General features: G+C 70.6%; 42 protein-coding genes and 1 tRNA gene (2 of these 43 cut by a window edge). 25 read left to right on the top strand and 18 right to left on the bottom strand.

The features are described from left to right. Positions 1–3,208 carry the 3' portion of a UvrD-helicase domain-containing protein gene (locus tag OV090_RS23210; RefSeq protein ID WP_267706373.1) on the top strand. It extends 1,301 nt beyond the left edge of the window, so the window shows 3,208 of its 4,509 coding nt (coding positions 1,302–4,509); its start codon lies beyond the left edge, outside the window; it ends in the stop codon at positions 3,206–3,208. Between the two features lie 197 nt (positions 3,209–3,405). Here the strand turns inward: OV090_RS23210 and OV090_RS23205 are convergent, their stop codons facing one another. Then, positions 3,406–4,608 carry a hypothetical protein gene (locus OV090_RS23205; RefSeq protein ID WP_267706372.1) on the bottom strand — a complete coding sequence of 401 codons (1,203 nt, stop codon included), beginning with the start codon at positions 4,606–4,608 and terminating at the stop codon, positions 3,406–3,408. Between the two features lie 82 nt (positions 4,609–4,690). Between OV090_RS23205 and OV090_RS23200 the strand changes: the two genes are divergently transcribed. The 6 genes from OV090_RS23200 (at position 4,691) to OV090_RS23175 (ending at position 13,994) form a co-directional block, all read left to right on the top strand. After that, positions 4,691–5,182, top strand: a complete 492-nt coding sequence (locus tag OV090_RS23200) for a hypothetical protein (protein ID WP_267706370.1) — start codon at positions 4,691–4,693, stop codon at positions 5,180–5,182. A 93-nt stretch (positions 5,183–5,275) separates the two neighbouring features. Continuing rightward, the gene (locus tag OV090_RS23195; protein ID WP_267706368.1) at positions 5,276–9,121 is read left to right on the top strand and encodes an SUMF1/EgtB/PvdO family nonheme iron enzyme; all 3,846 of its coding nucleotides are present in this window, start codon (positions 5,276–5,278) and stop codon (positions 9,119–9,121) included. 230 nt (positions 9,122–9,351) lie between these two features. Then, positions 9,352–10,308, top strand: a complete 957-nt coding sequence (locus tag OV090_RS23190; RefSeq protein WP_267706366.1) for an ADYC domain-containing protein — start codon at positions 9,352–9,354, stop codon at positions 10,306–10,308. Between the two features lie 65 nt (positions 10,309–10,373). Beyond that, positions 10,374–12,449, top strand: coding sequence for a prolyl oligopeptidase family serine peptidase (locus tag OV090_RS23185; RefSeq protein ID WP_267706364.1), 2,076 nt, complete (start codon positions 10,374–10,376; stop codon positions 12,447–12,449). A gap of 120 nt (positions 12,450–12,569) precedes the next feature. Continuing rightward, positions 12,570–13,235, top strand: a complete 666-nt coding sequence (locus OV090_RS23180; protein ID WP_267706363.1) for a hypothetical protein — start codon at positions 12,570–12,572, stop codon at positions 13,233–13,235. A gap of 159 nt (positions 13,236–13,394) precedes the next feature. Continuing rightward, on the top strand, positions 13,395–13,994 hold the full coding sequence (locus OV090_RS23175) for a hypothetical protein (RefSeq protein ID WP_267706361.1): 600 nt from the start codon (positions 13,395–13,397) through the stop codon (positions 13,992–13,994). Between the two features lie 33 nt (positions 13,995–14,027). Here the strand turns inward: OV090_RS23175 and OV090_RS50820 are convergent, their stop codons facing one another. Both OV090_RS50820 and OV090_RS23165 read right to left on the bottom strand, forming a co-directional pair. After that, the gene (locus OV090_RS50820; protein ID WP_267706359.1) at positions 14,028–15,608 is read right to left on the bottom strand and encodes an SUMF1/EgtB/PvdO family nonheme iron enzyme; all 1,581 of its coding nucleotides are present in this window, start codon (positions 15,606–15,608) and stop codon (positions 14,028–14,030) included. 14 nt (positions 15,609–15,622) lie between these two features. After that, positions 15,623–16,132, bottom strand: a complete 510-nt coding sequence (locus tag OV090_RS23165; RefSeq protein WP_267706358.1) for a TlpA disulfide reductase family protein — start codon at positions 16,130–16,132, stop codon at positions 15,623–15,625. A 234-nt stretch (positions 16,133–16,366) separates the two neighbouring features. Here OV090_RS23165 and OV090_RS23160 point away from each other — a divergent pair, with 234 nt between their 5' ends. The 3 genes from OV090_RS23160 (at position 16,367) to OV090_RS23150 (ending at position 21,837) form a co-directional block, all read left to right on the top strand. Then, complete coding sequence (locus tag OV090_RS23160) at positions 16,367–18,919, top strand: hypothetical protein (RefSeq protein WP_267706356.1); 2,553 nt, start codon at positions 16,367–16,369, stop codon at positions 18,917–18,919. A 192-nt stretch (positions 18,920–19,111) separates the two neighbouring features. Beyond that, on the top strand, positions 19,112–20,056 hold the full coding sequence (locus OV090_RS23155; RefSeq protein ID WP_267706355.1) for a hypothetical protein: 945 nt from the start codon (positions 19,112–19,114) through the stop codon (positions 20,054–20,056). Further along, the gene (locus tag OV090_RS23150) at positions 20,056–21,837 is read left to right on the top strand and encodes a hypothetical protein (protein ID WP_267706353.1); all 1,782 of its coding nucleotides are present in this window, start codon (positions 20,056–20,058) and stop codon (positions 21,835–21,837) included. Before OV090_RS23155 ends, OV090_RS23150 begins: the two co-directional genes overlap by 1 nt. Positions 21,838–21,888: 51 nt before the next feature. Here the strand turns inward: OV090_RS23150 and OV090_RS23145 are convergent, their stop codons facing one another. The 3 genes from OV090_RS23145 to OV090_RS23135 all read right to left on the bottom strand — a co-directional run bounded on the left by OV090_RS23145 (position 21,889) and on the right by OV090_RS23135 (position 28,088). Beyond that, positions 21,889–23,028, bottom strand: a complete 1,140-nt coding sequence (locus OV090_RS23145; protein ID WP_267706351.1) for a DUF4350 domain-containing protein — start codon at positions 23,026–23,028, stop codon at positions 21,889–21,891. A gap of 400 nt (positions 23,029–23,428) precedes the next feature. Beyond that, positions 23,429–24,949, bottom strand: a complete 1,521-nt coding sequence (locus OV090_RS23140; RefSeq protein ID WP_267706349.1) for an NAD(P)/FAD-dependent oxidoreductase — start codon at positions 24,947–24,949, stop codon at positions 23,429–23,431. A gap of 7 nt (positions 24,950–24,956) precedes the next feature. Continuing rightward, on the bottom strand, positions 24,957–28,088 hold the full coding sequence (locus tag OV090_RS23135; protein WP_267706346.1) for an SNF2-related protein: 3,132 nt from the start codon (positions 28,086–28,088) through the stop codon (positions 24,957–24,959). Positions 28,089–28,486: 398 nt separating this feature from the next. Between OV090_RS23135 and OV090_RS50815 the strand changes: the two genes are divergently transcribed. Then, positions 28,487–29,527, top strand: coding sequence for a methyltransferase (locus tag OV090_RS50815; protein WP_267706344.1), 1,041 nt, complete (start codon positions 28,487–28,489; stop codon positions 29,525–29,527). A 324-nt stretch (positions 29,528–29,851) separates the two neighbouring features. On the opposite strand, the gene OV090_RS23125 is transcribed toward OV090_RS50815, so the two are convergent. Continuing rightward, complete coding sequence (locus tag OV090_RS23125; RefSeq protein ID WP_267706342.1) at positions 29,852–30,895, bottom strand: PA0069 family radical SAM protein; 1,044 nt, start codon at positions 30,893–30,895, stop codon at positions 29,852–29,854. A 285-nt stretch (positions 30,896–31,180) separates the two neighbouring features. Next, on the bottom strand, positions 31,181–31,837 hold the full coding sequence (locus OV090_RS23120; protein ID WP_267706340.1) for a hypothetical protein: 657 nt from the start codon (positions 31,835–31,837) through the stop codon (positions 31,181–31,183). 1,083 nt (positions 31,838–32,920) lie between these two features. Between OV090_RS23120 and OV090_RS23115 the strand changes: the two genes are divergently transcribed. The 3 genes from OV090_RS23115 (at position 32,921) to OV090_RS23105 (ending at position 36,000) form a co-directional block, all read left to right on the top strand. Continuing rightward, positions 32,921–33,769, top strand: coding sequence for a tetratricopeptide repeat protein (locus OV090_RS23115; RefSeq protein ID WP_267706338.1), 849 nt, complete (start codon positions 32,921–32,923; stop codon positions 33,767–33,769). A gap of 89 nt (positions 33,770–33,858) precedes the next feature. Further along, entirely contained in the window at positions 33,859–34,614 is a 756-nt protein-coding gene (locus OV090_RS23110; RefSeq protein ID WP_267706336.1) for an alpha/beta hydrolase, read from the top strand. Between the two features lie 234 nt (positions 34,615–34,848). Beyond that, positions 34,849–36,000, top strand: a complete 1,152-nt coding sequence (locus OV090_RS23105; protein WP_267706334.1) for a hypothetical protein — start codon at positions 34,849–34,851, stop codon at positions 35,998–36,000. 305 nt (positions 36,001–36,305) lie between these two features. Here the strand turns inward: OV090_RS23105 and OV090_RS23100 are convergent, their stop codons facing one another. From OV090_RS23100 to OV090_RS23090, 3 genes are all read right to left on the bottom strand, one after another. After that, entirely contained in the window at positions 36,306–37,283 is a 978-nt protein-coding gene (locus OV090_RS23100) for a hypothetical protein (RefSeq protein ID WP_267706331.1), read from the bottom strand. A gap of 847 nt (positions 37,284–38,130) precedes the next feature. Continuing rightward, a complete protein-coding gene (locus OV090_RS23095) occupies positions 38,131–38,466 on the bottom strand; it encodes a helix-hairpin-helix domain-containing protein (RefSeq protein WP_267706329.1) in 336 nt (111 codons plus the stop codon). 324 nt (positions 38,467–38,790) lie between these two features. Further along, positions 38,791–39,402: a hypothetical protein gene (locus OV090_RS23090; protein ID WP_267706327.1), complete on the bottom strand. Its 612-nt coding sequence runs from the start codon at positions 39,400–39,402 to the stop codon at positions 38,791–38,793. A gap of 69 nt (positions 39,403–39,471) precedes the next feature. On the opposite strand from OV090_RS23090, the gene OV090_RS23085 reads away from it, so the two are divergent. The 7 genes from OV090_RS23085 (at position 39,472) to OV090_RS23055 (ending at position 46,159) form a co-directional block, all read left to right on the top strand. Further along, complete coding sequence (locus OV090_RS23085) at positions 39,472–40,170, top strand: hypothetical protein (protein WP_267706326.1); 699 nt, start codon at positions 39,472–39,474, stop codon at positions 40,168–40,170. Positions 40,171–40,204: 34 nt separating this feature from the next. Beyond that, positions 40,205–41,038 (top strand): pyrroline-5-carboxylate reductase, encoded by an 834-nt coding sequence (gene proC, locus OV090_RS23080; RefSeq protein WP_267706324.1) that lies wholly within the window; start codon positions 40,205–40,207, stop codon positions 41,036–41,038. Positions 41,039–41,158: 120 nt separating this feature from the next. Next, positions 41,159–41,575, top strand: a complete 417-nt coding sequence (locus OV090_RS23075) for a hypothetical protein (protein ID WP_267706321.1) — start codon at positions 41,159–41,161, stop codon at positions 41,573–41,575. Positions 41,576–41,692: 117 nt separating this feature from the next. Next, positions 41,693–44,068: a TonB-dependent receptor gene (locus OV090_RS23070; protein WP_267706319.1), complete on the top strand. Its 2,376-nt coding sequence runs from the start codon at positions 41,693–41,695 to the stop codon at positions 44,066–44,068. Positions 44,069–44,202: 134 nt separating this feature from the next. Next, positions 44,203–44,583, top strand: a complete 381-nt coding sequence (locus OV090_RS23065) for a helix-turn-helix transcriptional regulator (protein WP_096328995.1) — start codon at positions 44,203–44,205, stop codon at positions 44,581–44,583. A gap of 174 nt (positions 44,584–44,757) precedes the next feature. After that, positions 44,758–44,925: a hypothetical protein gene (locus tag OV090_RS23060; protein ID WP_267706317.1), complete on the top strand. Its 168-nt coding sequence runs from the start codon at positions 44,758–44,760 to the stop codon at positions 44,923–44,925. A gap of 61 nt (positions 44,926–44,986) precedes the next feature. Then, a complete protein-coding gene (locus tag OV090_RS23055) occupies positions 44,987–46,159 on the top strand; it encodes a S41 family peptidase (protein ID WP_267706315.1) in 1,173 nt (390 codons plus the stop codon). A gap of 163 nt (positions 46,160–46,322) precedes the next feature. On the opposite strand, the gene OV090_RS23050 is transcribed toward OV090_RS23055, so the two are convergent. Continuing rightward, positions 46,323–46,751, bottom strand: coding sequence for a hypothetical protein (locus OV090_RS23050; protein ID WP_267706313.1), 429 nt, complete (start codon positions 46,749–46,751; stop codon positions 46,323–46,325). Between the two features lie 197 nt (positions 46,752–46,948). Between OV090_RS23050 and OV090_RS23045 the strand changes: the two genes are divergently transcribed. Genes OV090_RS23045 through OV090_RS23035 form a run of 3 tightly spaced genes read left to right on the top strand, consistent with a single transcriptional unit; the run spans position 46,949 to position 49,989 of the window. After that, positions 46,949–47,656, top strand: a complete 708-nt coding sequence (locus OV090_RS23045; protein WP_096328992.1) for a Crp/Fnr family transcriptional regulator — start codon at positions 46,949–46,951, stop codon at positions 47,654–47,656. A 4-nt stretch (positions 47,657–47,660) separates the two neighbouring features. Next, positions 47,661–49,109 carry a S41 family peptidase gene (locus OV090_RS23040; protein ID WP_267706310.1) on the top strand — a complete coding sequence of 483 codons (1,449 nt, stop codon included), beginning with the start codon at positions 47,661–47,663 and terminating at the stop codon, positions 49,107–49,109. Positions 49,110–49,134: 25 nt separating this feature from the next. Then, positions 49,135–49,989 carry a hypothetical protein gene (locus OV090_RS23035; RefSeq protein WP_267706309.1) on the top strand — a complete coding sequence of 285 codons (855 nt, stop codon included), beginning with the start codon at positions 49,135–49,137 and terminating at the stop codon, positions 49,987–49,989. A 348-nt stretch (positions 49,990–50,337) separates the two neighbouring features. Here the strand turns inward: OV090_RS23035 and bfr are convergent, their stop codons facing one another. The 3 genes from bfr to OV090_RS23020 all read right to left on the bottom strand — a co-directional run bounded on the left by bfr (position 50,338) and on the right by OV090_RS23020 (position 53,827). After that, on the bottom strand, positions 50,338–50,802 hold the full coding sequence (gene bfr, locus OV090_RS23030) for a bacterioferritin (RefSeq protein WP_267706307.1): 465 nt from the start codon (positions 50,800–50,802) through the stop codon (positions 50,338–50,340). An 84-nt stretch (positions 50,803–50,886) separates the two neighbouring features. After that, the gene (locus tag OV090_RS23025) at positions 50,887–51,099 is read right to left on the bottom strand and encodes a (2Fe-2S)-binding protein (protein WP_267706305.1); all 213 of its coding nucleotides are present in this window, start codon (positions 51,097–51,099) and stop codon (positions 50,887–50,889) included. A gap of 865 nt (positions 51,100–51,964) precedes the next feature. Next, positions 51,965–53,827, bottom strand: coding sequence for a S8 family peptidase (locus tag OV090_RS23020; RefSeq protein ID WP_267706303.1), 1,863 nt, complete (start codon positions 53,825–53,827; stop codon positions 51,965–51,967). 132 nt (positions 53,828–53,959) lie between these two features. Here OV090_RS23020 and OV090_RS23015 point away from each other — a divergent pair. Beyond that, positions 53,960–54,036, top strand: a tRNA-Arg gene (locus tag OV090_RS23015). Between the two features lie 337 nt (positions 54,037–54,373). Here OV090_RS23015 and OV090_RS23010 read toward each other — a convergent pair. From OV090_RS23010 to OV090_RS23000, 3 genes are all read right to left on the bottom strand, one after another. Next, entirely contained in the window at positions 54,374–56,128 is a 1,755-nt protein-coding gene (locus OV090_RS23010) for a VCBS repeat-containing protein (protein ID WP_267706301.1), read from the bottom strand. Positions 56,129–56,160: 32 nt separating this feature from the next. Continuing rightward, entirely contained in the window at positions 56,161–57,270 is a 1,110-nt protein-coding gene (locus OV090_RS23005; protein WP_267706299.1) for an FHA domain-containing protein, read from the bottom strand. A 128-nt stretch (positions 57,271–57,398) separates the two neighbouring features. Continuing rightward, positions 57,399–57,671, bottom strand: partial view of a divergent polysaccharide deacetylase family protein gene (locus OV090_RS23000; protein ID WP_267706297.1) — the final stretch only. It continues 639 nt past the right edge of the window; only the last 273 of its 912 coding nucleotides appear in the window; its start codon lies off the right edge, out of view; it ends in the stop codon at positions 57,399–57,401.

The raw sequence follows: 57,671 nt of genomic DNA, 5'->3' as shown, positions 1-57,671 counted from the left end.
CCTCGCCTCCGCCGGCTCGGGCAAGACCTACCAGCTGACCAACCGCTACCTGCAGATCTTGAGCCGGGGCGCCTTCCCGTACTCGATCCTGGCCAGCACCTTCACCCGCGCCGCGGCCGGCGAGATCCGCGATCGAATCCTGCGCACCCTCGCCGAGGCCGCCGACGACGCCGCCAAGCGCGACGAGCTCGGCCATCGCCTGCACCGCGACCTCGCGCGCACGCGCGTGCTCGACCTCCTGGCCAGCCTGGCCAACAACCTCCACCGCCTGCAGATCCGCACGCTCGACAGCTTCTTCGGCACGATCGTGCGCTGCTTCTCGCTCGAGCTCGGCCTGCCGACCGACGCGCGGATCGTCGACGAGGACGAGGCCTTCCGCCTGCGCCGCGAGGCGATCGGCCTCATGCTCGAGGAGGGTGACACCGAGGCGATCATCGAGCTGCTCGCCTCGCTGACCGAGGGCAGCTCGGAGCGGGCCGTCACCGACACGATCGACAACACGGTCAGCTCGCTCTACGACCTCTACCGCGAGGCCCACGACACCTCCGCGTGGGAGGCGATCGCGCCCGAGCCGACGCTGGGGGAGCAGGAGCTCGACGACGCGATCGCGGCGCTGCGCTTCGCGGTGCCGACCGACCTCGGCAAGCGCGGCATCGAGGCCCACACCAAGGACTGCCAGCGCGCCGAGCAGTGCCGCACCGGCAGCTCCGACGACTGGATGGAGTTCTTCAACACCGGCCTGGCCAAGAAGGTCGCGGAGAACGAGCTCGTCTATTACAATAAGCCGATCGCCCCGGGCACCGTGTTCGCCTACCGGCGGCTTTTGGGCCACGCGCGCGGGGTGTTCCGCCGCCGCGTCATCGAGCAGACGCGGGCCACCTGCACCTTGCTGCAGCTGTTCGACAGCTGTTATCGCCGCGTCAAGCGCGAGCACAAGGTCCTCACCTTCGCCGACCTCACCGTCGCGCTCGCGCAGGCCGACCTCTCCGGTCACCTCGACGAGATCTGCTTCCGCATCGACGCTCGCCTGCGCCACGTCCTGCTCGACGAGATGCAGGACACCAGCATCCAGCAGTGGAACGCGCTGCGGCCGATCGTCGACGAGACCGTCTCGTACTCGACCGACGAGCGCAGCTTCTTCTGCGTCGGCGACGTCAAGCAGTCGATCTACGGCTGGCGCAACGCCTGCCCGGAGATCCTCTCGCGCCTCGACGACCTGCTCCATCGGCCAGGCGGCCAGGTCCTGCACAAGGAGACCCTGGCGACCAGCTTCCGCTCGTCGCCGGCGGTCATCGAGGTCGTCAACAAGATCTTCACCAACCTCAAGGACAACCCGACGCTGCTGCGCTACCCGTACGCCGCCCGGCGCTGGGACTCCGAGTTCGAGCAGCACACCACCACCCGCAAGATCGCCGGCTACGTCCAGGTGCGCGCCGTCGGCCGCTGCGAGGACCAGGGCAAGCGGCAGGCGCTGCGCCTGCAGGAGGCCGCGGCGCTGGTCGCCGAGCTGTACCACCGCCACCCGGGCAAGACGATCGGCGTGCTCCTGCGCACCAACGGCGCCGTCGGCCGCGTCCTGTACGAGCTCGGGCCCACGCGCCTGAAGATCCCGGCGACCGGCCGCGGCGGCGGTCCGCTGACCGACGCGCCGGCGGTCAACGCGATCCTCGACCTCCTGCGCCTCGCCGATCACCCCGATCACTCGATCGCCGGCTTCAACGTGTTCGCCAGTCCTTTGGGACAGGTGGTCGGCTTCGACAAGGACGACCGCAACCTGCAGCGCCGCGTCGCCGCGCGGGTGCGCCGGCAGATCGCCAGCGACGGCCTGGCGCCGACGCTGCAGCAGTGGGTGCGGGCGATCGCCGGCCAGGTCGACGAGCGGCAGTACCGCCGCTGCATGCAGCTCATCCAGCTGGCCCAGGTGTGGGACGAGCGGCGGACCCTCCGCTGCGACCAGTTCGTCGCCATGGTCGAGACCCGCCCGGTCGCCGACCCGGCCGCCTCCGCGGTCCAGGTGATGACGGTCCACCAGTCGAAGGGCCTCGAGTTCGACATCGTGATCCTGCCCGAGCTCGAGATCGAGCTGGCCTCGACGCGCACGCTCAAGGTCGTCTACGAGCGCGACGGCGACGCCGGGCCGGTGGTGCGGATCGCCCGACATGTCTCGAAGGACATGTGGCAGCAGTTCGACGACCTGCGCCCGATCTTCGAGCAGCACATCGACCGCCTGGCCCACGAGAGCCTGTGCCTCCTCTACGTCGCGGTCACGCGCGCCCGCGAGGGCCTGTTCATGCTGGTCGACCCGCCGAGCGAGGGCAGCCGCGGCGCGCCGGCGAAGGCCTCGGCGCTGCTGATCCACGCGCTCCACGAGGGGCCGGTCGAGCCCGACAGCGTGCTGTTCGAGTACGGCGACCGCAGCTGGCTGGCGCCGCACGCCTACGTCGCGCCCGACGTGTTCGACCCGTCGGACCCGCACCTCGAGTCGTCGGGCCCGCGGGCTGGCGAGCGCCCGGCCGCCGACGCGACCGCGAGCGAGCCGACGAGCCTCAGCTTCCTGCCCTCGCAGGGCCCGCTGGTGCGCGCCGCAGTGATGGCGCAGGACCCGGGCCGCACGGTCGCCGACCACATGCACCTGGCCGACACGCCGCTGTCCCAGTGGGGCGCGGCCATGCGGGCGCTGTTCGGCGAGATCTCCTGGTTCGAGGAGTTCAACCCGAGCACCCCGCAGCTCGAGGCGATCGTCCGCGCCGCCGCGCCGAGCCGCGACGAGACGTGGGTGCGCGCGCGCGTGCAGGAGTTCCTGCGCGTGCTCGAGGGCCCCAACCTGCGCGCCGCGCTCAGCCGCGGCGAGCGCGACCCGGCCGGCTCGCGCGTCGAGCGGCAGATCCCGTTCGCCCGCCTCGACGGCAGCGGCGCCCTCCAGACCGGCGAGATCGCCCGCCTCGTGCTCGAGCTCGATCCGAACCTCGACCTCGACCTGGGCGAGGACGATCCGATCGGTCTCGAAGGACATGTGCAAAAGGCCACCGTCTACGGCCTCTGCCTCGACAACATCGAGAAGCTGTCCGAGGCCGAGGAGCGGGCCAAGGGCTACCGCGACGCGGTGTCCGCCTGGCGCGCCGCGGCGGCCGAGCAGGCCGGCCTCGAGCGCAAGCAGGTCGAGGTCGTCCTGCTGTTCCCCGGCGCCGACGCCGTGCTCGCGGTGTGAAGCGCTCGTGTCGGCTGTTTGAACGAACATGTTCGACCGAGCATGTGTTGAAGGACGTGTTCGATGAGGCGTGTCCTCAGGGACATGTCCTGAGCGCGGCGGTACCCGCCCGGGCCCCATCCAGCGCCGATTCGGCGGGAGAACGCGCCCTCGGGACATGTCCGAAGGGACCTGCGATCGACGACGCTCCCGCGGCGTCAGTCTCGCCGCGCGTCGTCGGAGTCGCTGGCGCGGGCCACGAGGAGATCTCCCCCGCCGGCGGGCGTGGCGGTGTGCAGGGCGATCACGCTCACTCCGCGAGCCTTGCGCTCGACTGCCCCGGCGGCGAGGGCCGCGGACAGCATCGACGTGCGGTCCTGATTGCGACCGTGGGAGCGCTCCCCGAGTCGGCGCTGGAAGTCAGGGAGCGCCTGGACCTGGTAGTTCCAGCGCGCGTCGCCCTCGGCGCTCTCCCAGCCGGGGAAGCGGTCGTGGATCGTCCGCAGCAGCACGCTGCGCCCGTCGCTCGGCAGCGCCGCGACGTTGGCGGCGAAGCGGTCGGTGTAGAACAGATAGTCCTCGGCGTTGCTGAGGTAGAGGACGGTCACGGGCGATCCGAGGGCGCGGGCGGCCGCGGCGATGTCGGCCATCGTCGTGCGGCCGGTGAGGTTGCCCTGGAGGACGCGGATCCGTCCGGCCGCGAACATCTTGCGGACATGGGTGTACGCGTCGGGGTCGGCCAACCATGAGCCGGCCTGCTCCTCGCGCACCCGTTGCAGGTACACCGCCAGCGTCTCGCGCTGCGCCTCGAACAGCGCCTGCGCCCGGCTCCGCTGGTCCTGACTGTCGCTCGCCAGCCCCGCCGCGATCGCCTCGTGCGCCGCGCTGCGGGCCCGCACCTCGAACAGCGCCAGGAACGCCGCGGGGTCCGGCGCCGCTGCGATGAGGGCCGCGTAGATCCGGTGCAGGTCGACGACCTGACGGTCGATGTCGACGAGGAACGCGAACTCGCTGCGAGCGGCGGCCAGCAGCGTGTAATTCTGGTCGGAGGCGACGCCGACGTAGACCCCGCCGAGCTCGCGCATGAACGGGAACCACAGCGCGTGGCGATATTCGTTGCTGACCGTGAAGTGCTCGAGCGGGGTGACGAAGATCCGCTCGGACCGCACCCGCTCCAGCGCGGCCGCCTGCGACGGCGTCAGCGGCGTCGGCCCGCCCGCGGTCGTTGGTGGTCCGCCCCAGTCGCTGTCTGCGGACGCTGCGCCGTCCGGTGTAGCTGCAACCGGCAACGCCGTCGCCAGCGGCACCGCGGCCGCGGCCGGCCGCTCGGCAGCGCGCGCCGGAGGGCCCGCAGAGGCGTCACAGGCCGCGTATACGAGCCATCCGCTCGCTACCAGGGTCAGCAGCGTCCGCACCGACAAGCGGCCAGAATAACCCGGCCCCGACCGCCCCGGCGCCGCGCTTTCCCGCTCCTCGCGGCGGCGGTAGCATGCTCGCGACCGTATGAACCGCAAGCTGTTGCGCGGCGAGCACCTGATCTCCAACTGGCGAGACGTCACGCTGACCTCTCACCGGATCTGGCAGGAGGCGCGCGAGGGCTCGTCGGCGGCGCTGACGTCGATCCCGGTCGACGCGGTGCAATATGTCCGGCTGGGACGTCATCATCTGCCGTGGCTGCTGTGGCTCGCGGCAGTGACGGCGGTGCTCGGGATCGCCGCTCTCGAGTACGACCGGACGATCACCTACGGGCTGTTCGGCGTGGCGCTGCTGCTCGTGCTGCTGTACGGCACCTCGCGCCGGCTCGTGCTCGAGATCGGCGCCGGGACTGGCACGATCGTCGTGCAGGTCGTCGGCGAGGGCGGCAGCTTCGACGCCGCGCTCGAGTTCTTGTATCAGGTCGAGGGACGACGGCTGGCCCACGGCTCCGGTGCCGACGCCCGCAGCGGCGGATCCGCGAGCGGCGCATGGTCAGGGCCCGGCGGCGCCGTCGGTTGAGCGAAGGGCTCGCAGCGCCTCGGAGCGGCGCCTGCGCCGTATATACTTGCCGGCATCCAGGAAACGTTGAAAGGAGCGGTCGACGCGCAATCGATGTCGGCCGCCGGCGAATGGACCCTTCCGCAACAGTTCGATGAGTACCGCCTCGTCCGCGTGCTCGGCAGCGGAAGCATGGGGGTCGTGTTCCTCGGCCACGACACGATCCTCGACCGGCCGGTAGCGATCAAGTTCATCAACGCGCGCGAGGCGAACCCGCGCACGCGCGATCGGTTCGTCACCGAGGCGCGCGCGGCGGCCCGCATCGCCCACCCGAACGTGATGTCGATCCACCGGATCGGCGAGCTCGAGGGCCGGCTCTACATCATCTCCGAGTACGTCCGCGGCCAGCCGCTGTCGGAGATCAAGGGCGCGCTGCCGTGGCAGGAGGCGCTGACGATCGCCGTGGGCCTCGCTCGCGGCCTGGCCGCAGCGCACCGCCAGGGCGTGCTGCACCGCGACATCAAGCTCGCCAACGTCATCCGCAACGAGTTCGGCGAGATCAAGCTCCTCGACTTCGGCCTCGCCAAGCTGGTCCCGCAGGGCAGCCCGCGCCTGCCCGACCTCAAGACGCCGCTGCCCGCGATCGTCGACATCGACGGCCACCTCGGCGACACCGTCACGTTCGGGTCGCCGCGCGTCGACGTCGTCGCCTCGCTCGACGGCACCCTGTCCGGCCGCCTGTCGGGCGCCGCTGATGTCGAGGACAGCTCCGAGGTGCTCGTCGGCACCCCGTATTACATGGCGCCCGAGCTGTGGCGCGCCGAGCCGGCTACCCGCAGCTCCGACATCTACGCCCTCGGCGCGCTGCTCTACATCCTGTGCGCCGGTCACCCGCCGATCGAGGCCAGCAGCACGCTCGAGCTCGCTCGCCTGTCCCAAGAGACAGTCCCGCGTCCGCTGCAGGAGGTCGCGCCCGGCGTCGACGCCCGCTTCGCCGCGCTGATCGACCGCTGCCTGCAGCGCTCGCCGACGACCCGCTTCGCCTCGGCCGACGAGCTGTGCACCGCGCTCGAGCTGCTGCTCACCACCGGGCCGATCGCCGAGGTCATCCACGGCAACCCGTACCGCGGCCTGCAGGCGTTCGAGGCCCGCCACCGCGCGGTCTTCTTCGGCCGGGTCCAGGAGATCCGCGCGGTCGTCGATCGCCTGCGCGTGCAGTCGTTCGTGCTCGTCGCCGGCGACTCGGGCGTCGGCAAGTCGTCGCTGTGCCGCGCCGGCGTGCTGCCGCAGGCGAGCGAGCCGCCCGGGGTCGGCGGCCGCACGTGGAGCAGCCTGGCGATGATCCCCGGCCGGCGCCCGCTGCAGACGCTGGTGTCCGCGCTCGCCTCTCACTTCACGCTCAAGGAGGAGGCCCTGCGCACGCTCTTGATGGGCGAGCCTGAGGGCCTGGTGCGCCTGCTCGCCCGCCGTCAGGGCAAGGACCGCGGCTTCATCCTCTTCATCGACCAGCTCGAGGAGCTCGTCACCCTCAGCGAGGCGCCGCAGGTCGAGCCGTTCGGCCGCTTCCTCACCGCCTTCGCCTCCGGCATCCCGAGCCTGCGCCTGCTCGCCAGCGTGCGCGGCGACTTCCTCACCCGCGCGGCCGCGCTGCCGCAGCTCGGCCCGTTCATCAACCCCGCGGTCTATTTGCTCACGCCGCTCACGCGCGAGGGCATGCGCGAGGCGATCGTCGGCCCGGCCGCGCTGCAGAGCGTCCACTTCGAGTCCGAGGGCCTCGTCGACGAGCTGATCCAGGCCGGCGTCGAGGGCAGCCTGCCGCTGCTGCAGTTCGCTCTGGCCGAGCTGTGGGAGGCCCGCGAGGCCGGCAGCAAGATCATCACCGCCGCCGACCTCGAGCGCATCGGTCGCGTCACCGGGGCCCTCGCGCGCCACGCCGACAACGTCGTCGCCGGCCTGCCGCCGTCGCAGCGGATCGCGGTGCGCCGCCTGCTGATGCGCCTCGTCACCATCGAGGACACGCGCGCCAGCCTGCCGCTCGAAGACCTCGTCAGCGCCGACCCGGCCAGCGAGGCCGCGCTCGAGGCCCTGGTCCGCGGCCGCCTCGTGGTCGCGCGCGAGGCCCAGGACGGCACTGTCCACGAGATCGCCCACGAGGCGCTGATCCGCAACTGGAGCACCCTGCAGCGGTGGATCAACGAGGAGCGCGAGTCGCGGGAGATCCGTCATCGCCTCGAGCAAGCGGCGGTGGAGTGGCAGCGCCTCGGCCAGGGGCGCATCGGTCTGTGGACGGACGAGCAGCTCGGCGAGGCCGACAAGCTCGAGGCCGCGAGCCTGCGGGCGCGCGAGCGCGAGTTCCTCGCGGCCAGCGCGACCGAGCTGCGGCGCCGTCGCTGGCTGCGGCGCGCCGCGGTCGCGACCCTGCCGCTCGTCGCCGGGCTCGCGTTCGCCGGCGTGAAGGTCCAGGAGGCGCGGGCCCTGGCGGGCAAGCTCGACGGCCAGCTCGCGCGCGCGCGCAAGGCCTTCGCCGCCGCCCACGCGCACGACCAGGCGGCCGGGACCAGCCGCGTCGAGGCCCTGCGCAAGTTCGACGCGCGCGACGTGCCGGGCGGCGAGGAGGAGTGGGCGCGCACGCTGCATCGCTTCGACGAGGCCGACCGCACCTACAAGGAGGCGATCTCGGCCTCCGAGGTGGCTCTCGGCTTCGACCCGCTGCACGCCGAGGCCAAGCAGCTGATCGCCGACGCGCTGTACGAGCGGGCGGTGCTGGCCGAGGAGCGCTACCGGCCCGAGCTGGCCGAGGAGCTGATCGCCCGCGTGAAGCTCTACGACGACGGCTCGCGGCAGGCCCGCTGGAGCGCGCCCGCCTCGCTGGCGGTCGCGGTCGCGCCCGACGTCGCGAGCGTGAAGATCGCCCGCTACGAGCGCGACGACGACCACCGCTACGTCCTCGTCGAGCCGCGCGAGCTGGGCCCGGCTCCGGTCGCGCCGCTCGAGCTGGCGCCGGGCTCGTACTTGCTCGAGATCGCGGTCGACGGGCGCGAGCCGATCTTCTACCCCGTCCTGCTGAAGCGCGCCGAGCAGCGCAAGCTCGCCCTCGACCTCCCGCCGGCCTCGGCGATCCCCGCCGGCTTCGCGTTCGTGGCCGCGGGCGCGTCGCTGTTCGGCAGCGCCGACGAGGACACGATCCGCCGCAAGTTCTTCTTCGCCGCGCCGCAGCACGAGGTCGTCACCGGCAGCTACGCGATCGCGCGGCGCGAGACCACCTACCGCGACTGGATCGCCTTCCTCGACGACCTGCCCGCGGCCGAGCGAGCGCTGCGGACCCCGGGCGTCGAGGCCGACAAGTTCCACGTCGGCGTGCGGCTCGAGCCGCACGAGGGCGGCTGGCGGCTGGTGATGAAGGCCGGCGAGGCCACGTACACAGCCCGCGCGGGCGAGCCGCTGAGGTACGCCGGGCGCGAGGCGCTGGCGGAGCAGGACTGGCTCGACATGCCGGTCTCGGCGATCTCGTGGGACGACGCGCACGCCTACCTCGCCTGGCTCGATCGCTCCGGGCGGGTCCCGGGCGCCCGGCTCTGCACCGAGTGGGAGTGGGAGCGCGCGGCCCGGGGCGCCGACGCTCGCAACTTCCCCCACGCCGACACGATCACGCGCGCCGACGCCAACTTCGACGAGACCTACGCCCGCGTCGCCGAGCACGGCGGGCCCGATGTGGGCGGCGCCCACCCGGCCTCGCGCAGCCCGTTCGGCGTCGACGATCTGGTCGGCAACGTGTGGGAGTGGACGACTTCGTCCCTGGCCGCGAATGAGGGCATCATCCGTGGCGGGGCTTATTATTACGACGAGGTGACCTGTCGCTCCGTCAACCGCTATCCGTGGTCTCCGGACACCCGCGATTCGACGCTCGGGTTGCGTGTTTGCGCCTCGGTCCCGACGACACGGCCGAACGGCGGATCGTGAAGAGGTCATCCGCTCTGCGCGATGATTCGCGGGTGCGAAGGCGGCAGTCGACAATAGTCGAAGACCCTGCGGGCGGGCGCCCGAACAGCGCTGCGCTGCGAAGATTTCGCGGTCCTGCGTCGCTCGTAATCTCGGACCACCCGAGTTATGAAGGGGACGGTGGCGCCGGATTGGCCGGCGCTCGGGGAGGGGACGACATGTTTACGCTTTCGCTTGATAAGAACATTTTCGTGGTCGCTGCGCTGTCCGTCGCCGTGGTCGGATGCGACGAGCCGCTTGAGCAGGCCCACGTCGGCACGCCGATCGACGACGACATCACGTTTCGCACGGTGATCGACAACGGCATCGAGCTCAACGGCCCGCTGATGAACGGGATGCGGATGAACGGGATGCGAATGAACGGCATGCGCATGAACGGCATGCGCATGAACGGCATGCGCATGAACACATCCGAGCTCGACAACTTCGCCATCACCGCGGGCAGCCTCATCACCGCGCTGCTGGACTCGATCCAGCGCTCGGGGGCCGACCTCCAGGGCGCCGAGTACGACTTCGACTACGAGGTCGTGCCCGGCAGCTATGAGAACAAGAAGCTGCGGATCGTCAGCGTCGTGCAGAGCAGCACCGACACCGACATCTACTTCAACGACGTGCGCTACCAGGTCGACGCCGCCACCTGGGATTATCTGTGCCGCGACGGCGCCAGCAACCCGACCGAGGCGATCGCCCTCAATTTCGCGTGGGATGACAGCACCGGCAGCCGGCTCGAGTACCCCGACGCGTTCACCTGGGCCTGCCGCGGCGCCGCCCTGGCCAAGGCGGTCGAGTGGGGCTACGCGCCGTGGCGGAGCGCCGGCGCCACCTCGCTGAAGGACGCCCATCAGGCCGCGGTGCGCATGATCCGGGCCGACTACTGCGGCACGGGCGCGACCCACACCGTCAACGGCAACCCGATCGACGTGAGCGACAAGTGGAGCATCCAGGAGCCCGGCACCGTCTGGCCGGTCGAGGCCAAGTGGGGCCCGAACGGCGCGGTGTGCCTCAACACGCCGCGACGGCAGTCGTGGGCCCGCGCGACGGTGATCGCCGAGTGCGTGGCCGCCGGCAAGGGCGTGCTGCCCTACTGCACCAATGACAACCCGAGCGAGTTCGGCGGCCTGCTGATGACCCAGGCCAATCCGCTCTGACCCGCGCGCCGCTGCCGGCGCCCCCCTTGCCCTGGGCGCCGGTGGGCTGCTAGCAGGGTAGGGCCATGCGCAGCCCCCTCGTCGCGTCGCTCACCCTGCTCGCCGCCTGCGCCCCCCCGAACGCGGCGAAGCCCTATCCGAACGCCGAGCCGCCCGCGGGCGAGGCGAAGCCCGCGGCCGAGGTCGGCGTGGTCCGCTATTTCGACCGCGCCGTCGACCTCGCGCCGTTCCTCACCGGCTTCCCGTATGTGCAATGGATGCCGAGCCTGCGCACCGACAAGCTGTTCGTGCTCAAGACCGGCGAGCGCTACGAGCTGCAGATGCTCGACCTCGCCGGCGACGAGGCGAAGAGCCTGGCGCGGGCAGTCACCGTGTCGGACGTCGACTGGTCCCAGCGCAGCCTGTGGCGCCTGCACCACCACGCCGCCAGCGACACGCTATGGCTGCACGCCGATGCTCGCAATGACGAGCACATGAATCTGTGGACCCTGAATCTGAAGACAGGCGCTCTGGAGCAGGTCACCGACCACGATTACGTCTACGGATTCGGCCTCGACGACGCCGAATCGCAGATCGCTTACCTCCCGCGCGCCGGTGCGGCGCCGCCGTACCGCACCTGCCTGCGTGTCATGGACGTCGCCAGCAAGGCGGCGCGTGAGGTCGTCTGCGATACGCCTGCACTCTCGTTCACATGGTCGTTGCCGCGGTTCTCGCCCGACGGCCGCGAGGTCTACTTCGCCGCGCAGGTCGACGGCGACCGCAACCGCACCCAGCTCGTCGCGGTCGACTTGACCGCCGCGCGCCCGGCCGTCCGCGTCGTCACCGACCCCAAGCTCACGCGCACCGACGCCGAGCTGCTCGAGGGCTGGCTCGACGCCGACACCGCGCTCTTCCTCGCCAACGACGACGGCTACCGCAACCTCTTCAGCATGTCCCGAAAGACAGGCGCAGTGAAGCAGCTGACGCGCTTCACCGAGGACCTGACCTCGGCGTCGATCACCGACATCGGCGTGGTCGGCGTGCACCGCAGCCCGCTCGGCTCGTCGCTGGCGGTGATCGACCCGCGCAGCGGCAAGGTCCTCGCGGCGCGCGAGCTGCCCGGCGCGGCCGACGTGCTCGAGGGCCGCGGCGGGCGGGTGCTCTGGACCCACGAGGCGCCGGACCAGTACTTCGAGCTCAACGTCCAGAGCGTCCTCGCCGACGCTCAGGGTCCGGCGTTCGGCCGCGGCTGGAGCGTCGGCCTCACCCCGGCGGTGCGCGAGGCGGTCGTCCAGTGCAAGGCCGAGCGCGTCAAGATCCCGACCTTCGACCGCGACAAGGCCACCGGCAAGCCGCGCGAGCTGCACGCCTTCGTGCTCACCCCGCTGCACGCGCCGGCCGACCCGAGCCGCCGCCTCGCCCTCATCGAAGCGTTCTACGGCGGCGAGAACCGCTACAGCACCTTCGCCCACGTCATGTGCGCGGCCGGCCTCACCGTGGTGTCGCCCACGGTGCGCGGCGGCGACGGCTTCGGCAAGGCGTTCGCCGCCCTCAACGACCGCGACCTCGGCGGCGACGAGATCGTCGACCTGTTCCACGTGGCTCGCTGGGCCGAGCGCACCCTCGGCCTGCGGCCAGCGCAGATCGGGGTGTTCGGCGGCAGCCACGGCGGCTACGCGACCATGCGGGCCCTGACCTTTCCGCCAGGTACCAAGGGACATAGCGACGCCTACGAGTTCGGCTTCGGCCTGGCGCACGCCGGCTTCTCCGACATCAAGAGCTTCCACGACCAGTGCAACATCCCCGACTGGGTGGTGCTCGAGAGCGGCGACCCCGGCCGGCCCGACGACCTGGCGCGCATGAAGGATCGCAGTCCGCTGACGCACGTCGACCGGCTCGCGGCCCCGCTGCTCCTCACCCACGGCAGCAACGACTGGCGCGTGCCGGTCGGCGAGTCGCGCGCCTTTTACGAGAAGGCCCGCGCGCTCGGCAAGCCGGTCACGCTGGTCGAATTTGCCGGCCAGGGCCACCACATCGAGGGCCTGGGGCGGCTCGCCGAGCTCTATCAGGCCCGCTTCGACATGCTGCAGAAGGTCGCCGCCTCACCCGCGTCTGCGAGCCCCGCGACCGGGCCGGCGCGCGGGCCTGCTACGCAGTTGTGAAGCGCGTCACAGTCCGCGAGCGCGCGCGCCTTTTCGCTCCTTTCTGGTTCACCTGCACGGGGGGCGTGTTAGGGTGCGGCGGAAAGGGCGCCAGGCGCCCCCTCAGGAGGCACTGACCTAATGATTCGCAACTTCTTCTTCAGCTCTGTGACGGCGTTCGCCCTGCTCTCTCTCGGCGCCTGCGGCGACGACGGCAAGACCAGCGACACCAACGTCCAGGAGACCCAGGGCACCACGGACACCACGGACACCACCGACACCACCAACGGCACGACCGAGCCGGGCACCACCAACACGCCGAGCACCGAAGGCACCGGCACCTCGATCACCGGCGACGACCCGACCACGACCGGCCCGCTGACCACGTCCGGCCCGATCGAGACGACGACCGAGCCCGAGACGACGACGACCGAGCCCGGCACGACGACCACGTCGACGACCGAGCCCGGCACGACGACCGAGGACACCTCCACCAGCACGACCACGACGACCGAGGGCAACACCACGGACGACGAGCTGATGCAGTGCCTCGACGCCGTGAACCCGGGCGACCCGTGTGGCGAGTGCGCCTGCACCGAGTGCCTCGAGGAGCTGCAGATCTGCTCGGAGGATCCCGGCTGCCAGGCGATCCGCGACTGCGCCCAGGAGGCCGGCTGCGGCGGCATCGACTGCCTCGGGCCGTGCGGCATGGTCATCCAGATGAACGGCGGCCCGTTCGGCCCGTCGGGCATGAAGGCCCAGGCCATCGGCACCTGCGTCGACCAGCAGTGCCAGGGCCAGTGCTGAGCCGCGGCTCGCACGCCTCGCACCGGGCCTGAACCCTCCGGTGCTCCACGCCGGCGCAGCCTCTGCGCCGGCGTTTGTTTTCGCCCCCGCTCGAGGTCACATTCGCGCCTCTTGCGCGATTTTGACCGGCGCGCAAGCGAGCGGGTATCGTCGGGCGGCATGGACCGGCTCCCCCCCGCCGCCCTCGTTTTCGCCTCGGCGCTCGCCCTGGCCGCCTGCCGCGACAGCGGCGACGGCTCGACCACGATCGTCACCACCCACGTCACCGGCGCCTCGACCGACGGCACCGAGGGCTCGACTTCGAGCAGCGCGAGCAGCGGCAGCGACGCCGGCAGCGCGACGTCGCCCACCGACGATGACTCGAGCAGCAGCAGCTCGAGCACGACGACGAGCACGTCGACGACGACGACCACCACCACGACCACCACCGGCGACGAGACGACCACCACCAGCGACGCGAGCAGCACGACGATGCTCGACCCGGTCGAGGCTTGCCTGGCTCAGGTCGATCCGGGCGACGAGTGCAACGCGTGCATCTGCACCGACTGTCTGATGCTGTGGGACGCGTGCCACGCCGACGAGGGCTGCACGGCGATCCAGCAGTGCGCCCAGACCAACGGCTGCTACGGCGACGAATGCGACGCGCCCTGCGCCGCCACCATGAATTTCTACGGCCCTCCCGACAGCCCGTCGATGACCGCGTGGGAGTCCCTGACCGCCTGCCTCAAGGCGGCCTGCCGCCCGCTGTGTCCGTGGTGAACCTGTCCCCCAGGCCAGGTTGATTTTCCCGCCTCACGGGTCGTAGGCGCAGCGGAAGCCGAGGTCGGGGCGCCTGTCCTTCAGGTCACGCAAGCGGCGAGCCGTCGTGCGCACGTCGGCGTCGTCGGTCGACAAGAAGCCGCCGCCGCGGGTGGCGCGGCGGCCGGTGTCGGGCCCGCCCCAGCCGATGTGCTGCTCCTCGCCGGTCTGATAGGAGATCTCCGCGCTCGCGGTCCACTCCCACACGTTGCCGGCCAGGTCGGCCACCTGCCCGCGGCCGCGCCCGCCGGCGAAGCTGCCGACCCGCGCCGTGCCGACCACGCCGTCGCTCTTGTTGTGTAACTTGAGCCATGTCGGAGGGGGCATGTCCTTCAGGCCATGCTTGAGCTCGGGCTGCAGCCGCGCCCGCGCCCGCGCGCACTCCTCCCCGCAGGCGTTGACCAGCCGCGGCCCCGGCTCCTGCTCGCCCCAGGCGTAGGTGCGCTCCTGCTCGCCGCCGCGCGCCGCCCACTCCCACTCGACCTCGGTCGGCAGGCGGCCGCCGGCCCACTGGCAGTAGGCCGCGGCCTGGTTCCAGCTGATGCAGTTGATCGGGTGGCGGCGCTTGCCCTGGCGGTCGCCGTTGCACTGCGCGCTGGCCCACTCGAGCTCGGCGACCGAGGTCTTGAAGCGGGCGCTGGTGGCGGCCTCCGAGCACGGGCCCTTGGCGGCGCAGGCGGCGTAGTCGGCGACACGCACCTCCTCGCGGTCGAGGCAGAAGTCGGCCACCTCGACCTGGCCGCCGACGCTGGCGCGGAAGCGGCCGCCCTCGACCAGCGCCGCGTCGCGCGGACACACCTGGCGGGCCCGCGCCGCCGCCACCTCCGCGGGCTCGCGGATCGCCTCGACCTCGACCCGCAGCAGCGCCCGGCAGCGGTTCGGCGGGCCGTCGCCGCGGTCGTCGCCGCAGGCCCCGAGGTCGCCGTCGCTGCGCACCAGCCCGCGCGCCGCCGACGAGCCGGCTCCGCCGCCCGCGTTCATCCACCCGACCTCGCCGCGGATCTCCGCACCTGCCTCGGAGGACAGGCGGAACGCCCCGACCGACAGCCCCGAGATCACGTGCGTCGCCCGCTCGCAGTCGCCGCGCAGGTCGATCCGCGCCGGCCGCCCGTGGCCGCCCTGCCAGCGGCCGACCACGGTCATGCCGAGCGTCAGCGCGCCGTGGCGCTCGAGCTCCGCCTCGAGGTTGGCCGCGCCGAGGGGGATCTTGGCGTACAGGTCGTCGGCCCGCTTGAACACGTAGTCCTCGCGCTTCGGCTGCACGCCCTGGTAGCGGTAGCTGCCCGCGGCAGTGCAGCCGCGCAGCAGCTCCATCTCGCAGCCGGCGTAGCGGACCGCGACCATGCGCTCGCCCTCGGCCACCAGGGTCTCGAGCTCGCTGCGGTCGTGCGCCGGCCACTCGATGATCAGCGGCCGCGCGTGGCTGCGCGCGACCCCGCAGCGGGTCTGGCCCTCCGGCTCGTAGGTCGGCGTCTGGGCCATGGCGCTGGCGAGGTTGGCGTTGCGGCAACCTGTCCCGGAGGACAGGAGCACGGCGAACCCGAACGCGAGCGCGGCCGGACGGGGGGCGGACACGCCACCAGAGTACCTCAATCGCGCGCGCTGCGGACCGCCGCGACCGCGCGGTCCATCGCGCTGACGCCGTCGCCGGGGAGCGAGCGCCAGCGGACCCGCCCGCCGCGGTCGAGGACCAGGGTGGAGGGGATCTTGTCGACCCGGAACCGGGCAGTGAGCACGAGGCCGCTGTCGTGGACGACCGGGAAGGCGACCCCGAGCGCGCGCACCATCGCCTGGGTGTCGCCCGCGAACTCGTCGGCGCCGATGCCGATCACCGCGACGTCGCGCTGGCGCGCGGCCCAGCGCTGGACCTTGGGCAGGTGGCGCCAGCACGGCTCGCAGTAGCGGGCGAAGAACTCGACCACCACCACCCGGTCGCGCAGCGCCGCGAGGTCGACGACCCGCCCGTCGAGGCCCCGCCGCGAGAACTGCGGCGCCGCCTCGCCGAGCAGGCTGGTCGGCGCCGACGGCGGCATCTCCGGCGGGCGACACCCCGCCGCCACCGCCACGAGCCCCAGCACCCGCCGCCTGCTCCAAGGCACGGCTCTCCTGTACCGCGAACCCACCCGCCGGCGAAAGCCTGGCGGCGACGGATCCGTCCGACCAGATGTCTCTCGGGACAGCTCACGATCCGCGCGCCCGAACTCTTCCCTCCGGAAGATTCCCCAGCCCGGACCGCGCCAGTAGCCTCTATTGTGCCCATCGCGCAATTTTTGCGCACGGTCTTCCGGCGCTGAGGAAGGTCCTCCACGTGCTAGTGTCGGCGGCCTCACCCGATGTTGGCACCCGAGGCGCTCGACTTCAGCCGCGTCCCCCCCGAGCTCGGCAGCCACGTCGGCTGGTTGTGTCTGGCGGTGGTGGTGGCGACCCTGGCGTGGGCGGCGACGCGGATGGAGTCGGTGCGCCGCAGCCTGCTCGGTCTCGAGGACCCGCGCATGTTCGCGACCCTGCGGATCGGCACCGCGCTGATGACGATCCAGTGCTTCTGGAACCTGAAGCCGTACTGGCGCATGTTGTGGAGCGACGAGGGCCTCTACGACCTCGACGAGATCCGCTCGCGGTTCGGCAGCTCGGCGCTGCTCGGCTGGACCCCGGAGGACGGCTTCCTCGACAACTGGGCTGTCCTCAAGTACCTGTGGGGCAAGCACTCGCTGTTCTACTTCTGGTCGTCGCCCGACGGCGTCGAGTGGGTGATGTACGCGATCTTCGGCGTGCTGCTGCTGTACGCCTTCGGGGTGCTGTCGCGGCTCACCGGCGTGCTCAGCTGGCTGCTGGTGTGCAGCGTCTACAACCACAACGGGCTCTACCTCGAGGGCACCGACACCGTGTACCGCACGCTGTGGTGGGTGCTGATCTTCGCCCGCACCGGCGACGCGTGGAGCGTCGACAACTGGGTCCGCTGCAAGCTGCTGCGCCGGGCCGGCAAGCTGCAGGAGGTCGGCGAGCCGGCGCAGCCGGGCAAGCAGCCGGTCTATCGCCTGGTCCCGAGCTGGCCGCGCTACCTCATCATGGCCCAGCTGGTGGCGATCTACACCGCCACGGGCATCGTCAAGACCGGCAACGTGTGGGCCCAGGGCGACGCGCTGTACTACGCGCTCAACATGGACCACTTCTATCGCTTCGAGGACTGGACGCAGCAGATCTCGGCGATCTTCGGGACCAACCTGTTCCGGCTGATGACGTGGGTGACGCGCTGGTGGGAGGAGCACTTCGCGATCGCCATGCTCGGCGCGATCGTCGGGTTCCAGCTGCGCCACCGCGACCAGCCGTGGTTTGTCGCCCAGGACCGGCCGTGGCGCCGCTGGCTCGGCCGCGTCGCGCTGATCCTCGCCTACCTCGCGCTCTACCGCATCAGCGTGCTCGCCTACCCGTACGTGGTCGAGCTGCCGAAGAACCAGCCCGAGCAGGTCGCGACGATCGTCAGCACCGGCGTGCGCCACATCCACATCGTCATGGGCGTGGTCGTGCCGCTGCTGATCGCCGGGTGGTTCGCGCTCGGGCGCTGGCCGCTGCGCGTGCGCCGGTGGACCATCGATCAGACGTTCGTGCAGCGCTGGCTGCTCGGGCGCCGGCTGTGGCTGACCCTCGGGGTCGTCTTCCACGGCTTCCTGATCCTGTTCATGAACATCGGCATGTTCCCGTTCATCATGCTGATGGTCTACGTCGCGTGGCTGCGCGGCGAGGAGATCGCCGCGGCCCTGCACTGGGTGTGGCGGCAGCTCCGGCGCACCGGCCTGCGGCGGGTCTTGCCCGCGAGCGGCGAGCGATGGTTCGGCCCGGCTCAGCGGCCCGAGGACCTGCCCGCGCGGGGGAGCAAGATCCCCGACGCCGTCGTCGTCGTCCTCGGCCTGCTCCTGCTGGCGATCATCTACAAGCGGATCGGCGGCGACCGTGACGTCGGCAGCCTCGTCTACGCCTGGCTCGGCCTGGTCGCCGCAGTCGCCCTGGTGTTCCGTCTGTTTGGCAGGCGCTTGCGGCATGTCCTTAAGAGCATGTCGGAAGTGCCACACAGCGCTGCGCCCGGGGGCGCGCCGGGGCTGGCCGGGGGCGCGTTGTACCGGGCGGTCGCCGTCGGCTTGATGACCTGGCACTTCTGCGCCGTCGGCCTGAGCCTGTTCCCCGGCAGCAACATCTTCAGCCAGTGGCGGTCGGCCGCGCGCGGCGTGTTCGGCAGCTACCTCAGCGTCACCGGCACCTCGCAGAGCTGGAACATGTTCGCGCCCAACCCGCCGCGGGCCAACACCTTCATGAAGACGGTGGTGGTGCTGCCGGACGGGACCCGCTGGGACATCGGCTACAACAGCTACAGCTACCGCCCGTTCCCGTGGATCTGGAACGACCGCATGCGCAAGATGCATCGGCGCATGATCGGCAAGGGCAAGTCGTACCTGCGGCCGTGGTCGTTCTTCGTCTGCCGCAACTGGTTCCTCGACTACGGCACCCCCGCGGCCAAGGTCGAGATGTGGCGGATCACCACGCGGATCCCCACCCCCGAGCAGGTCGCCGCCAAGGGCTGGTACCGGCCCAGGGATCTCAAGGCTACCCACGAGCTGGTCGAGTCGCACAGCTGCCTCAAGAACGGCCAGCTGCCCGCGTTCATGAAGCAGCGCTACGGCATCGAGCTCGACGAGGCCGACCAGCGCGAGCTCGAGGCCGCCCGGGAGAAGCAGGCCCGCCAGGCCGAGCAGCGCCGGCGCAGCTGGGCCTCTCGCCGCGACTGGGGCGGGAGCCCCCAGCCCCGCACCCCCAGCGTCAACCCACCTGCCGCCGCGCAGGAGCAGCCGCCGTCCGAGCCGGCCCGCGGCGCCGAGGACGGCGATGGCGAGTAGAATCGATCGCCGCGAGCGACCCGCGCCGCCGGGCCGGGTCGCAAAGGACCCCGAGCTTACGAATTAAACCCTTTGGACTTTCGTGATGGCGTACGGGACATGGTTTAAAAAACATATCGAACCGGGCTCTCGGAGAGCGGAGGCTCGCGGTCCATGGGTGTCTCTCGGGACATGTCTGACGGAGCATGTGCCATGAGCCAGGCGGCGGAGCAGCCCTCGTCGCGGCTGGCCGACGTGCTGCTGCGCGCGCCCGCGGCCGAGGACCCGTCCGACGAGCGGTGGGCCTACCGCGGGTGGGCGGCGCTGGCGGTCAGCCTGTTCGTCCTCTATCACACGGTCGCGCTGCTGCAGCACACCACGCCGGCGGCCGGGCTGGCCGAGCGGTTCAACCGCAAGCTGGCGGGAGCCCTGCGCGCGGGCGCGTACATGCGGGCCACCTCGAGCGTGCAGAGCTGGGCGATGTTCGCCCCCAACCCGCACCGAACCAATCAGTTCTTGCAGGTGCGGGTGGTGACGCAGGACGGCGAGGAGCTCGACCTGCTGCACGACATCTACGGCCGGCGCGACTACCCGTACTTCTTCTACGACCGGATGGGCAAGATCAACCGCCGGCTGATCGAGCAGGAGCGCTACCAGTCGCCGTACGCGGCGTGGGTCTGCCGCGAGTGGGCGCGCACGCACGGCGGCGAGGCGCCGGTGCGGGTCAACTTCACCAAGATGTGGACCAAGGTGCCGCCGCCGGACAAGGCGATCGCCACCATGGGCTTCGACCCGTTCGCGCTCAAGCTGTACAAGGAGCCGCTCAAGGGCTTCGACTGCGCCACCACCCCGCACGCACAGCTGCCGAACGACATCCGCGCGCGCTACGGCTTCACGCCGCTGCCGGACGGCGCGTTCGTCGGCATCGAGGAGAACACCTGGCGCGACCGGGCCGACGCGAAGGCGCGGATCCTCCAGCGCCGGCGAGCCGTCGACGCGGGGCGCGGCAAGGCGAGCAAGGCGGCCGAGGGCGCGCGGGTCGAGGAGTCCACGCTGCCGGGCGAAGGCGGCGGGGCCGAGGGCGCGCCGAACGACGAGCCGGCGCTGCCGAACGAGGGCGGCAACGAGGGCGGCGGCAACGACGGGGGTGGTGACTGATGCTGGCCGCGCTGCTCGCCCCGGCCAAGGCGCCCGCGGTCGACCTGTCGGCGCACATGTCCCTTGCGACAGGTGCGCTCTGGCTCGGCTTCGGCTGCGCGCTCGCGTTCTTCCTCGTCCGGCCCGAGCTGTGGCGGCGGCTGTGGCTCGAGCGGGTCGACCCGCGGCCGGCGGGGCTGTTCCGGATCGTCTTCGGCGTGGTGGTGCTGTGGACGCTGCTCGACCTGATCCCGCTGCTGCGCTTCTTGTTCACCGACGAGGGCCTGTGGCTGCCGGCGATGGCGCGCAAGAACTACGGCGGCGAGCTGCGGCGCCTGTGGGACCCCGAGCACGGCTTTGAGCACTGGTGGAGCGTCGTCCCGGCGCTGTGGGCCAAGTTCTCGCTGTTCCACGTGCGCGCCGACCCGGCCTTCGTGTGGGCGGTGTTCGGCCTGACCTGCGCCAGCGTCACCGCCATGATCCTCGGCGTCAAGACGCGCCTCAGCACGCTGCTCAGCTGGTTCCTCGTCAACACCTTCTACAGCTACAGCCCGGTCTTCTACAGCGGCGGCGACACCGTCCTGCGGGTGTTCCTGTTCCTCGGCCTGCTCACCCGCTGGGGCGAGGCCTACTCGCTCGACGCCTGGTGGCGACGCAAGCGCGAGCTCCTCGGCGGCAGCGTCGTCGTCCCCGCGCTGCGCAAGATCCCCGCGTGGCCGCTGCGGCTGATGATGCTGCAGCTCGCCATCATCTACTGCGCCACCGGTGCGCTCAAGAGCGGCTTCACCTGGTTCGACGGCACCGCGCTTTATTACGCGCTGAGCCTCGACCACTTCTACCGCCACCCGGTCCAGATCCAGATCGCCACGTTCCTGCAGATGATCGGCTTTTTGCCGCTCTCGACGTGGATCACCAAGGCGTGGGAGACCCTGTTCCCGCTGGCGCTGGTCGGAGTGGCGCTGCGCCGGTTCGAGCGCGAGGTGTCCGCAGGGACATGGCCCAAGGTTCAGGCGTGGCGCCGGCTGCTGTCGTACGCGCTGATCGCCGCGGTCGTCGGCGTGCTCGCGTACGTCGGCGGCCTGACCGCCTGGTACTACTACAGCCCGGGCGAGGCGCCGGTGCCGATCACCCGCGAGCAGGCGCAGGCGCTCGTGGTCGCCGGGGTGCTGGCGTTCCCGGCGCTGCTGCTGGGCGCCTACTTGTGGCTGCGGGCCCGCCGGCCGCGCGCTCACGCGTGGGTGCTGCGGTGGCTGTGCGGCAAGCGGCTGTGGCTGGGGCTCGGCGTCGTCATGCACCTGGTGATCGACGTCGCCATGAACGTCGGCACCTTCGTGCAGGTGATGCTGGCGGTCTACATCCCGTGGCTGTCGGCGAGTGAGCTCGACGCGGTGTGGCGCACGCTGATGTCGCGTCCGCTGGCCGAGGGCGAGGGCAACCGGCCGAAGCACAAGCCGGGCTGGAAGGCCTCGCTGCTGCGCCCTCTCGACCGCCTGCGCTACCGCGGCCCGCGCGAGCCGTACGTGGTCCATCACGCGGCCGACGAGGCGTCGATCCGTCGCGTCGCCCTGCTGCGCATGTGGGACCTCGGGGCGCGCCTGCGCTTCGAGACAGATTCGACGGTGTCCGCGGGCGCGCTGGTGGTCGTCGCGCCCGACGACAGGACGCGCCAGGCCGGGGCCGAGGCAGGGCGCGCGCTGGTGCCGATCCTCCCCGGCTTCTGGTGGCTGTACCCGTGGTGCCTCGCGCCCGGGCTGCGCACGCTCGCGGGGCGGGTGGTCCTGCGGACCTTCGACCTGCGCTGAGCCGCGACCTCCTTCGCCCCGACGGGTGAAGGAGGCCGAGCTTGAAAGAAATCACTGCGGGATCGTGCAGAAGTTCTGCGGCGACAGCCACGCGAGGATGTTGACCCAGAACTGCTTGATCTGCGGGATCTGCTGCCACTCCGAGTCGAACTCGATCCACTCGTCGCCGAAGATGAACAGCTTGCCGTCGATGCGGGTCTGGCCCACTGCGACCGGACCTTGCGGCAGGGTGCCGATCACCTCGTTGACCGCGACGCCGTCCTCGGTGATGTCGACGTAGAGGCCGCCGTAGAACGACACCGAGGTGATGCCCTCTGTGATCGGGTGCTGGGCCCACTGCGTCACCGGACCGCTGAAGAAGCCCTGGCTGTTGTTGTAGGCGAGGCCCATCGGGGCGATGATCGAGTTCGGGCGGTCGACCACGGTCTGGTCGTTGGTGTGACCGGTCATCGACATCAGGCCGCCGCCGCCCTCGACCCAGGTTTTGATAATTGCGGCCTCGTCGCCGCTGTAGCCGCGGACCAGCCAGTCGAGGATGACGATGTCGTACTTCTCGAGGGTGACCGCGTCGATCGGGGTGGCGTCGAGGGAGATCCGATCGACCTGGGTGCCCTGGGCTTCGAGCCAGGTCTGGAACTCCGCGGAAGGGTTGGCGCCCTCGTTGCCGAAGATGGCGATGTTGAGGCAGTCGCAGATGCCGTCGCCGCCGACGTCGACGTCGTCGACGATGCCGTTGCAGTCGTCGTCGAGGTCGTTGCAGGTCTCCTCACCGGTGGGAATACAGTCCGGGCCGGTGGTGGTGCCCGGCTCGGTGGTGGTGCCGGGCTCGATCGTGGTGGCGGTATCGGGGTCGGTGGCGCTGCCGTCGGTGACGGGGCTCGTGGTCGAGGTGGTGTCGGGGTCGGTCGTCGACGAGGTCGCCGAGCCGTTGCTGGTCGAGGTCGGCTCGCCGGTGGTCGGCAGCGAGGTCATGCTGGCCGAACCGGTGCCGTCGGTCTCGCCGCTGTCGCTGTCGCTGCCGCTCGCGGTGATCGTGCCGTCGGTGGCGGTGGAGGTCGGGCCGGTGGTCGCGTCGGAGTCGGAGCCGCTCTGCGACGCGGTGACGTTATTGTTGGTGTCGCCGCAGCCCGGGGCGACGAGGACGATCGCGGCGCCGAGCAGCGCAGAAGAAGGACCAAACCAGGTTGTCATGCGCATCGATGGTAGCGAGTGTGACGCCGCGTTGCGACACGCTCGCTCGCGCGTCCACGCGCGCACACCTGCGACGCGTGCAGATGGTTTCCGGTGACGCGGCAGCGCGAGGGTTTATCCAGTGTGGTGCTCGATCGACGCGTCGCCGAACGCGAACGTCTTGCGTGACCCGGGCCCGCGCGCGGCCGAGCAGACATCGGTGAGGTCGTGACGATCGCGACGACGTCGCCGCGATGATGGGTCCACGTCCGGGAGGCGAGACGAGGAGGCCGTCGATCGGGGTGCGATCCGCCGTGCCCATCGGGCCGCCGCCGGCAGCGATGCTTCCGTCGCTGCGGACCGCGGTCGCGGACGGCGATGTCTTCCTCGACGCTCGCCGCGAGCAGGTCGCGGTCGTCGCTCAGCCGAGGTCGCGCAGCGCGACGTGGGCCGCGTTGTAGCCGCACATGCCGTGCACACCTGCGCCCGGATGTGCGTAGCTCGAGCACAGGTAAAGACCCTCGACGGGCATGCGGTGGCGGAAGTACGGGAAGAGCGGGCGGAAGATGAGCTGGCGGTGCCAGGCGTTGGAGCCGCCGCCGAGGTCGCCGCCGACGAGATTGGCGTCCATGGCCTCGAGGTCAGGTGGGGCGACGATCCGGCGCGCCAGTACGGTGCTGCGGAAGCCGGGCGCGAGGCCTTCGATGCGGGCGTCGACGCGGTCGGCGAAGGCTTCGGCGTGGGCCTGCCAGCCGCCGGCGGGGCGGCTCGGCACGCGCGAGTATGCCCACAGCGTGTGCTTGCCGGCCGGGGCGCGCGTCGGGTCGGCGAGGGTCTGCTGGCCGACGACGAGGTACGGGTTGTCGGGGAGTTCACCGCGACGGACCTGGGCGGTGAACCGCTCGAGGTCGTCGAGGCTGTCGCCGGCGTGGACGACCGCGGCGCGCCTGGCCTCGGGGACAGACCACGGGACCGGCGACGACAGCGCCCAGTCGACCTTGAAGGTGCCCCAGCCCTGGGGGAACTTCTCCATGAAGCGGACCACGCGCCTGGGCACGAGGTCGCGCTCCACCAGGTCGAGCATGAGCGACGCGGCGGCGGTGTCGGCGAGCACGGCGCGACGGGCGGCGCGCAGCTCGGTGCCGTCGGCGAGGCGGACGCCGACGGCCCGGCGACCTTCCGTGAGGATCCGGTCGACGCGGCTGGCGAGGCGGATCTCGCCGCCGTGGCGCCGCAGGTCGGCGACCATCGCGTCGGCCAGCGCCTGGGCTCCGCCGCGCGGGATCGAGTAGCCGCCGGTGGTCGCGGTCATGCCGAGCATGAAGCCGAGAGCGGCGCCGAGCGGGTCGCGCGGGCCGACGTCGACGTGCAGCGCGAGGCCCGGCATGACGCGCCGCGCCGCCTCGCCGCGGAACAGCCGGCGCGCCAGGCCGCCCCCGGAGGACAGCAAGATCCGCGCGAGCTTGAAGATCCCGAACGGGAGTAACTTCAGGACAGGTGCGATCGTGGGCAGCGTGTTGAGGAGGATCCCCAGCACCGCCGGCTCGACGCCACGGTACCAGCGGGCCAGCGCGGCGAAGGTCTCGCCGTCGCGTGGGTCGCCGAAGTTGCGGGCGCAGACGTCAAGGTCGCGGCTGATGCACGCGACCGAGCCGTCGGGCGCGGGGTGACAGCTCTCGAACTCGGCGAAGCACAGCTCGACGTGCTTCTCGAGCTCGAGCGCGCGGAAGGCCGGGCTGATGCGCGGGAACGGGAAGAACGCGGCGCCGACGTCGTGGACGAAGCCGGGCAGCGTGGCCTCCTCGGAGCCGAGGGCGCCGCCCCAGCGCCGCGGGTGGGCCTCGCACACGAGCACGCGCAGGCCGGCGCGCGCGAGCATGCAGGCGGCGACGAGGCCGTTGGGGCCGGAGCCGATGACGATCGCGTCGGGGTCGCCGGCCATGGTGTCCTCACTGATCCCAGGTCGCCGCGGCGCTCGGGGTCTCGAGCAGCGCCTCGACGTCTTCCATGGTGAGCTTCTTGCCGGCCGACACGTCGCGGCCGAGCGCGCTCTCGGCGACCTCGCGCTTGCGGGCGCCGAGATCGACCATCTTCTGCTCGACGGTGTCCTCGCAGACGAGGCGGTAGACCATGACGGGCTTGTCCTGGCCGATGCGGTGGGCGCGGTCGGTGGCCTGGTCTTCGACGGCGGGGTTCCACCACGGGTCGAAGTGGACGACGGTGTCCGCTTCGGTGAGCGTGAGGCCGGAGCCGCCGGCCTTGAGGGAGATGAGGAACACCGGCGGGCCCGACTTGTTCTGGAACTGCAGGACCAGCTCCTCGCGGTTCTTGGTGCCGCCGTGCAGCCAGAGGTAGGGGATCTTCAGCTCGGTGAGGGCGTCGCCGAGCAGCTTCTGCATCTCGACGAACTGCGAGAACACCAGGACCTTGCGGCCGGAGCCGACGCAGTCGGCCATGAGCTCCTTGAAGGCGTCGAGCTTGGCCGACGGCGGCAGGGTCGAGGCGTCGGGCAGGCCGAGCAGGCGCGGGTCGCAGCAGACCTGGCGCAGGCGCGTGAGCGCGGCGAGGATCGTCATCTGCGACTTCTCGAGGCCGACCTCCTCGATGCGGCCCTTGATCTCGTCCTTCGCGGTCTTGAGGATCCGGTTGTAGAGACCGAGCTGGCTGCGGCCGAACTGCACGAACAGCGTCTGCTCGGTCTTCGGCGGCAGCTCCTGGGCCACGTCCTCCTTCTTGCGGCGCATGACGAACGGCCGGATGCGCGCGCGCAGGGCCTCGAGCGTCTTGGTGTCGTTCTCCTCGATCGGCCGCACGTAGTTCTTCTGGAAGTCGGACAGCTTGCCGAGGAAGTTGGGCGCGAGGAAGTCGAAGATGGCCCAGAGGTCCGCCAGGTGGTTCTCGACCGGGGTGCCGGACAGCGCGAGGCGGTGGTCGGCGGTCAGCTGCTTGGCGCTCTTGGCGGTGGTGGTGGCCCAGTTCTTGATGTACTGCGCCTCGTCGAGGATGGCGTAGCGCCAGCGGATCTTGCTCAGCTCGTCGATGTCGCGGCGCAAGATGGCGTAGGTCGTGACGACGATGTCCGCCTTCTTGAGCATGCGCCGGTTCTCGGCCCGCTCGGCGCCGTGCCAGGTGGTCAGCACGAGGCTCGGCGCCCACTTCTTGACCTCCTGCTTCCACACGCTCAGCACCGAGGTCGGGCAGACGATCAGCGTCGGCTGGTCGCCCTCCTCCTCCTTGGCCTTGGTCAGCAGCGCCAGCGCCTGGACCGTCTTGCCGAGGCCCATGTCGTCGGCCAGGATGCCGGTCATCTGGTTCTCGTGGAGCTGCCACAACCACGCGAAGCCGGAGCGCTGGTACTCGCGCAGCTTGGCGGTGAGCGACTTGGCCCGCTTGGGCGCCTTGGCCGAGCGCTCGCCGGTCATGTTCTCCATCAGGCGCTTGACCTCCTTGGCGACGTCGGCCGAGGGCACGGCGCCGAGCAGGCGGGTCAAGGTGCCGAGCTCGAGCGTGCTGATCTCGGCGTGGCCCTTCTTGTCGAACTCGATCGCGCCGGCGGCCTCGGCGATCGGCTGGAGGATCTGCGGGTCGAGCTTGGCGACCGAGCCGTCGGCGAGGGTGATCCACCGCCGGCCCTCGTGCAGCCAGCGCAGCAGGTCGCGGAAGGAGATCAGGTCCTCCTCGCCCTCGACGTCGACGATCGCGTCGAGGTCGAGCACGCTGCCCTCCTTGCTGCGCACCGACAGCCGCGGGGTCGGCGACTTGCTGCGCACGCGCGGCAGCTGCGGGACGCGCTTCTCCCACGTCTCGGGCAGGAGCGGGATGCCGACGATCGTAAACTCGACGGCGGCGTCGCCGGTGGCGACGAAGCCGTCGGCGTCGGGGTTGTACTTGAGGCCCAGGTCGGTCAGCACCTTGCGCGCGGCGGCCTCGCCCTCGAGGTCGCGGTAGAAGCTGAGCGGCTGGTCGCCGAGGTTGATGGTGTAGCGCGCCGACTCGGGCTCGCTGCCGGTGACGCCGATGGTGACGTTGCCGTAGCGGGCCGCCAGCCCGAGCTTGATCTGCCCGGCGTCGCCCTCGACGGTGGCGATGATGGCGTCGATCTTGCGCGAGTCGGAGGCGAGCGCGAACAGGTCTTGATGCGGGACGCCGACGGTCTTGAGCGACTCGCTGAGGGCGTCCATCGCCTGCGCGCTGACGCGGGCGTCCATGACGATGCGCGGCTGCTTGGCGACCGCCTCGAGCACCCACGGCGGGGTGTCGGGGACGAGGAAGACCTCGGCGGTCTCGAGCAGGAGGAACCAGGTCGGCGCGCCGACGATGATGCGGCCGGCGGGCACCTCGAGGTCGCGGCCGGTGCTGCGCTGCTCGAGGAAGGCGTGCAGGACGACGCTGTTGTCGCCGGGGCGCGGCTCGGCGCGCACGCGCAGGGTCAGCGGCTCGCCGGCGAACTGCAGCTTGCCCACGCCCTTGAGGCTGACGGTGCTGCCGACGCGGGCGAAGTAGAGGAGGCCCGAGAGCGCCATGTCGTCGATGACGTGGCCGCCGTCGTCGGCGTCGTCGACCTCCTGCGAGAGGTAGTGGTGGATGACGCGGTCGGCCGGGCTCATGCCCTCGTAGCGGCGCCGGCTGACCACCGGGGTGCCGCCGCCGCGGAAGGCCATGACGTGCCAGTTGCCGCGCCGCGCCTCAATCGTGTAGCGCTGCGCGTTGGCGCCGGTGCCCGTGACGTCGGCGGTCCACGGGTTCTGCGTCAGCGTGATCTCGCCGCCGGCCTGGTACTGCTTGCGCAGCGCGAGCCCCAGCGCGACCGCGTGGTGGCAGATCTTCTCCCAGCCGTCCGTGTACGTCGGGCAGTCGCACGTCGCCTCGACCGCGCCCGAATCCAGCAGCTTGATGGTCGTCGCGTGCGGCTGCGGATGCGACCCCTTGACCTTGCCTTTGAGACAGCTACCCGCGAACACGATGTCGCTGACGGCCTTGGCCTCGAACAGCTCGACGCCGGCGGCGTAAGCCTTCTTGCTGGCGATCTTCGCCAGCGACTCCGGCTCGAACAGGGGGAGGAACGCTTCGAGTGTGGACACGCAGATCCTGGGACGATGACGGGCCAGACACGGTCGGCCACGCCTCGGTAGCCGGACCCGCGCGGCGACCCGCGGAGGAGTCGCCGAGAGCTCCAACAAGCACATGGGCCCGACGGCGACCGCGGCGAGTACACGCCAGGTCGGCGGAGGGTCCGCAGGTGCTTTAACACGGGCCGTTTCGTGGGTCCACCCCCAATCTCGCATTCGGGCGCATTTGCTCGGCTGCCCGCGGCCGATCCACCGAGAGGGCGGTGTCCGGCGCGCATTCAGGGGCCGCTCCAGGGGCGTTTCGCGGGGGTCACCGTCGTGCGTGTACTGACGCGGGCGAAGGCGACGTCGACGGCGAAGCCAAGGAGCTGAATTGCGCGCCAGGCGCCCCGCTGTTATCCCTCCGCGCAGTGCAGGGCGAGAACCTCTTTAATCCCTCGGACCCGGGCGTGCGCCTGCTCGCCCAAGCCGTGAAAGACCTGCCGCCGCAAGCGCTGGCGCTGGTGTACGGCGGACCGCTGCCCGGCCTGCGCCCGGGCGCCACGCGCTGGGCCATCGATGTCCGCGAGCAGTCTGCGGAAGAACCCGCGGCGCTGGTGGCTCCGTGGGCAGTCGACACCACCCCGCGCTTCCGCGCCGCCGCGGTGTGGCCGCGCGCGCACCTCGGCAAGGACTTCTCCGAGGCCTGCCTGGCCCTCGCAGCCTCGGTCCTGCTGCCCGGCGGACGCCTGCTGTGCGCCGTCCGCAAAGACAAGGGGGCGCCCTCGCTGGCCCGCACGATCGCCGCGCTGCTCGGCTCGTGCGAGACGATCGAGCGCGACCGCGGCTACCACCTGCTGGCCGCCGAGAAGACCGACCGCTTCGACGCGAAGGCGGCCGCCGAGCTGCTCGCGGTGCGCTACGAGATCGCCGAACCACTGCTCGGCGAGGTGCCGCTGCTGTCGGCGCCCGGGGTGTTCTGCCGCAAGCACCTCGACGACGGCACGCGCGCGCTGCTGACGGCGCTGGCCGCGGCCGAACTGCCGACGCCCCGCCGCGTGATCGACCTCGGGGCGGGCATCGGCCCGCTGGCGCTGTGGGCGGCCAGGAGATGGCCGAAAGGACATGTGCTGGCGGTCGAGAGCAACGTGATCGCCGCGAGCCTGGTGCGCGAGAACGCGGCCCGCCTCGGCTGCGAGCGCGTCGAGGCGCTGCTGTCGGACGGGCTGCCCGCGGCCCACCCGTGGCGCGGGACGGTCGAGCTGGCGCTGGTCAACCCGCCCACGCACGCGCCCCCGGAGGCGTTCGCGGCGCTGGTCAAACCATTGCCCCACTGGCTGCGCGAGGGCGGGGAGGCGTGGTTCGTGGTCAACCGCTCGGGCCGCCTGGTGCAGGTGCTGCAGGACATGCGCGCGCAGATCGAGACGGTCGAGGCTCCCGGCTTCTGGATCGTGCGCGCGCGCTGGAGCTGACGCGACCTGGCGCTCGGGACAGGCGCGACGAGAAGCCACCTGCGCTTCGGGACAGGTCGCAATCAATCGTCGCCGAAGAACGAGCTGAAGCGACCTGGCGCTCGGGATAGGTGCCGCGAATGGCCTGCGCTCCGCGGCAGGTCGGCCGGGATCGGCCGGCGAGGGGCGGTCGTCGTCAAGAAAAGCAGCCGTCGCTCGAAGGACGAGCGGGCGCGCTGAGCTGGAAGGACCTGGCGCTCGGGACAGGTGCGGCGGATGGACCTGCGCTCCGGCAGGGAGGGCCGGGAGCGCTGGACGACATGCGGTCGTCGTGTGAAAAAAGAATCAGTCGTCGCCGAACAGCGAGCGCTGCTGTGGCCTGGCCTTGGGGGCAGGTTCGGCGCGCATCGTCGCCTGGGCGGGCATGCGCGGCGGGTCGGTGTTGAAGCCGAGGCGGCGGGCGTGCAGCTCGAACAGCTGCTCGATGGCCTGCCAGCGCGGGCCCTCGCCCTCCATGCGCCGGCCGAACTGGGCGTTGTTGAGGGCGCCGCGGCGGACGTCGCGGATGGCCGAGAGGACATGCGCGTGGCGCAGCGGCTCGGCCTCCTTGAGGCGGCTCTCGAACACCGGCAAGACCTCGGCCGGGAGGCGCAGCAGGGTGAGGAAGGCGTTCTGCGCCCCGCACTGGCGGGCGCGCGCGAGGATCTGGGGGATCTGGCTGTCGTTGAGGCCGGGGATCACGGGGGCCACTGCGACGCCGGTGCGGATCCCCGCGGCGCTCAGGGTGGCGAGCGCCTGGAACCGCTTCGACGGCCGCGCGACCGAGGGCTCGATCCGCCGGGCCATGGCGTCGTCGATGAAGGGGATGCTGATCGTGACCGAAGCGCCGGCGCGGCGGTTCAGCTCGGCCAGGAGATCGACGTCGCGGGCGACCAGCGGGCCCTTGGTGATGATGCCGACCGGGTTGGCGAACTCGAGGCACGCCTCCAGGCAGCCGCGCGTGAGGCCGTAGTGGGCCTCGAGCGGCTGGTAGCAGTCGGTGACGCCGCTGAAGGCGAGGAGCTCGCGGGTCCACTTCGGGCGGGCGAGGAACTGCCGCAGCAGGGCAGGGGCGTTGACCTTGGCGACGATCTTGCGCTCGAAGTCGGTGCCGGCGCCCCAGCCGAGGTACTGGTGGGTCGGCCGGGCGTAGCAATAGGCGCAGCCGTGGTAGCAGCCGCGGTACGGATTGACGCTGTAGCGAAACGGGATGTCGGGGCTGTCGTTGGTGCTGACGACGCTGCGCGCGTCCTCCTCGAACACCTCGAGGCCGGCCGGCGGCGGCTCGCCGAAGTACTCGACGTGGGTCGACAGCCACGGGTTCGGCGGGTTGTCGATGGGACGCGGCATGAGCGGCGAGCGTAGCAGGCGCGCGACGCGGCGGCAGCGGCGTGCGCTGCGGAGACGGCTGCAGGGACAAATGCGGGCGGCGGGGAGGCCGCCGCTGGTGGGCCGGGGAGTGAGAGAGGGCGGATGGAGAATCGATGAATCGAACGGGCGAGGGGTGGATCGGCCTGTGGCCATGTCGCACCGGATGGCGGAGAGGACATGGTTTATGAAACATGTCGTGCAAGGGGCGCGGCATGGTGAATGGGACATGCTCTATCGACCATGTTATGAAAATAGCGCCGTGGCTCATGTACTGGCGAGGACCAGCCGCGCCAGCTCCCTCGGCAGGTGCGAGAGGCCGAGGTCGCCGAGGACGCTGAGCTTGCCCTGATGGTGCCAGTAGAGCAGCGGCGAGACCGGGCCGGGGAGGGTGCGATAGGCGTCGCGCGCCCAGCCGGCCATGAAGCGGAGGGTGTCGCCGAGGTTGAGCGGGGCGGCCTCGGGCTCGGCGCACCAGAACTGTCGCAGGCCCCAGGCGACCAGCGAGCGCCGCAATCGTCGCGCGCCCGGGGCGATGAACAGGGCGGTGCCGCGAGCCGGGAAGGCGACGACGGTGCCAACAGGGCCCGGCGGCTGTCCGAGCAGCGCCTCGAGCTCGAGCACCGCGGCGGTGGTGTCGACCCGACCTGGCCCTCCGAGCATGTACGCATGGACACCCGGAACGGGAGCGGCGAGCGCGAACTCGAGGCGCTCGCTGCAGGTGCCGAGGCGCGCGCGATGGAACAGGCCAGCTGGGCCGAGCCCGGTGGCCGCGAGCTCGCGGCGGTCGGGGATCTCGATCCGGCCGTCCGGCACGGCGCAGGCGACGAGCTCGCACAGGCCGGGGGCGAGCTCGCGGGCGAGCGCGCCGGGGTGGCGGACGCACTCGCCGGGGTCGACCAGCAAGGACCGGAGCGCCGGCACTGCGCAGTCGCGGGTGACGGACCGATGCTGCGTCGCGGCGATGATGGCCCTCGTGCCGGTCCGGTAGGCCGGGGTCGGCGCGGGCGGGCGCAGATCGGCCGCGGGCGCGGAGGGACGCGCAGGCGGGGGCGAGTTCGCGGCGGGGGATTGAGGAGCGGTCGCGAGGGAGACGGGCGGCCTCGGCGGTGGTGGCTTCGGGGCGAGTGATCGGGGAGCGGTGGTGAGGGTCGACTTCGGAGGTGATGACTCGGCGGGGGATTGAGGAGCGGTGGCGAGGGAGACGGGCGGCCTCGGCGGTCGCGCCTTCGCAGCGGGTGATTGGGGAGCGGCGGAGAGAGACGATCTCGGAGGTGATGACTCGGCGGGTGACTCAGGAGCGATGGCGAGGGAGACGGGCGGCCTCGGCGGTCGCAACTTCGCGGTCAGTGACTGGGGCGCGGTGGCGAGGGGCGACCTCGGAGGTGACTCGGCGGCGGGTGACTGGGGCGCCGTGGCGCGGGGCGACCTCGGAGGTCGTGGCTTCGCCGGTGTCGATCGGGCGCTCGTGACCCGAGTGCGTGTGGACGAGGTTCGTGGACTCGTGCCGTTGGTCGCCACCGGGATCGACGGGGAGCTCGCGGCGGGAGCTGGCGAGGACGAGGCTCGTGGGTTCGCGCGGCCTGTCGGGGAGCTCGCGGGAGCTTGCGAGGTCGTCACGTTTCGTCGGGCGAGCGCAGGCGCGGACGCGAGGGCAGTGGTGCCGGCGGCGGGCAGGCGGGCCCGGAGGGAGTGCGCCGCGGGCGGTCGCGCGAGGCCGGGCAGGCGGACGCGTGCAGACGATCTCGGCGCGCGAGCAGCCCGGGCGGCCGGGGCTCGCGCATTCACCGATGCGGGCGGAGGGACGACTGCGAGCAGGGAGGGGCCGGCGGCGAGTGCGGGCGCGCGAGCCGAGAGCTGCGCCGACCGGCGAGGTCGTGAGGCAAAATCAGGCAGGACGTGCGACATGGTCCCCCTGAGGTCGATGCGAGCCGGCCTTCTTTTGCACGGCGAGCAAAAAAATTCGCACGCTCACGCCAGGCGGTCGCGTCGCGCTATGGTGAAGAGGTGCGCGACGCGTGGACCCTCCTGCCGACCCTCGTGCTGCTCCCCGGCTGCTCCGGCGAGGTCACGGTGTTGGCGGCCCTCGTGTTCAGCATGTCGTTCGGCGCGTGGCTGGTCGGGCGCGACCGGCGACGGCGAGCGATGCTCGAGGCGGAGGTGCTGCGCCGCGCGATCGCGACCGGACGCCACCGAGAGATCGAGCAACACCTGCGGCGCGAGCTCGCGCTGGCGGCCGCGGGCGAGGCGGTGAGCGTGGAGCGCCAGTGGCTGGCACGCGCGCAGCTCGGCGGGCTGCTGGTGGCGGAGTGGCGGCTTGAGGAGGCCGGCGCGCTCTACGACGAGCAGTCGACCAAGCTGTCGCCGCACTTGCACGCGCTCGCGGCCTTCGGTCGGCACGAGATCGCCTGCCTCGCCGAGCCGGCCTCGGCCGAGCGCCTGGCGAGGATCCGCGGCGACCGCGACGCCTGCCTCCGCTTCGTCCCGCCGGCCTACCAGCCGACCGTGGCCCAGGCCTGGAACGCGCTCGAGGGCCTCTGCCTCGCGCGCATGGGTCGCGCACGCGAGGCGGCCGCGCTGCTCGAGCACGGGCTCGAGTCGCTCGGCTACAACCCGGCGCGCGTGGTTTACCTGTTCCACCTCGGGCAGGCGTACGAGCAGATCGGCGAGCGCCGGCATGCCGTCGCGCGCTACGAGCAGGCGATGCAGTCGTTCCCCGGCACGCGCCTGGCCAGCGAGGCACGCGCCCGCTGCCTCGCGCTCGGGACCGGCGGTCGCGACGAGCTGTTCCGCGGCATGCTGCCCGAGTCGCCGACGCCCGCGCTGGCTCTGTCACGCTCCGATCGCACGCGCTGACCCCCGGGCCTCCGGACACGTGTACGACCCACCGCGTGCGGCGCCGAGTCTTGCGACCCGGCCCCCTCGTGCTGCTAAGGTAGGAAGCAGTGGCGAAGCGACAGCGAGGGATGATCCAGCACGCGACGGAGACGATCAGCCACGGCTTCGGCTACGCCCGTCACCTCCTGCGCGGCAATCGTGTCGCCGGAGACATGTCCTGGGTCGAACCCGGCAGCCGGCCGGTGGTGCTGGTGCACGGCTTCCTCGGCACGCGTGGCACGATGTTGCCGCTGACCCGGCGGCTGCAGTCGGACGGCAAGGTGGTGTTCAGCTACCACCACGGGATGCTCCAGCTCGGCTCGCTGAGCCGCTCGGCCGAGGAGCTGGCGGTCAAGCTGCGCGGGCTGACGGAGAGCCTCGAGATCGATCGGGTCGACGTGGTCGGCTTCAGCATGGGCGGGCTCGTGGCCCTGCACGCGGTGAAGTTCCTGCAGGCGCACCGGCACGTGCGGCGGTTGGCGTTGATGGGCACGCCGCTCGGCGGGACGTGGATGTCGCTCGCGGGCGTGGCCACCGTCGGGCTCGTCAGCGCCTCGGTGTGGCAGGTCCGACCGGGCAGCCGGTTCATCAAGGAGCTGCGCGCCGCTCCGCTGCCGGCGGGCGTGCGGCTGCGGCAGATCCACGCCGACGCCGACGCGCTGTGCCCCGATCCCGGGCCGATCGAGGGCGTCGACCGCGAGCACGACTACGTCGTGTTACCGGGCGGTCATTCTTCGCTGGTCATCGCGCAGCCGTTCTATGCCGCCGTCCGCGAGTTCCTCGACGAACCGGACGAGCAGGCGCGCGCGGTCCTGTCGCGCTGACGCGTCGCTGGCCGGCGAGCCGCCGGGCGCAAAGGCCATGTCGCCGGGGTCAGGCGAGATCGAGAACTGCGATTTGCCGGTTTGCCGACGAGCGTGAAGAGCGCGCTGGAGAGTGTGCGAAATCGCGCTTGGGTTGGGGCTTGAAGACGGCAGCAGTTTTGCCGCGCGCGACGCGATCTGCGTATAGTAGAGGTCATGCGTCGCTCTGCTCTTGCTGTCGCTTGTGTTTTTGTGTTGACGCCCCAGCTCGCCCTCGCAAACCCCTATGCGCGCGCGAGCTCGGTGTGGGCGCAAGCGGCAGCGACGCAGCCCGCGACGACGACGACGACGACGACGACGACGACCACGCAAGAGACGACGACGACGACGCAGCCTGCGGGCGATCAGTGGCAGCCGACCAGCTCGAAGGCGCCGAAGAGCACGGAGCTCGAGGAGACGCCGCAGCCGGAGCCGGCGCCCGAGGTGAAGCCGGAGCCGACGCCGGAGCCGGAGCCGCCGCCGCCCGAGCCGGAGAAGCCGAAGTGGACGCGGCACGGCTTCGGTATCCGCGGCGGCATCTCGATCATCCCGACCTGGGCGGTCCGCGGCTACGTGCAGAGCCTGACGAACGCGCTGTGCCGCGGTGACTCGGTCCCGGGCGGCAAGTTCGGCGCAGGCCTGAGCCGCGTCGACGGCTGCAACTTCTACATCGGCGGCGAGTACATCTACCGCTTCTCCAAGAACTTCGACATCGTCCCGGCCGTCGCCTACCACCGCCTCAAGGCGCCCGACGGCCTGTGGCTCGACGACAGCGAGCGCGATGCGATGGGCAACCCGAACCTCGGGGCCGCCGACTACACGCAGGTCAACTTCAGCTTCGTCGCCCTGCAGGTCGACTTCATCGGCCGCGGGACGGTCGTCGAGACGCCCGACTTCGCGTTCCAGCTCGGCGGCGGCGGCGGCCTCGGCCTCGGCATCATCACCGGCAAGGGCCTGTGGCAGACGCCGCTCGGCAGCCCGGCCACCGGCTCGACCGACGGCAACCCGCAGGCGACCTGCAACTCGGTCTCCGACTACTCCGACTTCACCAAGTGCACGCCGCACTGGTCCCCCGACCCCGACAACCCGGGCGCGCCGCCGCCGGCCGCGGGGAGCCTGCAGCTCGACGATCAGCCCGGCGGGAACCCGGGCCGCTTCGCCAAGTGCAACAAGGACGGCTGCAACGAGGCCGACCTCAACGTGCTCGGCCGCGCGAAGGGCATCAACCTGCCGGTCATCCCAATCGTCAACCTGCTGCTCACCGCCCGCTTCCTCATCAAGGACACGTTCGGCATCAACCTCACCGGCGGCTGGAACACCGGCTTCTACTTCGGCGGCAGCCTCCAGTACTTCTTCGGCTCGAAGTGACGGAGCTGCAGGACATGCTCCTAGGAGCATGTCCTGTGGGGCATGAGCATTGAGGCATGTCCTTCGGGACATGCTACTGGCGACACCTTCCGCAGCTCATGCGGAATGCGACGGGTAGGTCGAACCTTCGCCGTTCGCGATGTCGTGCGTGCTCGGATTCAGCGGCAGAGTTCGTCGCGCCGGAGCGAGGCCGGCGGCGCAGAGCGTGAAGCACGGAGGAATGGCCGCCTCGGCGGGTGCGGGCGGGATCACGGCGGGTATGTCCCCGGGGACAGGTGGTGGACTCGCGTCGCCCTCGCCGTCCTTCAGCGACAGAGTTCGCCGCGCGGAGCGAGACCGGCGCCGTCGAGCGTGAACTGCGGAGGAATGGCTGCCTCGGCGGGCGAGGTCGCGGCGGGTGTGTCCGCAGGGACAGGTGGCGGGTTCGCGTCGCCATCGTCACCCTCGCCGTCCGACGGAGGGCTGGCCGTGTCCTCGTCCTCCCAGCCGGCGTCGTCGTCACCCGCGGCAACAGAGCTGCCCCCGAGCGCGGGATCGACGGTCTGGGCGCCGTACCTGATGATGACGAGGTCCTGTCGGCGCGTGCTGGGGCCGGCCAAGCGGGTGCGACGCGGCAACACCGTGCCGTCGACCGGGTGCAGATCCTCGTGCAGGAGCGACCACATGCGCGCGAGCTCGCCGTCGGACCGGCGTTGCCACAAAGTGCCGCCGGCGGGCCACCACACGCCGTCGACGAAGGCAAAGCGCAGCTCCTGTTCGTAGCCGGGGGCGCGCAGGCGCAGGACCTCGTGACCGTGGCGGGGATCCCAGGACTGCGCCACGACCTCGTAGGGCGGAGCGAGCACCGGCGCTCCGCCGAGCACCAGCGAGACCAGCTCGCGCGCGGCGAACGGCACCCCGAGCAGCCGCTGGATCGCGCAGTCGGCCGGCGGCCCGGCGAAGAAGCCAGTCGGCAGGTTGTCGGCGGCGACGTTGCGCAGGGTGTAGCCGCGCTCGTTGAAGGCGAGGGACACGAACTCGTGACCGGCGATCTGGATCTGCCCGGAGAAGCGGCCTGGCTTTTGGGCCAGGAACATCAAATTCCCGCTCGGGGCGCGACCGATCCGGATCTTGGCGACAGGGACCTGCAAAGCGGAGATCTTCGGCGCCGCTGCGCCCAGCAAGGCGTCGGGTTTGGGCGCCTGACCGGTCGCGTAGGGCGGGAGGATCTCGGGCGGACGGCACCCTGCCGCGGCAGCGGCGAGAAGCGCGGCGAAGACGGGAGCGAGGAGACGCGAACGCACGCCCCGGAACCTTAACCCGTCCCGGCACGACATGCACGCGGCCGCCAGGAGCCGCGCGAGCCCGGCGAAGGAGCGGAACTCGCGGGCGCGGCCTTGCAAGGCGATCGGACGCGGTCGCCGAGGAGCGGTGGGCGAATGAGATTGTCGGGGAGGATTGCAGGTGGGCGAGGGCGAGTGGGCGTGCTTGTCGAGATGCCGAGGGCGAGAGAACCTCGGGGACGGGTTGCAGGTAGGCACGGTGATGGGGCGCGAGTGTTGTGACGCCGCGTGCGAGTGAGACGTCGGGGCGTGGGCAAGCGCGGAGGATTGGATGCGGATAACGAGAAGCCGCGTGCGAGTGAGATGGTCGCGCGAGCGCAAGGTGGGAGGGAGTTTGGTAGCGGGTGCCGAGAAGCCCCGTGCGAGTGAGGGGTTCGGGAAGTGGGTGCGAGTCGGTGCGCTTGCGAAAGGCCGAGGGGAGCGAGCCGTGTCGAGCTGTTGCGCGAGAGCGACGTGAGCCGCGAGACGGATGCGCTCGGAGTCAGGCGAAGAGCTCGGAGGACCGCGAACCGGCGCCTTCTTGTCGTCGGTGCGAGGTGAAGGAGGGACGCTCGCCGAGCGCTGCGCGCCGGTCGCGGTCTCCCGAGGCGAGAGGAAGCGAGGGTTCGCCGAGGCGAACCGAGCGAATGATTCTGACTTTCAGGACATGTCGATGTGGACAGGACGTCGAACCAGCCGGGGCACGGGCACGGACGCGACGAGCGTCATCGCATGGAGGAGTGCAGACCGTCGCGATGAGCGGGGCCACAGAGTATCCCTCGCCCGTCGCGCCCGTGCCCGTGCCCCGACTAGTCGGAGCGCGCAGGCTTCAGGGCTTGGTCGCCAGCTCGTCCTTCGGGACCTCGCGCAGGTTGGTCTCGCCCTTGAGCACGAGGTACTGCTTGAGCTTGGCGTAGGTCTTGGGCCCGATGCCCTTGATCCGGACGAGGTGGTTGGTCTCCTGGAACGGCTTGCTGGCCCGGTAGTCGACGATCTTCTTGGCCATCGCCGGGCCGATGCCCGGCAACAGCTCGAGCTGCTCGACGGTGGCGGTGTTGAGGTTGACCTGGCCCTCGAGCGTGGGCGCCGCGAAGGCCGGCGTGGCGGCCAACAGCGTGGCGGTGAGTGCGGACAGGGACAGGAAGTTGCGGATCTGCTTGAACATGGTGTCTCCGTTCGGCATTGCGCCGACGCAGGACCTTGAGCAAGCCGGACGCCGCGACTGAGATCGAAGCATTTCAAGCGCTTGGGAGCATGGCCCCGAATTCAGGTGGCCCGCCGGCGGGACGCCCTGTCAGCCGGCTGGACAGCAGGAGGGATGCAGCCGTGCGGCCCGACGATCCTCCTCGATGCCGTGACTGAGCATGTCCTTCAGGACAGCCTAAAAAGCACGCCGCTCTCCTCGAGCGGCAGCGTTTCAAACGACTCGCTCGCCGCGGGCTCGACGGCCAGGCCGATCTTCTCGATCGGCAGCGACGTTTTTAAAAGATTACTCGCCGGCCTTGGGCTCGACGGGCATGCAGATCTTCTCGATCGGCAGCGACTCGGGGTTGGTCGGCGAGAAGGCGACGTAGACGCCGTTGCTGCCGGTCTCGCGGCACTCGTAGCCGTCGCGGCAGCCGCGGTCGCTGTTGCACTCCTTGCGGCAGGAGATCCGCGCGCTCAGGAGGTCGGCGCACAGGCCTTCGGGCAGGCACAGCTCCTGGTCGGTGCAGCGGTTGTAGATCGTCGGGTCGTCGAGCTCGCGGCACTTGTACTGCGGGTCGTCGGGCGACAGCTTGTCGTCCGGGCCGACGGGGCGGCGATCTTCACAGTCGGGATCGCACGCGACGCTCAGGAACTCCGTGTTGAAGACCTGAATGCAGGCGCCTTCTTTTGGGCACGAGCCGGGTGTGCAGCCCTCGATGGTGCATTCGCCCTTGCCGTTGGAGTCGGGGTTGCCGTTGCTGTCGATGAGGTACGAGAGGTCGCAGATTCGCTCGCCGCGAAAGCTGCAGTCGGTGCTCACCCGGCACGCGCTGCCGATCTTTCGCTGACAGGCGCCGAGCGCGACGACTTGCGCGAGCAGCGCAACGACGATCAGGAGGCGGCTGGAGGCCATAGGCGCGCGCGGAGCATACACGGCCCTCTACTTTGGGTCACGCCGCGATCCGTGGCACCCTCGTAGGCCGTGCATCCGACCCTCGACGAGCTGCTGGTCCAGTTCCGCGGGCTCCTCGACGCCCACCGCGCCGGGATGGCACCGAGCCGCTCCGGCGAAGGCAACCTCCGTTGCGACGGCTGCCTCGATTGCAACCGCTGCCGCTTCTGCGTCCAGTGCGTCCGCTGCAACGACTGCAGCAACTGCGAGCTGTGCCACGACTGCCGCGCCTGCACCCGCTCGCGCATGAGCCGCTCGTGCGTCCGTTCGGGCCACCTCGAATTCTGTGAAGGTTGTGAGGATTCGCAGTACCTCGTGCTCTGCGTCGACTGCACCGGCTGCACTCAGTGCTTCGCCTGCGTCGGCCTGAAAAACGAGGAATTCTGCGTGCTCAACCAGCGCTATTCGCGCAAGGACTACTTCCCGGCCGTGCAGGCGCTCAGGCGGCGGCTCGAGGAGGCGATCGCCGGCGGCAGCCTGTTGACGGAGATCGCCGCGATCGGCCGCGGCGCTTGGCCGCCTCGCGGGTTCGACATCCCGAAGGAATTCACCGCGGCGATCTCCGCGCCCATGGAGGCCGCGGCCCCGCTCGAGTCGGCCGAGGTCGCGGTCGACGACGACGTCGATCCCTGGGCCGACGATGCCGCGCCGAGCCACGAGCCGGGCGAGGCCGTCGATCGCGAGCCCGTCGCAGTGTCGTGGGTGTACCAGCCCGCTCGCCCGTTTTGAGGCGCGAGCCCGCGGCCTGTGGTAAGCGCCCGCCATGCTGATGGCAGGGCGCACTCTGGCGATCATCGGTTGCGGGACCATGGGTGAGGCGATCGTCGCCGGCCTGCTGCGCGCGGGGCTGCTCGCGCCGACCCAGATCGTCGCGACCACGCGCCGGCACGAGGCCGCCGAGGCCGTCCGCCAGCGCCACGGCGTCCGGATCGCCACCGACAACCTCCAGGCCATCGCCGAGGCCGACGCGGTGCTGATCGCGGTCAAGCCTCAGCGCGTCAGCAAGGTGCTCCACGAGGAGGGCGTGCGCGCGGCGCTGGTCGACAAGCCGGTCATCAGCATCGCCGCCGGCGTCACGCTCGCGCAGCTGCAAGGCTGGTTGCCCGAAAGCCCTGTCATTCGGGCCATGCCCAATACGCCATGTCTCATCGGACAGGGAATGACGGTGCTCGCGCGCGGCCAGCGAGCCGGCGACGCCGAGGTCGCGCTGGCGAAGAAGTTGTTCGACACGGTGGGCCTGTGCCTCGAGGTCGAGGACAAGCTGATGGACGCGGTGACCAGCCTCGGCGCCAGCGGCCCGGCGTTCGTCTACGTGATGATCGAGGCGATGGCCGACGGCGGCGTGATGATGGGCCTGCCCCGCCCGGTGGCGCTGCAGATGGCGGCGCAGGTGTTCCAGGGCGCGGCGCGCATGGTGCTGTCGACCGGCTTCCACCCGGCAGCCCTGAAGGACCAGGTCACTACCCCCGCCGGCTGCACGATCGCCGGCATCCTGACCATGGAGGACGGCCGGATCCGCTCCGTCCTGGCGCGCACGATCCAGGAGGCCGCCAAGGTCGCCAGTGAGCTCGGCCGCGACAGCTCGGCCGAGAAGTGACCGTACGGCGGCCTGCGCGGCTCGTAGGCGCGAGGCACCACCGGCCGAAAATTTGCCTCGAGAGCGCGCGGGCTCGAAGATCGCGCGCGCGCGCCTCGGGCCCGCCGCGCGCCCGGCTTCATGCGCACCTTGCTCAGCCTCGTGTTCCTGGTGGCGATCCTGTGGGCGAGCTGCACGGTCAAGCTCGGCGCCTACACGCTCTCGGAGCACGTCGACCGGATCGGCGAGACGCCGCAGGCGAAGGAGTTGCTCGACGGGACGCGAGGGCGGATCTCGCCGATGCTCGAGGACATGAAGCAGCGGATCTTCGGCGAGTACGTCGAGGCGCCCACGCGCGCGACGAACACGAAGGAGCCCACAGGCGAGCGCCGCCGGTCGCCGCCCCGGCCGTCGCAAGCCGCGGTCCGCTCCGCTCCGCCGCCCGAGCCGCCCGTTGCCCGGGAGCGGGCCTCCTCGCCGAACCGCGGACCGTCGAGCGCGGATGACGCTCGCCTGCCCGGCACTCGCCAAGCGGCGCTCCGTCGCGGCGAGCAGTGAGCGACCCCGACATGTTTTAAGAGACATGTCTGTGGCGTTCGCTGCCAGTGGCCCCGGCGCCGCCGGCTTGCGCGCATTCGCGACCTCGACGCGGCGGACCTTCGATATCCTGGCCGCGTGGTGCTCGCCCTCCTCCTCGCGCTCGCGCTGACGTCAGCGCCGACGAGCGCGTCGACCGGGCCGGCCGCGAGCGAAACGACCGCTGCGACGCCCACGACCCCGGCGAGCCCGCTCGGACGAGCGCGGCTGCGCGGACGCGTGATGGTCTACGGCAGCCGCGATCCGGTCGCCGGCGCGCGCCTGCTCGGCGACGAGAACTCGGCCGAGACCGACAAGACCGGCCACTTCGAGCTGTGGCTGCCGCCCGGGGAGCACAAGCTGCTGATCCGCGCGGCTGGCTTTCAGGACCTGTCCGTAAGTATCAAGCTGGAGGACCGCCAGGATCTGGTCTACGAGTACCGCCTCGCGCCCGACGTCGCGGGCAACAAGTTCCGCACGGTGGTCCGGCAGCAGCGCGAGGTCGCGGTGTCGAGCACGACGCTGCGCGACGAGGAGATCCGCGCGATCCCGGGGACCTTCGGCGATCCGTTCCGAGTGGTCGGCAGCTTGCCCGGGGTGTCGCAGCTCGCGGGCTTCCTGCCGTACGTGGTGGTCCGCGGCGCGGCGCCCGGCAACACCGGCTACTACCTCGACGGCGTGCGCGTGCCGATCCTGTTCCACGTCGCGCTCGGGCCGTCGGTCATCCACCCCTACTTCATCGACCAGGTCGACTTCTACGCCAGCGGGGCCCCGGTGCGGCTCGGACGCTACGCCAGCGGCATCATCGAGGGTCGCACGCGCGCGGCCCGACGCGACCGCGCCTACGGCGAGTTCGACGTCCGACTCACCGACGCCGGCGGCCTCGTCGAGATCCCGCTCAACTACAAGTACGATCGGGCATGTCTCGCGGAACAGCGAAAAAAGGTCAGGTCTAAAAAGACAGGTCGAGTCAAGCGCGAGGAGTGCCGGCGCGGGCCGGCGCGGGGCTCGCTGACGTTCGCGGGCCGCTACAGCTACACCGCCGGCGTGCTGACGCTGGTGCAGGCCAACCTCAAGCTGCGCTTCTGGGACTATCAGGCGCGCTTCGACCACGCGCTCGGCAAGCGCGCGACTTACACCGCGTTCGCGCTCGGCAGCTTCGACGAGCTGGGCGAGAAGTCGAACCCGACCCCGTTCGTGCGCTTCGAGTTCTACCGGCTGGTGCAGAAGATCCGCCACGAGCTGCCGCGCGGCGGCGTAGCGACCTACAGCCTCGGTCTCGGCCTCGATCGCACCGGCCTGTCGCGCACGCGCAGCAACGAGTGGCTCGTCGCGCCGCGCGTCGACGTGCGCGTGCCGGTCGGCGAGAGCGGCAACGCGGAGTTCGGGGCCGGCATCGATCAGGAGGTGCAGATCTTCCGTGGCGCGACTGCGGCGACGGCGAGCGAGGGGTGGAAGCTCGAGAGCCTGACGCAGCTGTTCAGCGACCGCGTGGTCTCGGCCACCGGGATGTACGCCGAGCTGCTGTGGCGCAAGGGCCGGTTCGACATCCGCCCCGGCGTGCGCGCCGACCTCTACGCCCAGGTCGGCCACTCGCCGGTGCTGCCGCAGGCGCGCACCGTCACGCACGCGTTCGGCATCGACCCGCGGATCCTCGTGCGCGAGAAGGTCGGCGAGCGCTGGACGCTGCGGCAGAACGTCGGCGTGTATCACCAGCCGCCGAGCTTCCCGGTCCCGCTGCCGGGGCTCGAGAGCTTCGGCTTCGAGCGCGGCCTGCAGCGCAACATCCAGGGCAGCGTCGGCTACGAGCTGGTGCTCGGCAACAAGCTGGCGATCACGCAGGACGTGTACCTCGGCCGGCTGACGAACCTGCAGGACTACGACCTCGCGTCGCTGTCGTCGGGCAAGCTGCAGGAGATCGACGACCTCGTGATCTCGGCCAAGGGCTGGTCGTACGGGCTCGAGACGATGGCGCGCCTGCTGCCCGGTCAGCGCGCGTACGGGTGGGCCGCGTACACGCTGTCGCGCTCGACCCGCGAGTACGAGTACGGCGGACGCGCCGCTTCGAACTGGGATCAGCGTCACATCGTCAACGTCGTGCTCGGCTATCGCATCAGCGATCGCTGGAGCTTCGGCGGTCGCCTGCACTTTCATTCAGGTCGCCCGTACACCGTCCAAATCGGCGATCAGACGGCTTCTGAGGCGCTCCTGTACAACCGCAACAACCGTCGCTTGCCCGCTTACTTCCAGCTCGACCTGCGCGCCGAACGAACCTGGCGCTTCCGCGCGTGGAGCCTGCACTTCGTCGCAGACCTGCTCAACTCCACGTATTCGAGCGAAGTGATCGCGTGCGTACTCCAAGGAAATTCGGACGCCGCATCATCGGGAGCAGGTTCGATCGTCAGCGATGCGGCTTGCGGCTCGCGTGGCTTAAGATACATTTTGCCCTCTCTAGGCCTACGTGGGGTGTTCTAGGCGGGGGCCAACAAGCCCCGAAGGACAAGTCCCATGGGACATGCCCGTGTGAGCATCCGCAACGGAGGACGGTTCGAAGCACCAAGTAACTTGTGTCATGATGGGGCTCGGGACATCCGACCGAGGAGCTCAAGATGAACGAAGTTGCACAGGAAATCGGACGACGGATCAGGCTGTGGCGCACCGCGACTCCGCCGCCCAAGACCCGCCGCAAGCGTGAGGGCGAGACCGGCTGGCGGCCGCACCTGACGATCGAAGAGCTGGCCAAACAGACAGGTCTGACGGTCACCACGGTCAACAAGCTCGAGCTCGGCTACAAGGCTCCGCGTATCGAGTCGCTCCTGCTCCTCGCCCAGGCGTTCGGCTGCGAGCCGACCGACCTGCTCCCCAAGACCAAGGCGAAGAGCGGTCCCAAGGGCGAGCTTCTCGACGAGCTCCACGCGGTCGCCGCCCAGTTGTCGCCCAAACAGATCCGCGACCTCGTCAAGGTCGCTCGTACGCTCGAAGGCGGTTGAGTCCCACAAGGCCCGAACGGCCGGTCGGTCCAGGCCGCGGGCCGCGTCGCAAGTTGGCAACGGTAGCCAAGCGCCGTTGCCATTTTTTCTTGGGTCCCCTGCTCCCGGTTGTCCTCCCGTCCCCGTAGCTCCTCGACATCCCGCTGGCCCGCGACGTGCAAGACGGTCGGCACCATGCGCCTCCGTTCTCGCCCAGCCCTCTTTACCCGCGTATTCGTCGATGCTGCTACCACCCGCCCGCTCCTCCACGACTTGCTGGAGCAGCGCCGCGCGGCCGAACCCCTGACGCGCGAGCCCGCAGCGCCCGTCACCGCTCCGGCGGCCCTGCCGCACGCCGCATGACACGTGCAGCCGCGCGCGAGGTCGGGAACCAACCTGGACCCTCGCGCGTCTTTCCGCCACGATGAACCCCGTGTCTCGCTGGCGCTCGCTTCTGGCCTTCTCGCTCGGCGCTGCGGCGATGTGGTGCGTGCAGTCGGGGCTCCCCGACGCGCAGGCAGGCAACAACCTCGGCACCGACGCCTACGGCAAGGCGCTCCGCACCGTCCTCGATCGCTATGTCGACCCGGTCGAGCCGAGCCGTGTACTGGCAGAGTCGCTGAAGCGGATCGTCAGCGGCCTCGATCGTCACAGTCACTATCTCACCGCCGACGAGCGGACGCTGCTCAAGCAGCGCAGCCGTGGCGGCACGACCGGGATGATCGTCGAGTTCCAGCGCGCCGAGGCCGGCTCGCGCAAACCGGCGCGGCTCGAGGTGTCGGCGGTGCTGCCCGGCTCACCGGCCGAGAAGGTCGGTCTTCAGCCCGGCGACTCCATCTTGAAAATTCGTGATCAGGACGTCGCCTTCATGCTGTCGCGCGCCGAGGTCGACGTGCTGCTGCTCGGCGGCGACGGTGAGACCATCGATCTCACCGTGCAGCGACGCAACGATCCCGGCCCCACCGCGCAACGCCTGGTGCTCTCGGGTCAGTCGCTCCCGGTCGTCAGCGGCGCGCTCGTCGAGCACGTTGGCCGCAAGTTCGCCCACGTGCGGATCCGTGCGTTTCGTGCCGGCGTGGCCGACAGCGTGCGCAACTCCTTGAAGGAACTGCGCCGCTCCGCCGGTGCCGCGGGCCTCGGCGGCGTGGTGCTCGACGTGCGCGGCAATCCTGGCGGCGACGTCGGCGAGGCGGTGCTGATCGCCGACACGTTCGTCGGCGAGGGCGTGCTCGTGCGGACGCGCGGGCGCGGCGGGCAGATCCTCCGCGAAGAGCGAGCGACGCAGGCGGCCACCGACGACGCGACGAAGGTCGTGGTGCTGCAAGATCACCGCTCGGCCTCGGCCTCGGAGCTGCTGGCGATCGCGCTGCAGGATCACGGGCGCGCGAAGGTGATCGGCGAGCGCAGCTACGGCAAGGGCACGGTGCAGGACGTCATCGGCCTCGACGACGGCTCGGTGCTGACGCTGACGATCGCGCGCTACTTCTCGCCGAAGGATCGCCTGATCGACGGAGTCGGCGTCGAGCCGGACGTCGCGGTCGCCGACATGGCGACGCAACCGGAGGCCGCGCTGCGCGCGGCGCTCGCGGCCCTGTAAGTGAAGCGGACTAGTCCAAGAGGACAGGGTCTTTCGGCCCTGTTGTAAGAGACATGTACTAAGGGGAAGTCGATTCCGCGGTTCAACCCCTCGCGCCGGCCGCCGATCGCGGGGCGCGAGCACGCGGGCGCGAGCGAGGGGTGGAGGCCACCCGGCCGCCCGGCTAGCTGAGGAGGATGCGCTTGGCGGCGCTGGCGCTGGTGGCCAGCTCGCGCTCGCGCGAGCCGAACTTGCCGCCGAGGCAGGCGACGTAGAGGGTCTCGCCGAGGACCTCGATCGTCTTGACGCTGAGGCCGCGCTCCTGGCCGTCGCGCTTGACGGTGGCGCGCGCGCGGCCGCGACCGACGAGCGGGGCGACGGCGGCGAGCATGGTCAGGTCGAGATCGGTCGTGCTCTGGGAGACGACGAAGCCGCTCTCGTCGGCGATGATCACGAGGTCGAGCTCGCCGCGGTTCACCGCGCCGTCGAACGCCGCGATCAGCGCCGACCTGGTGTCCTGGAAGCGGTTGCGGCGCCGCTCGTAGAGAGGCTTGCCGGGGCGCGGGAGGGGGGGCAGGCGCAGGGGACGCTTCTCGATCTGCTGGGTTTCCATGGGTGGCTCCGTTCTCTGGCGCGGGGTGGTAAGTGAGCGCGAGTGTATGTCCTACATGTGTGCTCTCCAAAAAGTCGGCGAACTCGGGTCCTGCGCCGATCGGCGGGAGTTGCGCAAAACCGCTGACGGCCCCGGATGAACTCACTTCAGACCAAATGAGAGACTCATCATGAGCGCAAAACGGCTACACTTGCGCCATGCCGATCGAGGGCGCGGAAGTCGAACAAGTCCGCCAGGCGCTGCTGCGATACGCCGGTTGGGACCAGGTCCCAGAGGAGACGATGACCGAGCTATGTCTCGGCGCGAACCTCGTCGAGGTGAAGCGCAAACGCTCAGTCTTCCGCCGGGGTGAGCCAGGTCCCGGTCTGTTCGTGGTGAAGTCGGGCGAATTCAAGCTGAGCCTCATCTCCTCCGAGGGCCGCGAGCAGATCCTGTACCTCGCGGAGCCCGGGAAGCTGATCGGCGAGGGCTTCCTGCCGCGCGACGTCCAGTGCGCAGCCTCGGCCTTCGCCATGCTCGACTCGGAGGCGTGGCAGTTCGAGACGGACCCGGTGATCAACCTTATAGGGCGTTCTCAGCCGCTGGCGTTCGCGCTGATGCGGCACATGGCGTTCCGCGCCAACCGCCTGATCGACCTCGTACTCGACCTGTCCCTTCGGTCAGTCGAGCGCCGACTCGCGTCGTTCCTGCTGTCGCTGGCGATGCGCGCCGGGGCCGAGCCGGGCAAGCCGTGCGTGATCCCGCGGCAGCTCGACATGAACACTGTTGCGGCCCGTCTGGGCACCGTTCGAGAGGAGATCTCGCGGGCCCTCAATCGCATGCAGCGCGAGGGCATCCTGAGCCTCAGCCGCCAGGAGATCGTGGTCCTCGACCTCAACGCCCTCGAGCGCGTGACCTACGAGTGAGCCGATGCGCTTCCCCAGGTTGGTGAGCGCCGCCGCCGTGGCGCTCGTCTGCGCGTGCGGCGAGCCGGCGACGTCCAGGAAGGCAGGCCAGGAAACGCCTGCCGCCAAGGCCGAGAAGCCCGCGACGCCATCGGGCGAGAAGGCGAGCGAGGCGCCGGGGTCCGCCGCGAGGCCGTCAGGCGACACCTGCCGCAGCTGGGCCGAGCTCGATCCGGCGACGCTGCCGCCGCTGCCCGAAACGCCGTACACGCCGACCTTCGATCGCGTGTGGCGGACGGTGCTCGAGAAGCACTTCGACCCGACCCTGGCGTGCAAGGACTGGCCGGCGCTGCGCGCCGAGTACGGCGCCAAGCTCACCACGGTGGCCGACGCGCCCGCCGCGTACAAAGTGATGAACGACCTGCTCGAGACGCTCGGGCAGAGCCACTTCAAGGTGGTGCCTCCGTTCGGCGGCGCCGAGCCCGACGACACCCGCGGCGGTCCGGCGCGCGTGCCGATCCACGTGCGCATGATCGGCGAGCAGCTGGTGGTCGTCGACCCGAAGGTCGGCGGCGTCGCCAGCGGCGTGCCCGCCGGCGCGGCGCTGGTGAAGATCGGCGACAAGACCGCCGAGGCGCTGATCGAGCGCGCCCGCAGCGAGGCGATGCGCCCGGGCGAGGTGGCCTATCACGCGGCGTTCGAGGCGGGGCGGGCGCTGTCGTGCCAACCTGGCCAAAAGCGCAGCCTGACGTATCTCGATCCCCAGTCCAAGGACAGCGAGGTGACGAAGGAGGTCGCCTGCGTCACGCCGCCCGGGGAGCTGGTGTCGCTGGGCAACCTCCGCGACCTGCCGACCACGGTCGAACACCGCATGCTGGCGAGCGAGAGCGGCGGGAAGAAGATCGGCTACATCGCGTTCAACTACTGGATGCTGCCGATGGTCGAGCGCGTGAAGGCGGCGATGACCGACCTGCGCGGGCAAGGCATGGAGGCGCTGGTGCTCGACCTGCGCGGCAACCCCGGCGGTGTGGGAGCGATGTCGATCCCGGTCGCGCGCCTCCTGCTCCAAGAGTCAGGTAGCCTCGGCAAGCTGCAGTTCCGCGAGTTCACGCAGGAGTTCAACGTGGCCGGCGATCCGCAAGCGTTCGCGGGGCCGGTGATCGTGCTGGTCGACGAGGGCACTGCGAGCACGTCGGAGATCTTCGCCGCCGGGCTGCGCGACCTCGGGCGCGTGCGCGTGGCGGGGTCGCGGGCCTCGGCCGGGGCGGCGCTCCCGTCCCTGCTCGAGCGGCTCGACAACGGCGCGCTGCTGCAATACGTGGTCGGTGACTACCACTCGGCCAAGGGCACCGTGGCCGAGGGCGACGGCGTGCGCCCCGACATCGTCGCGACCGAGACCCGCGCCGAATTCGTCGCCGGCCGCGACCCGGTGCTGGCCGCCGCGGTGGCGGCGTTCGACAGCAAGAGTCCCTGAGAACATGTCCCAAGGAGCTACCCGCATGCGACGGCTGCAAGTCCTGTGTCTGACCGCCTTGATGGCCCTCGGCGGGTGCGACGGCGGCGAGGCGAAGAAGGCCGAGGCGACGAAGGCGACGCCGGCGACCGAGGCCAAGCCGGCGGAGGCGGCGACACCGGCGGCGAACGCCCTGCCCGACGCGGCGGAGCTGCTGGCGAAGGTGGTCGAGGCGAGCGGCGGCGCGGCCAAGCTCGACGAGATCAAGAGCTTTTATCAGGAGATGCAGGTCGAGATCCTCGGCGCGGGGATCTCCGGCGCCGGCAAGACCTGGTCGAAGGGCGACGATTTTTATCTCGAGATCACGCTGCCGGGCGTGGGCGTGAGCACGGGCGGCGGCAAGGCCGGGAAGCTGTGGACGCTCGACCCGATCCAGGGGCTGCGCGAGCTGACGGGCAAAGAAGCGGCGATGGCCGAGATGGGCACGTCGCTGAACATCGCCCACGACTGGAAGCGCTTCTTCGACAAGGCCGAGACGACCAAGGTCGAGGAGGTCGCGGGCAAGAAGTTCGCCGAGGTGACGCTCACCGCGAGCAAGTCGGGCAACACCGTGACGCTGCGTATCGACCTCGGCGACAACCGGGTGGTGACGCAACGGCTCAAGCAGTTCAGCTCGATGGGCGAGATCCCCGTCGAGGTCACGCTGTCCGACTACCGCCAGCAAGACGGGGTGTGGTTCGCGTTCGAACAGGTCGCCGACATGAAGCTGCAGAAGCTCAAGACGACGACCACCAAGCTCGAGCTCAACGCGCCGGTCGACGAGACGAAGTTCGCAGTGCCGGGCTCCGAGCCGCCGGCGGACGCGAAGGCGCCCGAGGCGAAGACCGACGCGAAGAAGTGAAGCTGTCCGCAGGGACAGGTCTGCACCGAGCTCCATGGCTGTCCGGTGAGACGGATAGACGCGGAGCCGAGAGAGCGTTGCGATCCGACGCTCACGGCTGAGCACGGAATACGCGTGGCTGTCGGGGAGGACAGAGACGAGAGTCGCGGCCCCGAGCAGGCGCGGCTGGCCGAGAGGACGGACGCGAGAGCCGCGGCCGAACTCTCGGACGGCAGCTTCTATCGGCCCTTTTATTAAAGCTGCCCGATGGGGCTGCGGATATTCGGTGTTTGCGGAGACGGCGGCGGCGCCGTCTCGGTCGCGGCTGTCTTCGAGGACAGCCGCGGGCGTTTTACGCGGACGAGTCGCTCAGAGCTGCTGGGCGCAGTACATCGGCTCGCCGAGCGCCTGGATCAGGCCGAGCTGGGTCTCGAGCCAGTCGACGTGGTCTTCCTCGGAGACGAGCATGCGCTCGAGCATCTCGCGGGTGGCGTTGTCGCCGAGGTCGCGGCACAGGGCGATGCAGGTGTTGAAGCGCTGGACGGCGTCGTACTCGAGCTTGAGGTCGAGTTCGAACTGCTCCTTCACCGACTCGCCGACGTTGACCTTGTTGTAGCGCTGGACGTTGGGGATCCCGTCGAGGAAGAGGATCCGCTCGATGAGGTCGTCGGCGTGCTTCATCTCGTCGATCGACTCGTCGCGAACTTTGTGGGCGATCTTGTTGTAGCCCCAGTTCTTACACATCTTCGCGTGGATGAAGTACTGGTTGATCGCCGTGAGCTCGGCTGTCAGCACGTCATTCAGCGCGTGGAGGATCTTGTCGTTGCCCTTCATCGTGGGCGCACGCTAGCACGGGCTCGCACGAGCCGCCGGCAGCAGCGCCGCGGTGAAAAAGACGTTCAACTTCGGCGCGAAGCCTCAGGTCGCTTCGCTGCCGCCGACGCTGCCGTTGTGATGCTCGTGCCGCGCCGGCGCGGCGCTCTCGAGGAGCTGCCGGATCTGCTGGACGCACGCGCCGCAGCCCGTGCCCGCCTGACAGGTCTGCCGGATCTGCTTCAGCGTGCAGGCCCCTCGGCGAGCCTCCGCGAGGATCGTGCGACACGAAACACCCTTGCACAGACAGACGATCATGATGCGGTACGCGTCCTGGTCCTGAGGCTGGCGGTGAAATTCATTGTCAAAATGACCCTCTCAGGGTGCCCACCTCGAGGTCGGTTCGCAAGGAGTTTGAAAGTGATTTTCAGGATTGATTCCGCTCGCGCGGCCGGCGCGCCGATGCAGTGGGGAGTGCGGAGGGCGCGCTTCCATGAATTCAGGCCCGTGGCGGCTGCTTGGGCATGCGGACGAGTCCGCCCGCTGAACCGTGATCCTGGCTCACGCCACGCGGGGAGCGGGAGATCGGCACGCGAGGCAGGGGCGATGACGAGCCTGCGTGGCGCTGCGCTGGTGGCGAGCGAGATCAAAGCGAGGCGCTGCGCTGGCCGCTGGCGAAGAAGGTGAGGCGGTGGAGGGAGCGAGCCTTTGGTAGCTCGGCTGGAGCCGCTGAATCACACGCACGAGGGGAGAAGAGCTCGATCCCCGTGACTGGCTGTGGACAGTCCTTTGCATCACGCTCACGAGGCCAGAGGATTCGTCTGCCTCACGAAGCGACATGCGGCGTGAGATGCGAGTGACAGGGGAGTATTGTCTGCACCGGAAGTGCCGAGCGTCACCACGACTCGAGCGGTGCGGTTGCGGCGTCTGCATCACCGAGCGGCGCACGTCACGAGATGCGAGGAGCGCACGAGGCAAGGGCGATGCGCTCGAGATGCGAAGCCCACGCCGGCGCGGGCTTCGAGGTTAGCTGCGACTCGAGTGATGCGGTGCGCGTCGCTGAATCACCGAGCGGCGCGCGTCACGAGATGTGGGGGGCGCATCGAAGAAAGAGTGACGCGCTCGAGATGCGAAGCCCGCGCCGGCGCGAGGGCGGGCGCGGGCTTCGGCGGTTCTCTGCGGCTCACATCCGCGAGACGCGGCGGGCGAGCGCGAGGGCCACGAGGGCGTGCGTGGCCAGCCACAGGCGGTCGATGGTCGGGCCGCCGGGCAGGCCGTTCAGCAGCGTCGGCAGGACGATCGCGCCGTGGAGGAGCAGGGCCGCGTAGCCGAGGTTGAGGCCGACGAGCACGCCGCGGAGCGGGCGGAAGCCGACGAGCAGCAGGGTGGCGAGCACCGGCAGCAGCGCCGACAGGAAGATCGGCGAGCCGATCGCGGTGGCGCCCGCGAGGTCGGCCGCCGCGTAGGCGATCGGCGCCAGGCCGAACGCACCGGCGGCGAGACCTGCCCCGAGGAACATGCTCGCAAAGGCAGCCACGCGCGCGCGACGGCTGGCCAGGCCGGCGGCGCCGAGGCCGGCGAGGCCGGCGAGCCCGAGCAGGCCGAGCAGGCCGCCGCGCTCGACCTGGTAGCTCTCGATGGAGGCGTCGACTGCGGCCACGGCGTCGATGACGCCCGCGCCGTACTCCTTGTCCCACTCGATGTTGTTGGGGTGCTTCGCGGTCTTCTTCAAGATCCGCTCGACCTCGGGCGGGTTGTTGACGCCGCGCGAGACGACCAGCGCGGCGACGCCGGCGGCGTGCGGCGAGGCCATCGAGGTGCCCTGCAGCCACATGTAATCGTTCTTCATCGGATCCTGCAGGAGGATGGTGTTCTGCAGGATGCCGTCGGGGTAGCCGTCGCCGTTCTTGTCGACGCGGGTGTCGCCGCCGGGCGCGGAGACGTCGAGGTCCTTGCCCCAATTCGAGTACCAGGTGCGCACGCCCATCGCGTCGACCGCAGCGACCGCGACCGAGCCGTTGTTGGAGGCCGGCCAGCCGACGCGGCCGCGGCTCTCGTTGCCGGCGGCGCACACGACGGTGACGCCCTTGCTGTTGGCGTAGTCGATCGCCTTGGCGAGCACGCTCGACGGCATCGGCCCGCCGAGGCTCATGTTGATGACCTGGGCGCCGTTGTCGGCGGCGTAGCGGATGGCGTTGGCGATCCACGGGATCTGCCCGCGGCCGTCGCCCGACAGCACCTTGAGCGGCATGATCGTGCTCTTGAACGCGACGCCGGTGACGCCGAGCGCGTTGTGGGTGGTCTGAGCGATCGTGCCGGCGACGTGGGTGCCGTGGAGGTGATCGTCGAGGCCGTCGGCGATCGAGTTGGGGACGAAGCTGACGCCCTGCGTGAAGGCGGTGCCGGCCAGGTCGGGGGCCTGCTTGGCGACGCCGGGCAGGTCCTTCCAGGCGACGCCGGTGTCGATGACGGCGACGATGACGCCCTCGCCCTTGGTGATGCCCCACGCCTCGGGGGTGTGGATCATCTGCATGTGCCACTGGCGGGCGTACATCGGGTCGTCGGGCTCGAAGCGGGGCCGACGCTCCTTGGTGGGCTCGACGTCGTCGGCGGGCTCGGCGGGCTCGATGGCGACCTCGCCGACGAGCGAGTAGACGAGCTCGGGCTCGACGACCTCGACCAGCGGGTTGCTGGCGAGAGTGGTCTGAAGTTCGGCCAGCTCGTCGGGCTCGCCGATGACGCGGAAGAGGTGCTCGCCCTCGCTGTAGAAGCCGGCCGGCTCCCAGGCGAGGCCGAGGTCGTCGAGCAGCGCGCGCAGCTCGGCCTCGCTGCCGCCCTCGCCGTCCTCGGGTTCGACGAGGTCGAGCAGCAGGGCGCCGGTGCCCTCGGCGAGGTCGAGGTCGGCGACGGAGACGGGCGTGATGTCCGCGGCCCGCACGCCGTCGTCGGTGGAGCGGTGCTCGATGGCCAGCCAGACGCTGGCGGCGGCGAGGCCTGAGGCTGAAAGGAGGGTGCGGTGACGCGAGAGGGCCGAGACGAGACGCATGGGTGCTCCTGGGAGGGGCCTGAGGCCGGCGGTCAGTTCGTCCGTCCAGTATAAAAGGGCGGCATGGCCCATGCACGGCGCGCTGCGCGTGCGCTTTTCGCCCGGCGCGAGTTCGGGTATCCTGAGCCGGCTGCGTTCGTAGCTCAGCTGGATAGAGCATCGGGCTTCGAACCCGAGGGCCGCAGGTTCGAATCCTGCCGAGCGCACCATCTGCGAGGCCATCTGGCCTCGCGACCCTCCGGGTCGTCCCTCTGACGGCCGCTTGAAGAAGGTTCGGCGTCCGCGAGTCCGCGGATCACGCGCCGATCTTCGGGCGGCTCGATGCAGGGAGCGGCCGTCGGCTCACTCGGCTCCGCAGCGTCGACACGGTCGAGCTCGGTCGCCGGCGCCGGCGCGCTCGGCGGTCGGCGTGCTCGCCGAACGGGCCGAGGACAGGTGCGGCGGCGGTAGGTCGTTACGCCTGGCCAATGGAACATGCCCCGAAGGACCTGTTCCATCGGACAACCCTCGGATGCCCGAGGGGACATGTCCTGCGGGACAGACGACTCAGCGGCGCCGGCGGGGCCGGAGGAGGGCGAGCAGGCCGAGGGCGAGCAGGCCGGCGGAGTTGGCAGGCTGCTGGCGGCAGCCGCAGCCACCGTCGTCGTCGACGCCGCCGGTGTCGCCGGTGCTGGCGGTGTCGTCGCTGGAGGTCGTGTCGCCGGTGGTGCCGGGCTCGCCGGTGGTGGTGCCGGGGCCGGGGCCGGTGGTCGGGTCGTCGCCGGTCGTGGGCGCGTCGCTCGTGCTGGTGGTGGGGTCCGGGCCGTCGGTGGTGCTGGTGGTGCCGTCGGTGTCGGTCTCGCCGGGGTCCTCGCCGAACATCACGCAGGTCTCGTTGCCGGCGGCATCGACGGCGCACAGCTGGCCGAACGCCTCGCTCGGGGTGCCGCGCCACAGCGCCTCGCCGTACCACTGCATGGGGACCTCGGTGCCGCCGGCGACCAGCACGACCGACTGGAAGTCGTGCGGCATGACGGGGGTCTTGTTGTCGTGGATCCGCGCGACCACGCCGCCGTCGACCAGGGTGACGAGGGAGATCTTCGGGGCCGCGGTGTCTTCGGCGACGTCGACGCCGAGGAACACGCGGTCGGCGCTCTGCGGCGCCTCGCCCTCGGAGAGGACGACGTCGATCTTCTTGTCGCCGTCGAGATCGGCGACCGCGATGCCGAGAGTGCCCATCGAGTTGGCGGGCATGAAGGCGTCGGCGATCTCGAGGTGGCCGTCGCCGCTGTTGAGCATCAGGCGATCGTCGCTGCCGAACAGGCCGGCGATCACGAAGTCGGCGTCGCCGTCGCTCTCGTAGTCGAGGAAGGCGATCATGTTGTCGTCGCCGGCCGGGTTGTCGCTGTCGGGCCAGAGGTCGGCGGTGGCGTCGACGAAGCCGCCGGCGCCGTCGTTGACGAAGATGTGCTCGCGCGACTGCGGGCCGTCGTTGATGGTGATGAGGTCGAGGTAGCCGTCGCCGGTCAGGTCGATCGCCTCGAACTCGTAGTTGTTGCCGTACTGCGGCAGCTTGTCCGAGGCGTCGGTGAACACGCCGGTGCCGTCGTTGACGAACATGTACGAGCCCGTGCACGACTTGCACGAGACGAGCACGTCGAGGTCGAGGTCGTTGTCGACGTCGGCGAACTCGAGCTCCCACGACCAGGCCACCAGGGCGTCGGGCATGTTCGTGTCGGTGACGTCGGTGAAGACGCCGCCGTCGTTGAGCCACAGGCGCGTGATGCCCGAGCTCTGGTTGGCGGCGCCGGGGCCCCAGTCGGCGAGCACCGCGTCGAGGTCGCCGTCGCCGTCGACGTCGCCGAGCTCGACGTCGCCGAAGCTGTGCGAGGCCTGCGGGAGGTCGTCGCTCGCCTCGGTGAAGCCGCCCTGGCCGTCGCCGAGGTAGAGCCGGCTCGGGCTCTCGAAGGTGTTGGCGACGATGATGTCGACGTTGCCGTCGCCGTCGAGGTCGCGCACCTTGATCGCGCGCGTGAAGTCAGGCTCGGGGCCGAACACCTCGTCGCTGACGTCGGTGAACGGCATGCCGGGGCCCTGGTTGAGGAAGGCCCGGTTCGGCTCCGGATCCTCGGGCGAGGAGTAGCCGGCCCCGTTGGCGAACAGGATGTCGACCCGCCCGTCACCATTGATGTCGGCGAGCTCGACCTTGTTCGACCACTCCGCGGTGGGCCCGATCGTCATCGCCGTCGCGTCCTCCCACGGGGCGGCCCACGCGGGCCCGGCGACGAGGACGACGCCGGTGACGGTCAGGAGTCTAAACATGTTCTTCAGGACATGTCCCGAAGAACCCCCGCTCACTCGAGCACGATCCCGCGTTCGGCGCATACCGAGACCATCTGTTTCTGTCGATTCGGATCCGTCAGCTTCTTGAAGGCGGACTTGGCCTTGGCCTGATCGCCCATCTTGCAAGCGGAGGCGCCCATCAGCGCCAGCGCGTTCGAGGTCTTGTCGATCTCGTAGCTCTTCTTGGCGAGGTCGTAGGCCTGGGTGGCGTTGCCGGCGAGGTTGGCCTTGCGCGCGTCCTCGAGGAGCTGCACCGGATCGCCCTTGGGCACCGGCGGCTTGTCGGCCTTGGTCGGCGGCGGCGGCTTGACGACCTTCTCGCCCTTGGGAACCACGGGCTTCTCGGTCTTGGTCGGCGGCGGGTCCTCGACCGGCGGATCGCTCGGCTCGGCGGAGGTGACTCCGGGGACGGGATCGTTGGGCAGCGGCGGCTGCTCGGGCGGCGGCTGCTCGGGCGCCTTGGCCTCGACCTTCGGCTCGGGCGCCGGCGGCTCTTCGACCTTCGCCGGCGGATCGACCTTCGGTCCCTTCGGCGTCTCGGTGCCAGCACCACCACCACCGGCGAACTGATATGCGACGAAGCCTCCGCCGATCAGGAACACTGCGAGCAAGGCGAACAACAAGCCGCGACCCTTGCCCTCAGCGGGCTGTTCCGTGTGTCGCTCGTCGTCGCGATCGCGCGACGTGTCGGGCAGCGGCGGCGGCGGAGCGATCAACGCCGTGGCTTCGGTGGCCTGGATCCGCGGCAGATCCATGCTGGGGGCGGCGCGCATCGGATCGGTCCCCGGCGCGCCACCCTGACGGTCGATGTTGAGGGTGGTCTGTTCGGCGTTGTTGGTGATGGCGAGGTGGTAATCGCCGATCTGCACCACGTCGCCCTCGTTGAGGTTGACCGTGCCCTCGATGAGGACTCCGTTCACCCGGACGCCGTTGTAACTGTCGAGGTCCTCGATCACCCACCCGTCCGAACCTGGGGTGAGCCGCGCGTGCTGTCGGGAGACGTTCTGCTCGGTGAGCTGGATGGTGTTCCCTGGCTCCCGTCCGATCGTGATCTCCTCTTCGCCGAGCGGCACGATCGTGGTCGCGCCCTCTTCGTCCTCGATGATCAGTCGCAGGGCCATCCGTGTGAGCTTCAGGGTAGGAAGTTCAGCGAATTACTGTCAAGCGAGCCCGCGGCGCCGCGGCTCCGCATCCGCACGCTCGGAGCCAGCCAACCCAGCCGTTGCTGCCGCTCCGGCAATAACAACGTTCACTCCCGCACTTTGTCGAGGCCGCGGCGTGCGAGGATCTCGCGCAGCGGAAAGACGCCGATCCCGTCCCGGTGCAGCCGCGGAAGCTCGGTCCGCAGGGCCTCCACAACCTCCTGCGAGGGATGGGCAATGACGACGGTCGGGGCCTCGCGGGCGAGGGCGGCGGCCTGGTGAAGCTGGGCCAAAATCGCCTCGGGGCGCGGATCGTGGTCCAAAAACACGTCGCGCCCGAGCGCCGGGACCCCCGCGGCGTCCGCGGCCGCGAGCCCCTG

This window comes from Nannocystis sp. RBIL2 (assembly GCF_026626745.1).
Classification (GTDB): domain Bacteria; phylum Myxococcota_A; class Polyangia; order Nannocystales; family Nannocystaceae; genus Nannocystis.
This window is presented reverse-complemented; position numbering and strand designations above follow the sequence as displayed.

What these genes read in the sequence shown, in the direction of transcription:
- OV090_RS23200 (WP_267706370.1), top strand. Translation starts at nt 4,691, where the DNA reads ATGAACCGCAAGCTGTTGCGCGGCGAGCACCTGATCTCCAACTGGCGA.
- OV090_RS23195 (WP_267706368.1), top strand. Translation starts at nt 5,276, where the DNA reads ATGTCGGCCGCCGGCGAATGGACCCTTCCGCAACAGTTCGATGAGTAC.
- OV090_RS23185 (WP_267706364.1), top strand. Translation starts at nt 10,374, where the DNA reads ATGCGCAGCCCCCTCGTCGCGTCGCTCACCCTGCTCGCCGCCTGCGCC.
- OV090_RS23180 (WP_267706363.1), top strand. Translation starts at nt 12,570, where the DNA reads ATGATTCGCAACTTCTTCTTCAGCTCTGTGACGGCGTTCGCCCTGCTC.
- OV090_RS23175 (WP_267706361.1), top strand. Translation starts at nt 13,395, where the DNA reads ATGGACCGGCTCCCCCCCGCCGCCCTCGTTTTCGCCTCGGCGCTCGCC.
- OV090_RS23160 (WP_267706356.1), top strand. Translation starts at nt 16,367, where the DNA reads ATGTTGGCACCCGAGGCGCTCGACTTCAGCCGCGTCCCCCCCGAGCTC.
- OV090_RS23155 (WP_267706355.1), top strand. Translation starts at nt 19,112, where the DNA reads ATGAGCCAGGCGGCGGAGCAGCCCTCGTCGCGGCTGGCCGACGTGCTG.
- OV090_RS23150 (WP_267706353.1), top strand. Translation starts at nt 20,056, where the DNA reads ATGCTGGCCGCGCTGCTCGCCCCGGCCAAGGCGCCCGCGGTCGACCTG.
- OV090_RS23145 (WP_267706351.1), bottom strand. Translation starts at nt 23,028, where the DNA reads ATGACAACCTGGTTTGGTCCTTCTTCTGCGCTGCTCGGCGCCGCGATC.
- OV090_RS23140 (WP_267706349.1), bottom strand. Translation starts at nt 24,949, where the DNA reads ATGGCCGGCGACCCCGACGCGATCGTCATCGGCTCCGGCCCCAACGGC.
- OV090_RS23125 (WP_267706342.1), bottom strand. Translation starts at nt 30,895, where the DNA reads ATGCCGCGTCCCATCGACAACCCGCCGAACCCGTGGCTGTCGACCCAC.
- OV090_RS23095 (WP_267706329.1), bottom strand. Translation starts at nt 38,466, where the DNA reads ATGTTCAAGCAGATCCGCAACTTCCTGTCCCTGTCCGCACTCACCGCC.
- OV090_RS23090 (WP_267706327.1), bottom strand. Translation starts at nt 39,402, where the DNA reads ATGGCCTCCAGCCGCCTCCTGATCGTCGTTGCGCTGCTCGCGCAAGTC.
- proC (WP_267706324.1), top strand. Translation starts at nt 40,205, where the DNA reads ATGCTGATGGCAGGGCGCACTCTGGCGATCATCGGTTGCGGGACCATG.
- OV090_RS23075 (WP_267706321.1), top strand. Translation starts at nt 41,159, where the DNA reads ATGCGCACCTTGCTCAGCCTCGTGTTCCTGGTGGCGATCCTGTGGGCG.
- OV090_RS23065 (WP_096328995.1), top strand. Translation starts at nt 44,203, where the DNA reads ATGAACGAAGTTGCACAGGAAATCGGACGACGGATCAGGCTGTGGCGC.
- OV090_RS23060 (WP_267706317.1), top strand. Translation starts at nt 44,758, where the DNA reads ATGCGCCTCCGTTCTCGCCCAGCCCTCTTTACCCGCGTATTCGTCGAT.
- OV090_RS23055 (WP_267706315.1), top strand. Translation starts at nt 44,987, where the DNA reads ATGAACCCCGTGTCTCGCTGGCGCTCGCTTCTGGCCTTCTCGCTCGGC.
- OV090_RS23050 (WP_267706313.1), bottom strand. Translation starts at nt 46,751, where the DNA reads ATGGAAACCCAGCAGATCGAGAAGCGTCCCCTGCGCCTGCCCCCCCTC.
- OV090_RS23045 (WP_096328992.1), top strand. Translation starts at nt 46,949, where the DNA reads ATGCCGATCGAGGGCGCGGAAGTCGAACAAGTCCGCCAGGCGCTGCTG.
- OV090_RS23040 (WP_267706310.1), top strand. Translation starts at nt 47,661, where the DNA reads ATGCGCTTCCCCAGGTTGGTGAGCGCCGCCGCCGTGGCGCTCGTCTGC.
- OV090_RS23035 (WP_267706309.1), top strand. Translation starts at nt 49,135, where the DNA reads ATGCGACGGCTGCAAGTCCTGTGTCTGACCGCCTTGATGGCCCTCGGC.
- bfr (WP_267706307.1), bottom strand. Translation starts at nt 50,802, where the DNA reads ATGAAGGGCAACGACAAGATCCTCCACGCGCTGAATGACGTGCTGACA.
- OV090_RS23025 (WP_267706305.1), bottom strand. Translation starts at nt 51,099, where the DNA reads ATGATCGTCTGTCTGTGCAAGGGTGTTTCGTGTCGCACGATCCTCGCG.
- OV090_RS23020 (WP_267706303.1), bottom strand. Translation starts at nt 53,827, where the DNA reads ATGCGTCTCGTCTCGGCCCTCTCGCGTCACCGCACCCTCCTTTCAGCC.
- OV090_RS23010 (WP_267706301.1), bottom strand. Translation starts at nt 56,128, where the DNA reads ATGTTTAGACTCCTGACCGTCACCGGCGTCGTCCTCGTCGCCGGGCCC.
- OV090_RS23005 (WP_267706299.1), bottom strand. Translation starts at nt 57,270, where the DNA reads ATGGCCCTGCGACTGATCATCGAGGACGAAGAGGGCGCGACCACGATC.